Raw genomic sequence first — 55420 nt, forward strand, 5'->3', positions numbered from 1 at the left:
CAAGATTTCTTTTAAATCAAAAAAACCGTGTCTCACTCAGCCGAAATGATTCCAAACCGACCTGGCCCGAACCATAGCGTGCGGCCCTGCTCTTTCTGTCTGAGAGGTAAGAACGCATGACCGAGGCGCCCGAGAGGCGTACCAGAGCAGGGCACGGCGACGACTCGATTTACTGGGACAAGTCCAAGAACCGGTACGTCGGTGCGGTATCGCTCGGCTACACCCCCGCCGGCAAACGGAATCGCGCGAAGGTGTCGGGTAAGACAAAGGCCGAGGTTCGTCAGAAGCTGCGCGAGTTGAGGAAGGAGCTGGCAGCCGGGGCCAAGGCCCCCGCCAACTACAGCGTTGCCCAAGCCGTCAGCGACTGGCTGGCCCAAGGACTCAAGGGCAGGGAAGTGACGAGCATCGACACGTACACGAGCCTGGCGGAGAACCACATCATCCCGCATCTGGGCAAGGCCAAGCTGCGTGAGCTCGAAGCGGACGATTTAGATGAGTGGTTGGAGAGCGAGGCCGAGGTTCTCGCGACCCAGTCCCTGAAGATGGTCCACTCAATCCTTCGGCGGTCGATCAGCCACGCCCAGAGGAGAGGCAGGGCCGTCCGAAACGTGGCAGAGCTGATCGAGGTGCCGGACGGGCGGGCCGGTCGCCCAAGTAAGTCGCTCTCTCTGGGGCAGGGAGAGGCCGTTCTTCGTGCCAAGGAGGGCAGTTGGATCCATGCCTATGTCGTTCTGTCGCTCCTCGTAGGCGTCCGTCCGGAGGAAGCACGGCCCCTGACTTGGGCGCACGTTCACCTGGCAGGCTCCGCGAAGATCAAGCCTCACGTGGACGTGTGGCGCTCTGTTCGCCGGCACGGCGACACGAAGACCCGGAAGAGTCGGCGGTCGCTGGCCATGCCCCGGCAAGCTGCTCTCGTCATGAGGGCGCACAAGCGCCGCGAGCAGGCTGAATGCTTGCAGACCGGGAACGAGTGGACTGACGAGAGACTCGTCTTCCCGACCGAGACAGGTGAGCTCCGCAGCGCTTTGAACGTGCGCCGGAACTTCAGGGCGCTCCTCAAGGAAGCAGGTTTCGAGAATCCGAAGGAGTGGACCCCGCGCGAGTTGCGGACAAGCTTCGTGTCCCTGCTGTCGGACCATGGAATCCCGATTGAGGTCATCGCACGTCTTGTAGGACACAACGGCAGTGGAACGACCGAGAGGGTCTATCGCAAGCAACTGCGCCCTGTGATCTCCGAGGGCGCGGAAGCGATGGACGACATCTTCGGCGACGATGGCGATGCGGTCGATGGAGAGACCCCGGCGGCGGGCTGATTCACACGCCGTGGCTCCCCGTTTGGCTCCCCAAGCCGTGAAGTGCCCCCATGGCCCATCCTCTGAGCTGCAAGAAGGCTCTTTTGGGAGGTCAGGGGGCTCTTACGGTGCCGTTAAGACAGGGCTAACGGACCACTGAGGAAAGAGGGAGGTCGGTGGCGGCGGTCAACGCGTGGGCCGCGGTTCTCAGATCGCTCTCCCACCCCGGGAGCTCGTCGGGGGCGGTCCATTCGCTGTAGGCCGCCGCGACGGAGAGGAACCGTGTCTCCTCCTCGGTGCGGGCCGCGACCGTCATCGACAAGCGGTCGGCCACGTCCTCGGCACTGAGCTCGCCGTGCGCGAGACCGAACGCGAGGCTCACGAGGAGGCATCGGCCCGCTGTCTCCTCGTCGGGAAGCGGTATGCCGAGTTCGTGCAGGGCTCGGACGTACAGTTCACGGATCTCGGCCTCGTCGCTCCGGCGCGGCAGGCCGGCCAGTTCGCGCAGGGCAGGGGAGTCACGCCCGTCGACGAGCGCATGGGCGGCGAGCATCGGGAGCTCCTCGGTGGGGAGTGCCTCCGCCACGTACTGCCAAGCGCTGTGCCGCAGCCGGTCCATGCGCCCATCGTGCGGGCGACGAGGCGTCCTGGCCAGCGGATTGATGTGGTGGCCTCGGCCTGGTGAGTCCCAGTGACCCATGTCCACCGCCCTGCGCTCTTCGAACGGGAGGTCGAAATGGTGGTCCACGTGGCTTTCGTCGCCTGTGAGGTCTACTACGCGACACAGTCCAGCATCGGCACCGACGTTCTCCTCGAACCCGAGGGGCGACTGCGGAGCTACCGGGAATTCTGCGACCTTCTCGCGGAGCCGGACCGCAGGGTGTGGGCCGACCCCCTGTTCCTCGACGACAGCCTCGCGGGCGGGCGTCACTGCGGACGCGCTGGGATGCCGAGCTCTAGGGACGCGTCCCTCAGCCGTCCGGCCACCAGGTGCGGGCTATGTCCTTGCGCACCTCGGGGCGGGCCGTGGGGCGGTCGTCGGATTCCTCGCGGATGCGGCGGCCGGTGTCGGTCCTCTTCAGGGGCTTGTGCACGGTGACGCGGCGCATGGCTGCCTCCTTCGGTGTCCACCGGGCTCCGTGATGTCACGGGGTAGACCCTTTCCGGGAGAGTTCCTCATCGGTGCGGGTCTGTCTGTGGTCGCAGTCACGAATCGACTGTCAGTGGTGGGTGTCACTCTGGGGACCATGACGAACGAGAGTGATCGCACGAGCGCGGTGGGTGTCGACTGGGACGCCGAGGCCGTCGCCTTCGACGACGAGCCGGACCACGGACTGCGCGACCCCGAGGTGCGTGCCGCCTGGGCGGCCAGGCTGGAGGAATGGCTGCCGACGCGCCCCGCCGACGTCCTCGACCTCGGCTGCGGCACCGGCAGCCTCTCGCTCCTCGCTGCCGAACGTGGACACCGGGTCACCGGAGTCGACCTGTCCCCGGCCATGGTGGAACGGGCCCGCGCCAAGCTCGCCGGCCGTGACGCGGCGTTCCTCGTCGGCGACGCGGCGGCACCCCCGGTGGGGGAGCAGCGCTACGACGTAGTCCTGGTACGGCACGTGCTGTGGACGCTGCCCGACCCCGCCCGCGTCCTGCGCCACTGGCGGGGACTGCTGCGGCCGGGAGGGCGGCTCGTGCTGGTCGAGGGCGTGTGGGGGACGGTCAGCCCGGTCGGCATACCCGCCGACCGGCTCGTCGCCCTCCTGGAGCCGCTCGGCGTCCACGCGCGCGTGGAGCGGCTGTCCGGCGACGCGCGGCTGTGGGGCAAGGACGTGGCGGACGAGCGGTACGCGGTGCTGGTGACGACGGGGTGAGACCCTCCCTGAGCGGCAAGAACGGCTCAGCGCGAGCCGCTCAGGGCAGCAGGGCCCCGAAACCGTCCTCCCGGGCCAGGGCCTCCAACTCGTCGAGGGCGGCCAGCGCGGCGGCCGCGGCCCGGGGGTCCCGCTCCGCCAGCCCGCTCTCGGCGAACTCGTCCTCGTCCAGGCGCCGTACGTCCGTGCCGTCGGCGGAGCGCCACAGGTCCAGGTCCAGGTCCTCGACGACGAGCTCCGCACCGGAGAGTGTGGCCGGGCGGGTGATGTCGCAGTACCAGCCCTTGAGGACCCCGTCGGCCGCGCGCACCTCCTTCACGGAGTACCAGCGGTCCCGCCAGTAGTGCTCCGTGAACACGTCACCGGGCTCGAAGCGTACGAAGCCGAAGTCGCGGACGCCCGGGCCCGCCCACGGCGCCCGCACCGAGACCCGCACGCCGTCGTCGCCGAGCAGCTGCGCCGCGTAACGGATCTTCGTACGGCCGCCCTTGACCAGGACGACCTCCACGGGAGCCGCCCGCTCAGCCGAGTTCGCGGACATACCGCACCTCCGTCGCGCACAGGTCGTAACCGAACCACTTGTTGATCGCGAGCATCGGCCCGTTGCCGCTGTCGTTGCCCGTGAACCCTTCCGTGTACCCGGCCGCGCGGGCCCGGTGCAGGGAATCGTTCTTGGCGAGCTTGGCCAGGCCGCGGCCGCGGAAGGCGCGGGCGGTGCCCGTCATCACGGTGCCGTAGCGGGTGCCGCCGTCCGTGCGGGCCACGCTGAAGGCGGCGGGACGACCCTCGACCACCGCGACCGACGTCAGGTCGTGACTGGTCAGCGGATGGTTCCAGCCCTCGTCGAGCCAGGCCTGATAGTCCGTGAACTCGTAGCTGATGTCGCTCGGTTCGTCGAGCATCGCCTCCGCGTCCAGCTCGAACAGGGGGTGCGGATCGTCCGCGAAGTCGGCGCCCGTCCGCAGCTCGACACCCGGCGGGAGCTCCGCGCGCGGGGGCAGGGCGCCGTGCGCGAGGTCCAGGCGGAGGAAGTGCGCGGAGCGGCTCGCGCGGTAGCCGCGGCGCTCGGCGAAGGCGCGGTTGCCGGGCTCGTCCAGGACCCACGCGAACAGCTTCGTCGCCCCGTGCGCGGCCAGATGCTCCTCGGCTACGCGCACCAGCAGGGCGCCGGCGCCGCGGCCCGTCCGCTCCGGCGTCGTGTACACGTTCAGGTAGCCCTGGCCGGGCCGCGGACTGTCGTGGGCGATGCCGACCTGGGCGGTGGCGATGATCTCGCCGTCCTCCTCGGCCACGAGGGGACGGAAGTGGGCGTCGGGATGGGCGTGGGCGAGGTCGTAGGCGACCGAGTCGGCGGTCATCAGGAAGTAGGGGAGTGCGAGCTGCCGGACCCGGGCGAAGCCCTCGGCGTCGGCTCGGTGACCTTGACGCAGGTCGCGCACGGTGACTGTCATGGGGTCGCACGGTATGCGGGACCCGTGCAGTGCTGCCTCCCATTTTCCGGCGGGTACGGGAGAATCGGGCCGTGACCTTGAAGATCCACATCGACGAGAGCGCGCCGCCGTACGAGCAGGTGCGGGCGCAGATTTCCGAGCAGGCGCGGGCCGGAGTGCTGCCGGTGGGGTACCGTCTGCCGACCGTGCGGGGGCTCGCCGAGTCGCTGGGGCTGGCCGTCAACACGGTGGCCAAGGCGTACCGGGCGCTGGAGACGGACGGGGTGATCGAGACGCGGGGGCGCAATGGAACGTTCGTGGCCGCTGCCGGCTCGGCCGCGGAGCGGGAGGCGGCGGCGGCCGCGCAGGCCTACGCGGAGCGGGTGCGGCGGCTGGGGTTGGACGAGGGTGCGGCGCTGGCCGCCGTGCGGGATGCCCTGCGGGCGGCCTACGGGGAGGGGTGAGCCGCGGCGGATCTTCGGTGCCGGTGCGACAGTTCGCTCGGAGTGCGGGTGACCGTCAGTCCCGCTCGGGTCGCCGCCCTCCCGAACACCACCGCGTCCTCCACCGCCGCCCCGCCGGGGTCGTTGTTGAAGTAGGTGTGGACGTCGTGGTCGTCGGACCAGGTCGTCGCGATGCGGTCGACCCAGGTCTCCAGGGACCGGTGGCCGTAGCGCGGCCACGGCCGGGCGCGGCCCTCGTGGAAGCGGACGTAGCCCCAGTCGGTGGTGCGCCACAGCGGTGTCACCGGGCGGGCCTGCACATCGGCCCAGCACAGGGCGGCGCCGCGGGATTCGAGGATCGTGCGCACCTCGGCCGTCCACCACGAGTCGTGGCGGGGTTCGACCGCGATCCGGGTCCCGGGCGGGAAGCAGGCCAGGCAGGCGTCCAGCAGGTCCGGCGCGACCCGCAGCGTCGGCGGCAGCTGGAGCAGCACCGGTCCGAGCCGGTCGCCCAGGCCCGCCGCGTGGGTCATCAGGCGGTCGACCGGTTCCTCCGGGTCCTTCAGCCGCTTGATGTGCGTGAGGTAGCGGCTCGCCTTCACCGCCACCACGAAGCCGGCCGGCACCCGCTCCCGCCACGCCTCGAAATTCTCCCGCGTCGGCAGCCGGTAGAACGCGTTGTTGAGCTCCACCGTGGCGAAGTGCGCCGCGTACTCCTCCAGCCACAGCCGCACGGGTACGTCGGCGGGGTACAGGACGTCCCGCCAGTCCTTGTACTGCCACCCCGACGTACCGATGTACAGGGTCATACGTCCATCAAAGCACCGGCGGGCCGCACGGGCCCGCCGCGGCCGCGCTACAGGTACAGACCCGCGTCCGCCCCGTCCCGCGCCCCCGGTACCGAGGTCGGTGACGTGCCCCGGCGCAGCGCGTACAGCTCCGCCAGCGTGGCCCCGTCGCGGCCGACGCCCTCCTCGGTGCCGAGCCAGGTCACCGACTCCTTGCGGGTCAGCGGGCCCACCTCGATCCGGGCCAGGCAGCGGCCGGGGCGGACCACGGCGGGGTGCAGACGCTCCAGGTCCTCGTTGGTCGTGACGCCGACCAGGACGTTGCGGCCCTGGCCCAGCAGGCCGTCGGTCAGGTTCAGCAGCCGCGACAGCGCCTGGCCCGCCGTGTGCTTGGCCTCGCCGCGGATCAGTTCGTCGCAGTCCTCCAGCAGGAGCAGCCGCCAGCGGCCCTTGCCCGCCCCGTCGTCCTCGCCGATCGCGATGTCCATCAGATAGCCGACGTCGGAGAACAGCCGCTCGGGGTCCAGGACGCAGTCCACCTGGCACCAGTCACGCCAGGAGCGGGCGAGCGTGCGCAGGGCGGAGGTCTTGCCGGTGCCGGGCGGGCCGTGCAGCAGGAGCAGCCGGCCCGCGATGTCCTCCGGGGTCGTCTTCATCAGGCGGTCCATCGCGCCCGCGACCGGGGCCGTGTAGTTGGGCCGGACCTCGTCCCAGGTGCCCGCGGAGATCTGCCGGGTCGTACGGTGCGGGCCCCGCCGGGGGGACACGTACCAAAAGCCCATCGTCACGTTCTCCGGCTGGGGTTCGGGCTCGTCGGCCGCGCCGTCCGTGGCCTGTTCGAGGACCTTCTTCGCCAGTTCGGCGGTGGTCGCCGTCACCGTGACGTCCGCGCCCCGGTTCCAGCGGGAGACCAGCAGCGTCCAGCCGTCGCCCTCGGCGAGGGTCGCGCTGCGGTCGTCGTCGCGGGCCACGCGCAGCACGCGGGCGCCCTGCGGCAGCAGCGTCGCGCCGGAGCGCACCCGGTCGATGTTGGCCGCGTGCGAGTACGGTTGCTCGCCCGTCGCGAAGCGGCCGAGGAACAGCGCGTCGACGACGTCGGACGGCGAGTCGGAGTCGTCGACGTTGAGCCGGATCGGCAGAGCGTCGTGTGGGTTCGCAGACATGCGGCCATGATCCGGCACCGACGGGCTCGGCGCACTGCATTTCCGCCGCTTGTCCCGGGTGTTCCCAACCCCTCCCCCCACCGCGAAATTCGCCCTTACTGTTGTCCTTGATGGGACGTCATGGGTGGAATTCGGGAGCGGGGCGGTCGCGGCTCATCGCCCTTCTCGGCGTGAGCATGGCCGCTCTGGCCCTGGTGGTGACCCTGATCAACACGCTTCCCGGGAGCGGCGCGAGCACCGCCGGCACCTCCCGCGACGGCGACAAGGTGCACGGCACGCCGGCCACCCCACCCGGGACGACACGGCCGTACGTGGGCTGGGGATTCACCCACACCCAGTACAGCGCCGACGAGGGCGGCGCGGCCGCCACCGAGCGTGTCGAGCAACTCCTGGCGAAGAACGGCGGGCTGCCGCAGAACCAGCACATCATGGGCTGGGGCGCCGACAACCCCGAGCCGGTCGAGGGGCGCTACGACTTCGGCGCGATGGACCGCCGCATCGACTTCATGCGCAGGTCGGGCGCCACCCCGGTGATCACGCTGTGCTGTTCCCCGGACTGGATGAAGGGCGGCAAGGCCGGCGTCGACCACACCGACTGGAGCCAGGCCGCCCTGGAGACCGCCCCGACGCCCGACCACTACCAGGACTTCGCGAACCTCGCCGCGACCGTCGCCAAGCGCTATCCGGACGTCCGCCACTTCATCGTCTGGAACGAGTTCAAGGGGTTCTGGAACGACGCCAGGGGCCGCTGGGACTATGAGGGCTACACCACGATGTACAACCTCGTGTACAAGGCGCTGAAGAAGGTGAACAAGGACATCATGGTCGGCGGGCCGTACCTGGTCATGGACAGCGTCGACCCGCGGCAGAAGGAGGACGCGTCGACGACCCTCAAAGGCGCCTGGGGCGCCATGGACCAGCGGGTCCTCGACGCCTTCGACTACTGGAACGCGCACCGGGCGGGCGCCGACTTCGTGGTCGTCGACGGCTCCAGCTACACCAACGACGACGACATGCTGCCCGACGAGTTCGCGGCCACCGACAAGCTCACCGCCGTCGGCGAGTGGGTACGGCGGCGGACGCATGACCTGCCCCTGTGGTGGGCCGAGTACTACGTTGAGCCCGCCGAGCCGGGCGACGGCAACGACGATCGCAAGGGCTGGTCCGAGACCCACCGGCTCGCCGTCCAGGCCACCGGGATGATCGCCATGGTCAGGGGCGGCGCCGACTCCGGCTTCTACTGGAACCCGGAGGAGGAGAAGGGCACCGCCTGCGCCGGCTGCCTGTGGACGCCGACCGACAGCGGCGCCGGCGGCCGGGAACTGCCCATGTACGACCTGGTCGCACGGTTCGGCCGGGCCTTCCCGCCGGGCACGCGGTGCAGAGCCGTGTCCGTCGCCGAGGACGACGTGCCCAACGTCCGCGTCCTCGCCACCGACAGGACGGTCCTGGTGGTCAACGTCCTCGACCGGCCGATCAGCGCGCGGGTCGACGGCAAGCGGTTCGACATGCGGGCGTACGAGGTGAGGTGGCTCACCAGGTGAGCCACCTCGCCCCTGCGTGCCGGAGCCCTCACTTCATCGTCAGGAACCGCTGCACCAGCGAGGCGAACACCACCGCCAGCAGGGGCAGCGAGAACCAGAAACTGCTCTGCAGCCGCCGCAGCTGACGCACGCTCGGCCGGGTCGCGACCCGGACCACCTCGCGGGCGGTGAGCAGCAGGATCAGCGCGACGGCCGCCAGCGCGCCGACCACCGACCAGGGCGTCCACGTCACCCGCGGCCCGATCGGACCGGGATCCGGCTTCGGCACCTCGCCCGCCGGCCGCTTGCGCAGGGCGTACATGGTCACGTCGTCGTTGACCAGGACCTTCCGCAGCTCCTGCCGGTCGTCCAGGTTCCGCACGAGCCGGGCCGGCCAGGTCGCCGAGTAGCCCACGTCCATCTGCAGATACGTGACCTGACTCTTGTTGATCATCAGATACGAGTTCGGACCCGCGTCCTTGAGCGCCTTGACCAGGCCGGACACCAGCACCGGGTCGGTCGGCGCCAGAGTCGGCACATAGGTGACCCGCTCCATGTCCCGCGCGCCCCACGGCATCGCCGGGGTGACGTTGCTGATCGTGTCGTTGCTCAGCCACAGCAGCCGTACCGTCGGCTTGTCGTGGGCGTAGACGTAGTCCATGGCGGTGACCTCGCCGGGCCGGATCCGCTCGAACGGCTCGTTGCCCCAGCGGGCCACCAGGAAGCCGCCCATGAGCAGCAGACCCGCCAGCAGCGCGGCCAGCGGTGCCAGGCTCACCCGGTCCTTCTCGCGCTCCTTCGCGGTGACGCCGGTGCGCGGGAAGAGGGCGAGGCCCGCCAGCAGTGCCGCGCCGGGCAGGGCGAACATGAAGACGCGCAGCGCCATCTCGCCGCCGTACGACTGCATGCCGAAGCCCAGGAACGGGACGAAGGTGAGCACCAGCAGCGACCGCTCGCGGTACCTGTGGTCGCGCCGCCGCCACCAGCCCCAGCAGGCGAAGGTCATCATGCCGCCGGCCAGCAGCACCCGGGTGTACAGGACCAGCTTGTGGGTCGAACTGCCGCCCCGGATCCGGCCGGAGACGGAGGTGGACACATTGCTGCCGACGCCGCCGACCCCGCCGAAGAGGTCGTCGAAGTGCCCGGACCAGTACGGCTCGGCCATGAACCCGAGCCACACCGCGGCCACCACCCCGAACAGGATCGGCAGTCCGCGCAGCTCCGACTTGCCGATCAGCACCAGTGCCGCGAGCACGCCCAGCATCACGAACGGGGTGAGCTGGTGCGCCGGCACGCTCGCGGCGTACAGGCCGATCAACACCGCCAGCAGGACGGCCCGTTGGCGCCGGTCGGTCGGCTCGACCTCCGCCTCGCCCGGCCGGAACCTCGTCCAGATCACGTGCGGGGCGCGGAACCACACGAGGAGGATCGCCACGAAGGCCAGGTACAGCAGATAGGTGAAGCCCTGCGGGGAGAAGTAGTCCTGGCCGACCCAGCCGCAGAGCGCGAAGATCCAGATGCCGGTCCACCGGGCCCGCCAGCTCGCCCGCATCGAGCGCACGAGCAGGAACAGCGGCGGCAGATAGGCGAGTTGAATGGCCAGCGGCCACCAGCGGATGATCTCGGTGAAGTCCGTGACCCCGCAGGTCCGGGCGACGAAGGCGGCCGCCGCGAAGAAGCCGGGCCAGCTCCAGCGCGCGTCCAGGTCCGGTACGGCGGACCCGGTGCGGTCGATGTAGTCGATGAAGCCCAGGTGCTGCCAGGCCGTCGCGAACCGCGGCTCCGTCTCGACGACGGCGGGCAGGGCGTGCAACGACACCACGGTCGCCAGGAGCGTGACCAGCAGCAGCGTCCGGTGTTCGCGGCGCAGCCAGAGCAGCGCGGCGAACACCGCGATGAGCAGTGCCGCCCCGACCAGCGTCGGCAGCGGCAGGACCGAGATCAGGCCCAGCCCGCCCATCCGGTCCAGGTCGGACTCGCCGAGCCGCAGGGCCGGCACCCAGTAGAGCAGGAGCGCGGCGATCAGCAGACAGCCGAGGACGACGCCCGCCCGGGTGGGGAGCAGACGCTCCCGCAGGGACCGCGATGGCGGCTCGGGCACGGCCTCCTCGTCCGGTACGACCGCCTCGCCCGAGGGCTCCTCGGCGTAGTCGTCCGACGCCTCCGGGACGTCGGCCGACCGGTCGAGGGTGAAGGGGGACTCGAACGGCGCGTCCACCTCCGCCGCCCGCGGCGGCGAGGCCTTCGCGGGTCCCGGCGACGCCTGCGGGCCCGGCTGCCTCGCCCGGTCCCGGCCGGGGGCCGGCACGGGCGTGCCCGTGGGCGGGGTGCCCGGACCGGGACGCACGTCGGGACGGCGCTCGACGTGGTCGAAGTCGACGTGGATGCCCAGCGCGAGGGTGTCGCTGTCCAGCGCCCACGCCGGGCCCCGGCGGCGCGGCCGGTCGGCGACGGGAGCCTCGCCCGCCCCCAGGTCGGCGAGGTCCCCGTCCGGCGCCGCCGTCTCCGGCACGACGGGCGGCGCGGTCCGGACCGTCCTCCACAGCCGGGGCGCCGCGATCGCCACGATCACCGCCAGGCTGGAGATCTCGGCGACGCCCGCGCCGGTCAGGCCCATGCGCGGGAGCAGCAGCAGCGTCAGGCCGAGCACCAGCACGCACAGCAGGCCCTGCAGCCAGGCGAGTCCGGCGGTGCGGCTCTGGGCGCGCAGCACGGCGAAGTACGTCTCCATCACCACCCGCAGCAGCGCGCCGACCGCGAACCAGCGCAGCAGCGGCGTCGCCGCGTCCGCGTAACCCGTGCCGAACACGCCGAGGATCCACGGCGCCCCCGCGAACAGCAGCCCGCAGATCGGCAGCATGATGCGGGCCATCCGGCGCAGCGCGGCACGGGTGTTGGCGGCCAGCCGCGCCGGGTCGTGCGAGCCCTCGACGGTCAGGGACGCGCCCATGTTGATGGCGAGCAGGTTGACCGTGCCGCCGATCGTGGTGGTGATGTAGAAGTACGCGTTGTCCTCGGAGCTGACCTGCGCGGCGATGATGACCGGGACGAGGTAGACCACGGCGAGCGAGAACAGCGAGCCGGTGTAGTCCCCGGCGAGGAACCTGCCGATCTCCTTCAGCGTGGGCGGCTCGGCGCGGTCCTCGGTCGCCTTCACGTGCCGGGGCACCAGACGGCGGAACACCAGCCAGCCGAGGGGCAGCACGGAGGTGCCGATCGCCGCGACCCAGGACACGAAGACACCGGTCGTGGGGATCGCCACGGCGAAGGCGACCAGCAGGCCCAGTTTGACGGCGGAGAACACGGTGTTGCCCACGGGCACCCAGGGCGCGCTGCGCAGCCCGGTCAGCACGCCGTCCTGGAGGGTGAGCAGGTTCCAGGCGACGACGGCCATGACGAACCCGAGGCCGTTGAGCGGGCCGTGCAGGAAGCGGTACGAGGGCCCCCACGCGTCCAGCGTCATCAGGAAGACGCCCGCGCCCAGCGCCACGATCAGCGAACTGCCCGCGTACGTACGGAAGATGAGCCGCCCGGTGCTGCGCCCGCCCACCGGGATGAAGCGGGCCAGGGCGCCGGTCAGGGTCACCGCGGTCAGCCCCGCCAGGAGCTTCATCGCGGCGATCGCGGCGGAACCCTGGCCGACCGCGGACTCGGAGTAGTAGCGGGCGGCGGCCAGCCAGAAGCCGAGCCCGAGGACGGCGGAGATGCCGGTGTTCAGCATCAGCGCGTAGGCGTTCCGAAAGAGCTGGTTGCCGCCGGGCGACCGGCCCCGTCCGGGCAGGCGCAGTCGGCGCCCCGACTGCTCGGGCGCCCGCGCCTCGGGTGCTGCGGCCTCGGTCGTGGTCGTCGTGTCAGACACGGGAACGGATGGCCTTCCGGCGGACCTGGCGTGCTCTGCGGAGGACGGCGTACCCCTTGGTGAGGGCACGGTCCCGGGCGAAGACACGGGCGATCGAACGGCCTTCGAGCAGCTGCTCGAACTCCTCGATGCCCGTGCCGCGGCGCACGGTGACGCGCTGCAGGGCGTACGGCCCCTGCCGGCGCCGGGCGAGGCCGTTGCCGACGGCGAGCGCCTGGGCGAACCCGGCCTCCCGCACCGCCTGGCGCACCCGGCGGCTGGAGTAGCCGTACGGGTACGCGAACGAGGCCGGTGCGGTGCCCAGTTCGTCGGCGACGATCTCCTTGCAGCGGATCAGCTCGGACCGCAGCGTCGCGTCGTCGAGCTGGTCGAGCTGCGGATGGGTGTGGCTGTGGCCGCCGATCTCGACCCCGCGGCCCGCGAGTTCGCGGACCTGCGGCCAGTCGAGCATGGTGTCCAGGCCGCCCCCGGTGTCGTACGCCCCCTTGATCCAGCCCGTCGAGACGAACAGTGTGGCCGTGAAGCCGTGCCGGGCGAGCACCGGCAGGGCGTGCCGGTGCACGCCCTCGTAGCCGTCGTCGAAGGTGATCAGCACCGGCCGTTCGGGCAGCGGGCCGCCCGAGCGCCAACGCGCCGCGAGTTCGGCGGTGTCGACAGGGGTGAAGCCCAGGTCCCCGATCATCGCCATGTGCTCGGCGAACGCCTCCGGTGTCACGGACAGGGCGCGGGTGGCGTCGTTCGGCGCGGTCGCGACCGAGTGGTACATGAGGATCGGCACGCGGGTGTCACTCATCCCGTCCCCTCTCGATCTCCGCCACCGAGAACGTCGCGCCGCCCCGGCGGGCCCGGACGCTCCCGACCAGGTACCCGCCCGCGGCGGTGAGCACCCCCGCGACGATGGCCCCGGCCCGTCCCGCACCGCCCGGCCGGGCCAGCAGCGCGTCCCGCAGGCCACGAGCGACCCCGGCGGGCAGCACCCGCGTGGCGTACCGGCGTTCGGACTCCAGCCCCTTGTCCGCGCCCACACTGCGCGCCACCAGGGCCTTCGAGAGGCCCTCGGCGTAGGCGCGGGTGCGGAAGTACCCGAAGTGCTCGCGCGCCTCGGGCACCCGGTGGTGGATGACCGCGCGGTCGTCGATCAGCAGCACGGCGTCCGGCCGGGCGCGGGTGAGCCGGATGCACAGCTCCGTCTCCTCGCAGCCCAGCGGGCGTTTGTCGCCGTCGCGGCCGATGCCGGTCGCGAAGCCGCCCGCCAGATCGAACGCCGTTCGGTGGAAAGAAGCGTTTCCGCCCAGGACGTTGCGCACCCGCACCCGGCCGGGCGGCAGCCCCTTGTAGGTGCAGCCGACCACCCAGTCGAACTCCTCGGGAAACCAGTCCGGCCGGCGGCCCGACGCCCAGATCGGCGTCGTCCGGCCGCCGACGGCCATCACGCGCGGGTCCGCGTACCCCTCGGCGAAGCGGCGCAGCCAGTCCCTCTCGGCCACGGCGTCGTCGTCGAGGAAGGCGATCACCTCGCCGCGCGAGGCCGCGATGCCGGTGTTGCGGCCGGCGGACAGGCCACGGGGACCGGCGTTGGCGAGCACCCGTACGGCGCCCGGCCGGCCTGCCTCCCCGTCCTCCCCGTTCGCCCCGTTCTCCTCGATCCCCCCGTGCTTCTCGTACTCCTTGTACTCCTTGGCCAGCCGGTTCAGGAGCGCCGGGTTGTGGTCGACGACCAGCAGTGTCTCCAGCGCCGGCCGCGACTGCGCGCGCACCGAGGAGACCGCCGCGAGGATGTCCTCCCAGCGGTCCTCGGTGTACACGCAGATCACGACGGAGATGTCGGGATCTCTCAAGACGCCTCTTTCCGGCCCGCGTTCGGCATCGGCGAGCGGTGCGCCCGACGGCGCAGCGCCCGCCGGTTGGAGCGCTCCTTGAGGATCACCTTTAGCACCCGCAAGCCGTCCCGGACGGCCCGCAGATTGCTCGTGCCGTGGATGCGGAGATACTCGTGGCTGGGTATCTCCTGCACCTTCAGCCCGGCTTTGACCACCCGGATGTTCATCAGGGTCTCGACCTCGAAGCCGGTGCAGTCGAGTTCGATCCTGTCGAGGCAGTGCCGCCAGAACGCGTTGTATCCGTAGCAGAGATCGGTGTAGCGGGCGCCGAACTTGCGGTTGACGATCGTGCACAGCGCCCAGTTGCCGAGCTTGCGGATGAAGGTCATGTCGTCCGTGCCGCCGCCGTTGGCGAAGCGGGAGCCCTTGGCGAAGTCCGCGCCCGAGACCAGGGCCGAGACGTACGAGACGATCTCGTTGCCGTCGGCCGAGCCGTCCGCGTCGACCATCACGATGATGTCGCCGGAGCACTCCTCGAACCCGCTGATCAGAGCGTCGCCCTTGCCCTTGCCGCGCTGTTCGACGACCTTGACCTTCGGCCACAGCTCCCGGGCCACTTCGACGGTGTCGTCGGTGGAATTGCCGTCCACCAGAACGACCTCGTGTATCCAGTCCGGAAGCGTCTTGAAGACGTACGGGAGATTCTCCGCCTCGTTCATGGCGGGAATCACCACGCTCACCGGCGGCGCGATGGCCAGGTGAGAGGAGATCGGCACGTACTGGGCCGCCATTAACGGATCTTGGCCCGAACTCGGCGGGCGCAGAACGGAACTCATGAGTCTTGTCCCTCTCGTCCGGTGGACCGCCCGCCCCTGGGCGGCCCGGCTATGTGTCCGGTTCGAAAGGGGGGTTCTCACGTGCGGCACGGTGCATGGATCTCCGTGCACGCGGGTGAGCTGGCAAAGCTGGCCGGCCTGCCGAAAAACGGCAGTCGGTCGCGCGGCACGACTCGATGACACCTGCGCTCACCGAGCACGGCACCCCCCTACCGCGCCCCGCGCCGGACCGTCGCGGTCCCTGAGCCCTCCCCTGGAGCCGCGTAGTGACGGACCGATGCGGGTGAGATGTACGACGGTATTGACGATTGAACCTGTATGGCAAGACCTGGAACGAGGCCTCACGTTTTTGTTGGTATGGCCGTTACAGAACTTTGTCGGACGATGTCCCGCTACTCGAACGGATTTTTCCGATCCGCCGCAGAATGCGCGGACGCACCAGCGCCGGCAGCAGAAACAGCAGGCTGAGCGCGGTCACGGCGACGACTCCGCCGCGCACGGACCATCGGTGCACGGCCAGCATGCTCTGTGCCACCAGCATGGTCAGCACCACGGATCCGACCACGCCGGCCAGCACCCGGCCGAACGGATCCAGCCCCCGCAGAGCCACGGCGATGGCCGAAGCCGGCGCCGCGAACAGGAAGAACAGCGTGAACGGCGCGCGCAGCGGCGACCCGGAACCGGTGAGCGCGAGCAGCGCGCCGACTCCAGCGATGGCCGTCGCGGCTCCCGCGAGCAGCGGCGACAGGTCCCTCCCCGGACCCGTCCGCGCCCGCTCGGCGTCGTCCGTCGAAGCTGACGTGATCCTTTTGGTCTGCATGGGCGACTTTGCCCCCCGAAGCGCCGGATGCCGGACTTCAATGTCGCGCAGTCGAACACTGGCCGTCAAGGTATGGAAGCGCCGCGTACGGTCCCGTACTGACGTTCTGTCAATAGATGTGTCATGAGCATGCAGTCAATGAGTCATGAACGGCCGTGATCGGTCTCGTTGAGTCCTCAAAAGTCTTGGCATGAACACTTCCCGTCAACACGCGTAGTTGCTACGACAGTTGTGGCAGAGATCCTGCTAAAGGGAGGTTCCATGAGACGTTTCCGATTTACGGCATACGTTACCTCGCTCCTCCTCGCCACCGGCTTCGCCCTCACCGGGGCGGCCGTGGCGCAGGCGTCCCCCCAACTGGCCGCGACCGGCGGCTACGTGGCCCTCGGCGACTCCTACTCCTCCGGGGTCGGATCGGGCAGCTACCTCAGCTCCAGCGGCAGCTGCGACCGCAGTACCAAGGCGTACCCGTACCTGTGGAACGCCGCCCACGCTCCCTCGTCGTTCGCCTTCAACGCCTGCTCGGGCGCCCGGACCGACGACGTGCTCGCCAATCAGCTCGGCTCGCTCAGCTCCTCGACGTCCCTCGTCTCGATCACCATCGGCGGCAACGACGCCGGCTTCGCCGACGTCATGACGACCTGTGTGCTCAACTCCGACAGCACCTGCCTGTCCCGGATCAACACGGCGAGGGCCTACGTCGACTCGACGCTCCCCGGCAAGCTCGACAACGTCTACAACGCGATCAGCGCCAGGGCCCCGTCCGCCCACGTGGTCGTGCTCGGCTACCCCCGCTTCTACAAGCTGGGCACGTCGTGCATCGGCCTCTCCGAGACCAAGCGCTCCGCCATCAACAACGCGGCCGACTACCTGGACGCCGCGATCGCCAAGCGCGCCGCCGACCACGGCTTCGCCTTCGGCGACATCCGCTCCACCTTCACCGGCCACGAGATCTGCTCCAGCAGCTCCTGGCTGCACAGCCTCGAATGGTTCGACATCGGCGAGTCGTACCACCCGACCGCCGCCGGCCAGTCGGGCGGCTATCTGCCCGTACTGACCAGCGCGGCCTAGGCCGAAGGCGAGGGGGAGGCCCCGCCCGTCGGGGTCTCCGTCGTTGCGCAGGTCACCGAGAACGGCACCGAGTTCGACGTCGTGTGCACCGGGCCGCGCACCTCCACGCTGATCGCGTTCTCGATCGTCCCGCCCGCGGAGTACGTCGTCACGATCACCTTGTCCTGCTGCGTCTTGTCGCCGTCCGCCGGGAACGACAGCGTCTTCCACCCGGCATCGGACACCGAGCCGTCCTTGACCACCCACCGGTACTCCACCCGCGCGGGCAGCCGCCCCACCGTGAACGTCGCCGTGAAGGCGGGCGCCTGGGCGGTCGGCGGCGGACAGTCCCCGGAGTAGTCCGTGTTCTCGCCGGTCAGCGTGACGTGCACGGACTGGGCCGGCGTACTGCTGGGCGGAGTGCTGCTCGGAGTGGGCGGCGGGGCACCGGTGTTCGAGTCGGTGGTGCGGGACGGGGCGGGGGAACTCAGGCTGCTGCCCGACTTGCTGTCGGTCGTCCCGCCGCCCGCGTTGTTCCCGTCGTGCCCGTTGCCGTGGTTGAGCAGCGCGTACGTCAGACCGGCCAGCGCCAGCGCGAGCGCGACGAGACCGGCGACCAGCACCACGGCGGCACGGCGACCGCGTTCCGGCGGGTCGGCCGAGGTCGTCGCGGTCGGGCCCGGCCGGGTCGGAACCGGCATCGGCGGGGTGGGGGACTGCCGTTGCGGCGGCGCCATGACCGTCGGGGCCGTCGGGGCGTACGACGCCACGGGCGCCGTGTCCGCGCGCGGGGCGCCGCCCGCCGCGATGAGCCGCAGGTCCCGCTCCGCCTGATCGGCCGGCAGCCGCTCGGCGGGGTCCTTGCGCAGCAGGCCCTGGATGACGGTGGCCAGCGGACCGGCCCGGCGCGGCGCCGGCAGCTCCTCGTCGACGACGGCCCGCAGCGTGCTGAGCGGGGTGTCCTGACGGAACGGGGAGTTGCCCTCGACGGCCGCGTACAGCAGCACACCGAGCGACCACAGATCGGACTCCGGGCCAGGGGTGCGCCCCAGGGCCCGCTCGGGCGCGAGGAATTCGGGCGAGCCGATCACCTCGCCGGTCATGGTCAGTGCGGAGCTGCCCTCGACCATCGCGATCCCGAAGTCGGTCAGCACCACCCGGCCGTCGTTCGCCAGCAGCACGTTGGCCGGCTTCACGTCCCGGTGCAGGACCCCGGCGGCGTGCGCGGCGCGCAGCGCGGCCAGCACCTCGGCGCCGATGGACGCGGCACCCTGCGGGGACAGCGGCCCCTGCGCCTCCAACTGGTCGGCCAGGGACAGGCCGCGGACCAGCTCCATGACGATCCAGGGTCTGCCGTCCTGCGCCGCCACGTCGTACACCGTCACCACGTTGCGGTGGGCGACCCGGGCCGCGGCCCACGCCTCGCGCTCCAGGCGGGCGTACATCCGCTCGACCTCCGGGCCGGACAGCCCGGCAGGCGCCCGCACCTCCTTGACCGCGACCTCGCGGTGCAGCACCTCGTCGCGGGCCCGCCACACGGTCCCCATGCCACCCTCGCCGAGCGCGGACAGGAGTCGGTAGCGACCCGCGATCACACGTTCACTGCCCGGTTCTTCGGACACGGGCGCCCCCCACGGCATCTCGCGTGATATCTCCACAAAAGTAGCTCAGCCGAGTGCGGATGCCGCCCCCTTCAGTACCAATCCGACCCCCAGGGCGACGACGACGAACGCCGATGCCAGGGGGACGGTCCTGCGGATCAGGGCGGCCATCGGGTGCACCGTCCAGCGGGGGCGACGGTCCATCACCCGATTGATTCCCGTACCCAGCCTGACGACGGCGAACCCGGCCGCGGTGAGCGTCAGGGCGAGCCCGACCCCGTACGCGACGACGAGCAGCAGCCCGAACCACGCCTGGCCGAGCGCCGCCGCGCCGACGAGCACCACCACGGCGGAGGGGCTGGGCACGAGCCCGCCCGCGAAGCCGAGCAGGATCGTGCCGCGCAGGGTGGGGGCGGTGGCGTGGGTGTGGGTGAAGCCGCCGTGGGTGTGCTCCACGGCGTGGGGGTGGTCGTGGTGGTGAGCGTGCTCATGGTCGTGGTCGTGACCGTGTTCATGGTCGTGGTCATGCCCGTGCTCGTGCCCGTGATGATGGTGGTGCTCGTGGTCGTCGTGGTCGTGGGTGTGGCCCGCGTGGGCCGCTTCGGCGTGGGCGCCCGCCAGGGCCAACTGACGCTCGGGCGCTTCCTCGTGGGCGTGGGCGTGGACGTCGTCGGCCAGGGCGTGTTCGTGGGTGTGCGCGTGCGCGCGGCCGCGCCAGGCCCGGCGTACGAGATTGGCGCCCGCCACCATCACCAGGACACCGCTCGCGATGCCCAGCCACGCGATCACCGAGGGCGTCGCGGCCGAGCCGGCGGTGACCAGCAGGCCCAGGGCGACGACGCCCAGGGTGTGGGTCACCGTGACCGAAGCGGCCAGCGGGAGCACGTCCTTCATCCGGGCCCGGCCGCCACGGGCCGCCGCCGTCGCGGCCATCAGGGTCTTGCCGTGGCCCGGGGCGAGGGCGTGCATGGCGCCGAGGCCCACCGCGATGAGCAGGGCGAGGGCGGCGAAGCCGACGGTCAGGTCGTGGCGGGCGACGAGGTTGTCGAGGGCGCGGGTCCAGCGGTCGGCGCCCCGGGGCAGTACGGCGGCGCCGGGAGCCGCCCGGTGTTCCTCGGCGAGGGCCGGACCGCCGGGCCGGGCGCGCAGCGACGCGTCGACTGTGTCCGCCGGTGAGGAGAGCAACTCCTTCGGGTAACTGGTGAGTTCGTGGGTGACGGAGGTCTTCGGCACGTCCGTGGCGCTGAGCGTCATCCGGTCGCCGCGCGCGGTGATCTCCCGCCAGCCGGGCCCGGTGGACGTGCCCGCGCTGTGGAAGCCGAGGGCGATCGTGCCGTTCTTGGGGAGTTCGGCGGTGAGCCGGCACTCCACCCTGAGGGTGTCGAGTCCGGCCTGGCCGGGGCGCGGCAGCGCGTGGCTCGCGCGGACGGACAGGGTGCTCCTACGGCCGTCGACGGTGAGCCTGCTGCCCTCGGCGGCCGTGGCGCACCGCTGCCGGGCCCACTCGGTCATGCCCAGCCGCTTGATGTCCGGCTTGGCCTGGGTGGCCGGGATCTCGGCGAGGTCCTCGACGTGGTCGACGCGCAGCTGTCCCGGGGCGGCGACGAGACCGTCGTAGCGGTTGACGGTGAAGTTGCCGAGGGGGTGCGCGCTCGCGCTGGCGGCAGGGACGAGGGCGAGCGCGCAGGCGGCCGTGAGGACGGCCGCGGCGGCGGCGAGCGGTCGGCGCAGCGTCACTTGGCCGCCTCCGGGTTCTTCAGCTCGGCGCGGGCCCTGCTCGCGCCCAGGGGGGAGAAGCCGGGGTTCAGCTTCAGCGCCGCCGTGAGAGAGGCGCGGCCGTCCTTCTCGTGGCCCGTGGCGAGCTCGATCGTGCCGCGGTGGTAGAGGAAGGAGGCGTTGCGGTAGCCGGTCGCCGTGGCCCGGCGGGCGTAGGGGAGGGCCTCCTGGTCGTGGCCGTTGACGTGCAGGGCCCAGGCGAGCGCGTCCGCGGTGTGCACGGTGTGGCGGCGGGCCCATTCGGCACGCGCGGCACGCAGGGCCTCGGCCTTGTCGCCGTGGTCGGCGGCGGCGAGCGCGGTGTCCAGGTCGGCGTTGACGCCGTTGGCGCGGGCCAGGGCGATCCAGGCGTCGACCAGGGCGTACTGGTCACGGGCCTTCGTCCGGTCGCCGTCGGCGCCCCGGGCCTCGTACAGCTCGCCGAGTTCGACGAGCGGCCCGGGCAGGGGGAAGCGCGAGACGACGAGTTCCATGCCCTTGACGGCGGCGGCCCGGTCCCCGCTCGCCGCCTGGGCGCGGGCGCGGCCCTCCAGGGCGGGCAGGTAGTTCTCGTCGGCGGCGAGCGCACGGCCGTAGTACCGCAGCGCGGTCCTGTAGTCGCCCTGGTTCCAGGCGAGTTGGCCGAGCTGGGCGGACACGTACGCCACGTCGCCCCGGGAGGTGGCCGTGGCCAGGGCCTGTTCGAGGACCCGCCGCGCGGCGCCGACCTCGCCCCGCAGCTCGTGCACGTAGGCGTACCGCGTGAACACCGGCACCCCGGGCTTGCGCGCGTCCGCGGTGTCGGCGGCCTTCCCCGCCTCCTCGTACCGGCCGAGTTCGACCAGGGCGTCGATCCGGGAGCACAGGGCGCGTTCGCTGTAGGGGTTCTGCTTCAGGGCCTTGTCCGCGTAGGTGAGGGCGTCCTTGAAGTCGTGCCGGGCGGCGGCGAGGGCGGCACGGCCGGCCAGCGCCTGGTCGTTGTCCGGGGACAGCTCCAGGGCCCGCTTCAGCGCCTTGTCAGCCTGCGGATACCGGGACGGGTCGCCCTTGGTGCGAGCCTGCTCGACGTACGCGAGTCCGAGGGTGGCCCAGCTGCCGAAGTCCCTGGGCTGGGAGCGGAGATGGGCCTGCAGGGAGGTGATGCCGGCGTCGAGGTCCCCGCTGCCCAGCAGACCGGGGGACACGGCGCTGGAGGAGGCCGCCACCGGCTGGGGCGCCCCGTCGCGCGCGGCCGACACGGCGATGGCGCCGCCGGTCATGGCGACGGCCAACAGGGCGGCGCATCCGACGAGCTGGGCCCCGCGCCAGCGCCGCCCGGCAGCCGCGACCCGCCGCACGGCGGCGACCCGCTCATCACCTTCGGCGCCCTCGCCCACGGCGCCCTCGCCCACGGCGCTCTCGATCTCGGTCTCGGCCTCGGCGGCCGAAGATGTCGTCCCGGGTTCCGGCAGGTCACCCTCGTCTGTGCCCACCGGCTGCCCGGCGGGCTCGTTGTCGTTCGTGCGCGGGGACATGCCCTCTCCTAGGTCGCCTGGTCGCTGCGGGAAAGTCGTGGAGCGGCGCGGCCCGCGCCGTGGGGGATGGAGTACGCGGGCCGCGCCGGTCTGAGGGGATCCGTACCGGTGGGGATCAGTACGGGCTGGTACCGACCGGTACCAGTTCGTGGGGACTAGTACGGGCGCTGCATCCGCCGGCGCCACCACGCGAGGCCGGTGCCGATCAGCAGGATCCCGGCCGCGCCCGAGGCCGCCGAGCCGGCGATCAGGACCGTGTTGTCGGTGCCGCCGGACGAACCCGCCGGCTGCAGCGCGTCACCGAGCTGGCTGCGGACGTCCGCGCCACTGGTCGTGCCCTTGGCGAGGGCGCCGCGCGAACCGGACGTCGGCTGGGCCACGTACGGGAAGTACTTCTCGAACTTCTTGTCGTTCTTGTCGACCGCGTCGCCCAGGTCGTTCTTGGAACCGACCAGTTCGCCCTCGACCACCTGGAGGGAGGCGTCGATGACGTCGTCCGTCAGCCGGCGCCCGTTCGGGAAGCCCGCGTTGTCGCCGTCGAGGACACCCAGTCGCTTCGGGTGCATGGCCGGCTTGATCGAGGTGTTCAGGCGCAGCTCCTCCGACGGACGCACGTTCGGCGGCTGGTTGAGTCCCTTGACGCCCTTCAGGAAGACGTCCACCAGGTCGTTGCGCGGCTCGGCCGGGGCCTTGATCTTGTAGATGCCCTCGATGAGCTTCGGCAGCTCGGGGTTGGTGACGTTCTTCAGGAACTGCGCGTCGTCCCAGGGCGCGGACGCGTTGAACTTGTCCTTGTCCTTCTGCGGGTTGACGACCTCGTTGACCAGCGGGTTGCCCAGGCGCGAGACCTGAGAGTAGTAACCCTGGGCGTTCTTGCGCTCGGTGGTCGACCAGATGCCGACGATCGGCTGGTGGGAGGACTCGCGGATCAGGTCGTTCGGCACCTGCAGCGCGATGGAGTTGACGTTGTAGCCCTTGAGCGTGTCCCGGCCGACCTCGGTGAGGTTGCCGCCGTACAGCAGGTCGAAGACGCGCAGGTCCAGGAAGAACGGGTCGTCGGCCTGGCCGGCGAAGGTCTGCGCGCCGCCCGCCGTCTTGTAGATGGCCTGCGAGCGCAGCTTGCCGTAGTCCGGCATCGACGCCTTGCCGACGTTCGACGGGGCCACCGGAACGTCGTCCGCGAGCTTGGTCTTCGACACCACGTGTTGGTTCTTCAGCCTGACGAGGTCGATGTCGTACGTCTGCGTGATGTTGAGGTCCGGGTCGTCCAGGCTGGTGACCGGGCCCGTGTTGTAGAGGAAGGTGTTCTTGTTCTTGGTGTGCGTCTTGAAGGTGTAGCGGAACAGCAGCTCGCCCTGCGCGTCACCGTTGTTGTCGATGTGGATGTCGTACTGGGCGTCGTCCGCGAAGGTGTAGAAGTTCGGACCGCCGGCCGGCTCCTCGAAGGGGATCCAGTTCGCCACGATCGTCGTCGTGTCGGGCTTGTCCGGGCTGACGAACGCGTACACGTCCGTGTTGTCGTACTGCGGGGTGCCCGAGATGAGCGGGGCCTCCCGGTGGGAGGAGGCGGAGGCCGCCCCCGGTTCCAGCGTGGCGACGCCGGCGGCTGCGAGCCCTCCGGCGGCCAGCGCACCACAGATGAGCGTGACGAGGCCCTTGCGACCCGCGCCGCTCCTGGAGATGTGAGGTGTCATGCCGTCCGTCCTCCGTGCCAACTTGCCTGACGGACGGGTATACGGAGCGAAGCACCCGATCGGATTGGTCGGACGGAAAAAATCTTTTGGACTTCTGCGACCCGCGTTTTCGGGCCGCCGATCCGTAACCCCATCCGGAGGTGCGTTCGTTGCGAATGTCTGGTGTGACGGGACGGGGCCCTTGCGGCCGAAGAGAGGGGGACAGGGTGGAGGCGGACGAGCTGCTGGTGCTGGTCGCCGGCGGTGACCAGAAAGCCTTTGAGCAGCTGTACGGGCTGGTGTCCGGGCCGGTGTTCGGGCTCGTGCGGCGCGTGGTGCGCGACCCCGCCCAGTCCGAGGAGGTCGCCCAGGAGGTGCTGCTCGAACTGTGGCGCTCCGCCGCCCGGTTCGACCCCGGCCGGGGCAGCGCCCTCTCCTGGGTCCTCACCCTCGCCCACCGCCGCGCCGTCGACCGGGTGCGCAGCGCCCGCGCGGCCGGCGAACGCGAACAACGCGAGGCCCAGCGCACCCACCACCCCGCCTTCGACCAGGTCTCCGAAGAGGTCGAGGCCGGCCTCGAACGCGAGTGGGTGCGGCGCTGCCTGGACCGGCTCACCGCCCTTCAACGACAATCCGTGACACTCGCCTACTACGACGGCTATACATACCGTGAGGTGGCCGAGCGGCTCTCCCTGCCGCTGGGCACGGTCAAGACCCGTATGCGCGACGGACTCACCCAGCTGCGCAAGTGCCTGGGAGGTGTCGCATGAGCGTCCTCGACAAGCTGTTCCACCGCGAGGATCTGCACTCGCTCGCCGCCCCCTACGCGCTGGACGCCCTCGACCCCGGCGAGCGGCGCCGCTTCGAGAAGCACCTCGCGGACTGCGACCGCTGCGCCGCCGAGGTGCGCGCCCTGTCCGAGGACGCGGTGCGCCTCGCCTGGTCCACGGCCGCTCCGGCACCGGCCGCGCTGCGCGGCCGGGTGCTGACCGCCGTACGCACGATTCCGCAGGAACCCGCCCCCGCCGCCGAGCACGCCCCCCAACTGCCGCCGCACGTCTGGGGCACGCAGCCGCCGCCCGCACGCGCCCGAACGCCCCGCCCGCGCCCCCTGTTCGCCCCGTTCGCCACGGCCACCGCGGCGGCCGCCCTCGTCGTCGCCGGGCTGTTCGCGGTCCAGGCCGGACAGACTCGGGACCAGCTCGACGCCGAGCGGGACCGGGCACGTGAGATCGCCCACGTTCTGACGGCTTCCGACGCCCGTGCGAGCAGCGGAAAGGACGCGCAGGGCCGCAGTATCGGAGTGATCGCTTCCGCCTCCGAGGGGCGGGCCGTCGTCACGCTCAGCGGATACGAGACGCCGCCCGGCGGACGGGTGCGCCAGCTCTGGCTCATGCGCCCCCATGCGCAACCGCGCTCCCTCGGTCTCTTCGCGGGTGACACACCCTTGGTGGCGAAAGGTCTCAGCAGGTCAGCGACGTCACTCGCTGTAACCGTGGAACCTGACGGAGGGTCACCACAGCCCACCACGCAGCCTGTTGTCCAACTCGCCCTGAAATCAGTTGGATTCGGAGAGTAATCGTCAACCCCTTTACAGGGAAGGTGAATCCTGTGGGCGTGATACCCGCATGCCCGGTTGGAGCGATAGGGTTACCCTGCCCGGGCCGGGTGGACTCGTACGGGTGGGGAGTGACATGGAGCAGATAACAGTGCGCAGCAGGGCGAGGGTCCCTGCGATCACTTGCGGGAGCAGCGCGACCAGTTCGCGCCTCGACCGCCATCTTTCGGTGCTGGCGGGTCCCGCCGTGCCGCAGCAGAAGGTGGCCGAGGCGACGTCGCTGATGCTTGAGCTGACCGCGCGTGACACCGCGCACACGCGCAGCGACCGGGGTGCGCGGGTCCGCCGTGTCTCCCTCTTCGCGCCGCTGCGCCGCCTGCGCCGCTCGCTGTTCGGCGGCAACAAGCACTGAGGGCCCGCGCTCAGGCCGCCACACCGTCCCGGCGCAACGCTGCGATCTCCTCGTCCGTCATCCCCACGGCACGCAGCAGCGCACCGGTGTGCTGTCCGAGCGCGGGTACGTCCCCCATCCGCGCCTCGTCCCCGCCCGGCAGCGTGATGGGCGGCAGCAGCGCCTTCAGCGGTCCGACCGGCGATCCCACCTCCCGCCACCGCTCCCGTGCCGCCAGCTGCGGATGCTCCGCCAGTTCGTGCAGGTCCCGCAGCCGCGCACAGGCGATGCCCGCGTCCTCCAGCCGCGCCAGCGCCTCGTCGGTGTCCAGCGCGCCCAGCGCCCGCCCGACCAACTCGTCGGTGCGTTCCCGGTGGGCGACGCGCGCCGCGTTCGTCGCGTACGCCGGGTCCGTGCCCAACTCGGGCCGCCCGACGACCCGCTCGGCCAGCCGCCGCCACTCCCGGTCGTTCTGCACCGACAGCAGCACCCGCCCGCCGTCCGCCGTCGGATAGGCGTCGTAGGGCGCGATGACGGCGTGCGCCAGGCCGGTGCGCGCCGGGGGAGTTCCGCCGTGCATCGCATGGTGCAGGGGGTGCCCCAGCCACTCGGCGAGGGCCTCCAGCATCGACACCTCGACGGGCCCGCCGCGCCCGGTGGTGGCCCGGCGCAGCAGGGCCGCGAGCACCCCCGAGAAGGCGTACATGGCCGCCGCGATGTCGGCCGCCGGGATCCCTGCCTTGACCGGCTGCTCCGGCGTCCCGGTCACCGACACCAGGCCCGCCTCGCACTGCACGAGCATGTCGTAGGCCCGCTTGTGCGCGTACGGCCCCGACGCCCCGTACCCCGAGATGTCCACGGCGACCAGCCGCGGGTGCGCGGCGCACAGCGTGGCCGCGTCGAGCCCCAGCCGGGCGGCGGCTCCCTGGGCGAGGTTCTGCACGAACACGTCCGCGTCCGCCACCAGCCGCCGTACGACGTCGAGTCCGCGCGGGTCCTTCAGATTCAGGGCGATGGACTCCTTGCCGCGGTTGCACCACACGAAGTGGGAGGCGAGGCCGCGGGCCGCGGTGTCGTAGCCGCGCGCGAAGTCGCCGCCGTCGATCCGCTCGACCTTGATGACCCGGGCGCCCAGGTCGGCGAGCTGCCGGGTCGCGAAGGGCGCGGCCACGGCCTGTTCGACGGCGACGACGGTGATGCCCTCCAGGGGCAGGGGGAGCTGGTCCATGGACCGGATCATGTCCCGTGGGCGGCGGCTTTGTCAGCAGCCGCTCATCGCTCGCCCCGTGCGTAGCGGCGCACCGCCAGCGGCAGGAACACCGCGATCAGCACGGCGCACCAGGCGAGCGACCCGGCGATCGGGTGGGCCACCGGCCAGGCGGCGCCCTTGGGGGCGGGCGCGTTGCCGAAGAGGTCCCGCAGGGCCGTGGTGACCGCGCTGATCGGGTTCCACTCCGCGAGCGTGCGCAGCCAGCCGGGCAGGTTGTCGGTGGGGATGTACGCGTTCGACAGCAGCGGCAGCATGAAGGTCGCGCTGCCCAGCTGACCGGCGGCCTCCTCGCTGCGGGTCAGCAGGCCCAGGAAGATGCCGGCGCAGGTGCACGCGAACCGGAACAGCAGGAGCAGCGCGAGCGCGTCCACGGCGTCGGGGACCGAGCCCTCGATCCGCCAGCCCACCGCGAGCCCGACCAGCAGGAACGGCACCGTGCCCGCGGCCGTGACGACGAGATCGGCCACCGCCTGGCCCAGGGGCACGGCGGCCCGGCTCATCGGCAGCGTGCGGAACCGGTCGGTCACGCCCCGGTGGGTGTCCTGGGCCGCCTGGAACATGCCGGTCATGATCCCGCCTGCGGCGGTCGCCACCAGCAGCCCCGGGACCAGGAGGGAGCGGTACTCCCGGCCGGGCATCGCGAGCGCGCTGCCGAAGACGTACCCGAAGAACAGCAGCATGGTGACCGGCATGGTCTGGGTGAGGACCACGAGCCCGGGATTGTTCCGCAGCCGTCGCAGCTGGCGGCCCAGCATCGCGGTGCCGTCGTACGCCCACGCGCTCATGCCACCAGCTCCTTGCCCTCGGCCAACTGCCCGGTGAGCCGCAGGCAGACGTCGTCGAGCGTCGGCTGCCGGAGGCTCGCGTCGAGCAACGGCACGTCCCGCGCGTCGAGTTCACGCACCAGGCGGGGGAGGGTGAGCGTCGGGTCGGTGGTGACGACGCCGACGGCGCCTCGGTCGTGGTCGAACGCGGGCTCGCCGCCGGTCAGCCGGTCGAGCACCGCGGCCGCCCGCACCAGCGCGTCCGGCTCGGCGACGACGACCTCCGCGTACCTTCCGACGAGCGCCTTGAGGTGGGCGGGCGAGCCGGTGTGCGCGACCCGGCCCCGGTCCATCAGGGCGATGTCGTCGGCGAGTCGGTCGGCCTCCTCCAGGTACTGGGTGGTCAGCAGCACGGTCGTGCCGTCCGCCTTCAGCTCGCGCACGGCGTCCCACATCCGGTTGCGGCTGGCCGGGTCGAGACCGGTGGTCGGCTCGTCGAGGAACAGCACCTCGGGCCGGCGGACGAGGCTGGCCGCGAGGTCCAGCCGGCGGCGCATCCCGCCCGAGTACGTGGACGCCGTCCGGTCGGCGGCCTCGGTCAGCCCGAAGCGCTCCAGCAGTTCGGCGGCCCGCTCGGCCGGACCGCGCACCCGGTGCAGCCGGGCGAACAGCCGCAGGTTCTCCCGCCCGGTCAGGTCCCCGTCGACCGAGGCGTACTGCCCCGTGACACCGATCCGGCGCCGTACGGCAGCCGCCTCCCGCACCAGGTCGTGCCCCGCGATCCGGGCCGAGCCGCCGTCGGGCCGCAGCAGGGTCGTCAACAGCCGTACGGCCGTGGTCTTCCCGGCCCCGTTCGGCCCGAGCAGCCCGCAGACCGAGCCCCGCGCCACGGCCAGATCCAGGCCGCGCAGGGCATGCACAGCGCCGTAGCGCTTCTCCAGACCTTCACTAAGTACAGCGTACGTAGTAGCCATGGGTCGACCATAGCGCACTACGTACGCTGTACGTAACTAGCATGGTGGTCGAGGTGATGATCGATGGCAGTCCGAGGGGCCGAACCCGAGGTCATCTGGGCGCGCCCCGAGCGCACGGGACGTGGGCCGAAGCCGGCGTACACCCGCGACGACATCGCGGCGGCCGCCGTGCGGATCGCCGATGCCCGGGGTCTGGACGCGGTGTCGATGCGGCACGTGGCGGCCGAGCTGGGCTGCGGCACGATGTCGCTGTACAACTACGTCCCCCGCAAGGAGGACCTGTACGAGCTGATGGTGGACGCGATCAGCGGCGAGCACGAGCTGTGGGAGCCGAGCGGGGACTGGCGGGCCGACATGCTCCGGGTGGCGCACCAGACCCGCGCCCTCATGCGGCGGCACCCCTGGATGCCCCGTCTGATGTCCCCCGTCTACGGCTTCAGCCCCAACGCCCTGCGCTACATCGAGCACTGCCTGGCCTGCCTGGAACCCCTCGGGGTCTCCTACGGCACCCGGATGGAGCTCGTCGCGATGGTCAACGGCGTGGTGACCACGTACGTCCGCAACGAACTGGAGACCGCGGAACGCACCCGCTCCCTGCCCTGGTCGGAGGAGCAGGAGAACGCGGCCCGCATCTCCTATCTGGGCGGTCGCATCGCCACGGGCGACTACCCCCACCTGGCCGCGGCCTTCGCGGAGGACCCGGGACCGATCGACCTGGAGGCGGTGTTCCAACGGGCCCTGGACCGCCTGCTCGACGCCTTCGACCCGGACCGAGCCGCCCGGTGAACGCGCCGCGCGCCGACCGGCAGCTCGCCCAGATCGCCGAGGTGCTGAGCATGGCGCGGGCCGCCGGGATCGACGTGTGGCTGCGCGGGGGCTGGGCGATGGACTTCTTCCTCGGCGAGGTCACGCGCGACCACGGGGACATCGACTGGTTCGCCTGGGCGCGGGGCGCGGCCGCGCCGGCCGAAGGATTGCGGGGGCTCGGATACCGGCCGGTCCCCGGGCCTCCCGCGGATCTGCAGCTCGACTTCGCCAAGGACGGCCTGGACAGCGGCTTCACGCTGCTGGACACGGACAGCGACAGGGACGGGGGCGGGCACGGCCGGGTGGTGGTCGCCGGCGGGCCCTGGGCGGGGACGCCGTGGCCGGACGGCATGCTCGACGCCGAACCGGGCCGCATCGGGGACCTGGTGGCCCCGATCGTCGCCCCCGTGGTCCAGACCGAGATCAAGTGCATGATGCCGGTCTGGGACCCCGCCCGGCCCCGGTGCACGAAGGACGCGGAGGACATCGCGCGGTTGGAGGCGGCGCTGCGGGCCGCCGACTAGATCAGCGCGAACTGCCCTTCCGGGCCCTCCTCGTGGTGGTCGAGGACCGAGGCGGGGCGGCGGGCCGGGGCCGGGACCGGGAGGACGCCTGCCTCGTGGAGCTCGGCCGTGGTGATCGGCGCCGCGGTCTTCAACTCTGTCTGCTGGGGGCGCAGTTCCGCCAGCAGGGCCAGGACGGTGATGAGCTCCAGCAGTTCCGACGTCCACGGCTGGGGCCAGGTGGCCGGGCGGATCGCGTCCAGCGTGCCGGGGGCCGGGGCCGTCGTGCGGGTGATGAACCACTGCTCCAGGACCCGGACCCCGGCGGACTCGAAGTCCCAGGCCTCCGGCGGCACGGGGGAGATGCGGCCCTCGTCGAGGTGGAGGGTCTCCTCGTCGCGGTCGTAGTGGAGGGCGAGCGGACGGGCGGGCAGCGGGGCGCGGACGTAGGGGCGGCGGCCGCCGGGGAGCTTGGGGCGTTCCCCGTCGCGACGCATCAGCCACAGGAGTCGGTGGCCCAACGTGACGCCCGCCGACCAGACTTCGGCGTCCCCGGTGAGCGGGACCGTGAGGCCGGGACGCACGGCCGCCATGATCCAGGCGAGGAGGTCCAGGGGCGTGGGCGCCAGACCCAGTCGGGCGCCCAGGTGCTCCAACAGGCCCGGCGCGATGTTGGGTTCGCGGCCACCGGGGCGTCGGTGGAGTGGGCGTATGCGGCCGGCGCGGAGGATGGGCAACTGCGAGGTGGCCAGGAGCGGCGGGCCCGGGACGTCGGCGGGCAGCTCCACCGTGAACACCTGGTGTTCGTCCGCCACCCGCCACAACTCCGGCCGTGCCGTGTCGATCAGCCGGTGGTCGGGGATCAGCCACTGCTCGTCGAAGGGCGCCGCCAGCACGCGGACCGGTTCCGGGCACGGGCCCGAGGCGCGCACCAGCTTCTCCGTACCGCTGGACTGCCCCGGCAGCTGTCCCACCGCGGAGTGCAGCGTGCGCGAGCGGGTCGGCTCGAACAGGGCCTCCCGGTCCGGGCCGTCGGCCTTCAGCAGGGCGTCCCAGCGGGCCTTCAGACAGGCCGCGTCGGGCGCCGTCGGCCAGGCGCGACCCGGCCGCAGGGGTGCGACGGACCACGGCATGAGGTCCGCCAGCGGCGGAGCGTCGTCGTCGAGCGTCACGCTGGGCATCTTGACGTGCTTCTTGGCCCAAAGTCCAGGGATTCCGGTCTGGGCCGTGCGACCCTTCCGGGGGCTTCCTGCTTCACCGCGCTGTGCGGGCACGTGTGCCCGTCTTACCGGCACTCCACAGGCGTTTGGCGTCTCCACCCGTCCGGCGGCGACGATCCGGCGTCCTTCGAAGAGGACATTGCGGGCTGCGTTGTGGGGGCCGTCCCGGAATCCGCAGGCCGAGCAGACCTGGGAGGACGGGAAGGCCCGGTGCGCCTTGGCGAAGGTGCGGCCGTGCTTGACCGCCTTGTACTCCAGCATGCCGACGAACGCGGACCATCCCGCGTCATGGACGGACTTGGCGAGCCGGGTGCGCCCGAGGCCGGACACCGCGAGGTCTTCCACGTACACCGCTTGGTTGTCGCGAATGATCTGCGTGGATGCCTTGTGGTGCCAGTCCCGGCGCCGGTCGGCCAGCTTGGCGTGCCGGCGTGCGACCTTGAGGCGGGCTCTGGCCCGGTTCTTCGATCCCTTGGCCTTGCGGCACAGTTCCCGCTGCAGGCGCTTGAGTTTCTTCTCGGCCCGGCGCAGGGAGCGGGGGCTGTCGATCTTGCTGCCGTCGGACAGGACGGCGAAGGCGGACAGGCCGAGGTCGAGACCGGTGTCGGTCTCCAGTCCGGGCAGGATGTCCGGCTCGGTGTCCACGACGAAGCTGAGGAAGTACCGGCCGCAGCTGTCTTTGGCGGAAGCCGGCGCGACCACTTGACCTTGAGGTTGCCGACTTTTGCCACGTACACCGTGCCGTCGCCCTTCAGGGCGAAGGCGTTGGTGTGGAGGCGGATCGACTGCCGGGTGGCTTTCTTCGACTGTAGGCGGTGTCCAGGTCCCGCAGGGACTGTTGCAGGACGACCGCCGACACGTCGGCGCTGCGTGTGCATTTGGTCTTCGTGACGTAGTACGGCGAGGGGTGTTCAGCGACGAGATGCCACAAGGGCCTCTCCGCTCGCCGGATACGGCAGGAGTTCACCGGCCGGATCGACCACGTCATCATGCACATGCGGTAAGGCCTCGCGGGGACAGCGGAGTCAGGTGGCGTCCAGGGTCACCGTGAAGGAGAAGCGGTCGCCCCGGTACTGGATGACCGCCACGTCCAGCACGCGCCCGTCGGGGTCGTACGTCACGCCCGTGTAGTGCAGGATCGGGCTGAGCAGCGGGACCTGGAGCAGCCGCGCGGTCTCCGGATCGGCCAGCCGGGCCTCGACGGTGTCCGTGATGCGGCTGATGTCCGCGCCGACGACGTCCCGCAGCACCTTGGTCATCGGCCAGCGGATCAGGTCGTCCGGGTCGACGCGGGCGGCCAGTTCGGGGCGGATGTGGTTGCGGGCGTGGTTGGTCGGCTCACCGGTCTTCTCGTCGCCGCGCAGCCGGTGGTACGCGGCCACCTCGTCGAGATCCGGGAAGTACTCGGCGAGTTCGGCCGGCACGGGAGCCTTGCCGTGGTCCAGCAGCTCGGTCGTCATGCCGGACTGCTGGGCCACGATCGCGTCCACCGAGCCGAGCAGGCGCACCGGGGCGCCCCGCCGGACCCCCGGCTCGATGAACGTGCCGCGCCGCCGGTGGCGGCTGATCAGCCCCTCGTCCTCCAGCTCCTTCAGCGCCTGCCGCATGGTCAGCACGCTCACCCCGTAGTGCTCCGCGAGTTGCTCCTCGGTGGGCAGGCGCAACGGGTCCTGGGGCGAGCGGCCGAGTATCGAGGCGCGCAGCGACTGCGACACCTGATACCAGAGCGGCAGCTTGCGGTTCAGGACGATCGAATCCGGGGCGAAGGAGGTCACCAGGCTATCCGTACCTGTCGAACATCGGTCGGCGCAACGGAGGCGTCATCACGTCACCTCGTGCGGAAGTGGCGTTCCAGGCCCTGCCACACGTCGTCGTAGCGCCGCTGGAGGTGTTCCGCCCCCGCCGCGTGCGGGGTGAGGGTCACCGGCCAGCGGGTCTCGAACATGAAGGCGAGGCCGTCGTCGATCTTCTGCGGCCGCAGCTCGGCCGCGCTCGCCCGGTCGAAGGTCTCCCGGTCCGGGCCGTGCGCCGACATCATGTTGTGCAGCGAGCCGCCGCCCGGCACGAAGCCCTCCGCCTTCGCGTCGTACGCGCCCTCGATCAGACCCATGTACTCGCTCATCACGTTCCGGTGGAAGTACGGCGGCCGGAAGGTGTCTTCGCCCACGAGCCAGCGCGGCGCGAAGACCACGAAGTCGACGCCGGCCAGGCCCGGGGTGTCCGAGGGCGAGGTCAGGACGGTGAAGATGGAGGGGTCCGGGTGGTCGTACGAGATGGTGCCGATCACATTGAAACGGCGCAGATCGTAGACGTAGGGCACATGGTTGCCGTGCCAGGCGACCACATCGAGCGGGGAGTGGTCGTAGGCGGCCGTCCAGAGGTTGCCGCAGAACTTGTTCACCACCTCCACCGGGCCCGCGGTGTCGTCGTCCTCGTACGCGGCGACCGGCGCCTTGAAGTCCCGCGCGTTGGCGAGTCCGTTGGCGCCGATGGGCCCGAGGTCGGGGAGCTGGAACGGCGCCCCGTAGTTCTCGCACACATAACCGCGCGCCGACTCATCCAGCAGCTCCACACGGAAGCGGACCCCACGCGGAATCAGCGCCACCTGTGCGGGTTCCACATGGAGCCGGCCGAACTCGGTGTGCAGCAGCAGCCCGCCGCGCTCCGGCACGATCAGCAGCTCTCCGTCGGCGTCGGAGAAGACCCGCTCCATCGAGGCGTTGGCGTGGTACAGGTGCACGGCCATGCCGGCGCGCTGGGTCGCGTCGCCGTTGCCGCCCAGGGTCCACAGGCCCGCCAGGAAGTCCGTGCCCGCCGCCGGGTCGGGCAGCGGGTTCCAGCGCAGCCGGTTGGGGTCGGGCACCGTCTCGGCGAACGGGGCGGTGCGGAGGTCGCCGTTGTCGGTGCGGGTGAAGCCGGGGTGCGCGGCCGACGGGCGGATGCGGTACAGCCAGGAGCGGCGGTTGTGCGCCCGCGGCTCGGTGAAGGCCGACCCGCTCAGCTGCTCCGCGTACAGGCCGAGCGGCGCGCGCTGCGGCGAGTTGCGCCCCTCCGGCAGGGCGCCCGGCACCGCCTCCGAGGCGTGCTCGTTGCCGAACCCGGAGAGGTAGGCCAGTGCCTCGGCGGTCTTCCGCGCGTCCCCGCTCATGATCGCTCCCTTGCGAACCCGATTCCTATGTAACACCGTAGGATTGCGTTTTCGCGGGCGCAAGAGGTACTCGGATCTCCGTCCTGAGAAGGGTCGGAACCAGACTTCAGGGGGATTCGGCCGTCGGAACCGGTGTTCTACGCTCCCCGGCATGTCGTGGACGCGTGGACTTCGCGCCGCCCTCGCGGTCTGCGTCCTGCTCCTGGCCGGAACGGCGGGGTGCGGAACGGGGGAGGCGCACGAGCCGAAGGACGAGGTGTCGGCCTCACTGGTGGGCAAACTCCTCGACGACACGGACGGCGAGGGGCGGCACTACCGTGAGATCGGCAAGAACCGGGCACCCGACGTCGGCGTCGAGGTGGTGCCCGACGCCGGCGGCAGCTGGGACGTGCACCTGACCGTCCGCAACTTCCGCTTCTCCCCGGCCGGCACGAAGACACGGCCGGTGGCCGGCCGCGGCCTCGCCTACCTCTTCGTGGACGGCGGCCAGGTCACCCGGCTGCGCACCCCGCGCTACCGCCTCGCCGCCCGCCTCGTGCCGCACGGCACCCACCACGTCACGGCCCGGCTGTACGCCGACGACGGCACGGTGTGGGCCGTGCACGGCAAGCCGGTGGAGAGCACGGCCGACATCACGGCGTCCGGGACGGAGACCGCGCCCACGCTCCCGCCCTCTCCGGGCGGGAGCGACGTGACGCGGGCCACCGTCCCGGACGGGACCCCCGGGCGATGAGTGCAACGGGCACCCGTCTCCGTACTCTGGGGCGAGGTTCACCGGACCCCGGCGGAAAGGCATCATGAAGCCCGTGCCCCACGCGACATCGCTGCGCCGTGCGCCCGTCCAGCGGCGCAGTGCCGAACGGCTCACCCGGATCCTCGACGCCTGTGCCGAACTCCTCGACGAGGTCGGCTACGACGACCTGAGCACCCGGGCCGTCGCCGTGCGCGCCGGCGTGCCCATCGGCTCGGTCTACCGCTTCTTCGGCAACAAGCGGCAGATGGCCGACGCGCTCGCCCAGCGCAACCTGGAGCGGTACTCCGAGCGCGTCACCCAGCGCCTGAAGGAGGCGCGGCGCGGCGACTGGCGGGCGGCCATGGACGCCGTGCTCGACGAGTACCTGGCGATGAAGCGCACCGCGCCCGGCTTCTCCCTCGTCGACTTCGGCAACCAGATCCCGGTCGGCGCCCGGCACGCCGAGCCCAACCACCGCGTCGCCTACCGCCTCACCGAACTGCTCTCCGGCTACCTGGGCCGCACCCCCGACGACGACCTGCGGCGCACCTTCCTGATCGCCGTGGAGACCGCCGACACCCTGGTCCACCTGGCCTTCCGGGTGGATCCGGAGGGCGACGGGGCGGTCATCGAGGAGACCCGGCAACTGCTGCGGGCCTATCTCGCCCGGGTGCTCGACTGACGCTCCGCCCGCGCGCGGATTTCCGACGGGACCCTGGACACCCCTCCCCTCCATGCATACCGGTCGGTATGCTCCCCCTAGTCCTGCGCCACCGCAGCCGCCCCCGGGAGGACCCGTGCCCCGCACCGCCCTGCGTATCTGCCCCCTGTGCGAGGCCACCTGCGGGCTGACCCTCACCGTCGAGGGAACCCGCGTCACCGGAGCCCGCGGAGATCGCGACGACGTGTTCAGCAAGGGGTTCATCTGCCCCAAGGGCGCCTCCTTCGGCGCCGTCGACGGCGACCCCGACCGGCTGCGCGCCCCGCTCGTCCGCAAGGACGGCGAACTGCGCGAGGCCACCTGGGAGGAGGCCTTCGACGCGGTGGCGGCGGGCCTCGGGCCGGTCGTCGAGCGGTACGGCCCCGACGCCGTGGGTGTCGTCCTCGGCAACCCCAACGTGCACACCATGGCCGGCGCCCTCTACCCGACGGTGCTGCTCGGTGCCCTGCGCACCCGCAGCCTGTTCACCGCCTCCACGGTCGACCAGATGCCCAAACACGTCTCCAGCGGACTGCTCTTCGGGGATGCCAACGCCATCCCGGTCCCCGACCTGGACCACACCGACCACCTCCTCCTGATCGGTGCCAACCCCCTGGAGTCCAACGGGAGTCTGTGCACCGCACCCGACTTCCCCGGCAAGCTCAAGGCGCTCCGGGCCCGCGGCGGCACCCTCACCGTCATCGACCCGCGCCGCACCCGTACCGCGAAGCTCGCCGACCGGCACATCGCGATCCGCCCCGGCACCGACGCGTTGCTGCTCGCGGCGATGGCGCACGTGCTCTTCGAGGAGAAACTCACCGAACTCGGCGAACTGGCCCCGCACGTCCAGGGGCTCGACGAACTCCGGGACGCGATGGAGGACTTCACCCCCGAGGCCGTGGCACAGGCCTGCGACGTCGACGCGGACACGATCCGCGTCCTCGCCCGCGAACTCGCCGCCGCCCCGACCGCCGCCGTCTACGCCCGCATCGGCAGCTGCACCGTCCCGCACGGTACCCTCGCCAGCTGGCTGGTGGACGTCCTCAACATCCTCACCGGCAACCTCGACCGGCCCGGCGGCGCCCTCTTCCCGCAGGCCGCCACCGACAGGACGCCCCGCCCCGCCGGACCCGGCCACGGCTTCCAGCTCGGGCGCTGGCACTCCCGGGTGCGCCGGCACCCCGAGGCGAAGGGCGAGTTGCCGCTCTCCGCGCTCGCCGAGGAGATCGACACCCCGACCGCGGAGGGCGAGCCGGTCCGCGCCCTCATCGCGGTCGCCGCCAACCCCGTGCTCTCCGCGCCCGACGGAGCCCGGCTCGACAAGGCACTCGACTCCCTCGACTTCATGGTCAGCGTCGACCCGTACCTGAACGAGACCTCGCGCCACGCCCATGTCGTGCTGCCCCCGCCGCCGCCCTCCCAGAGCCCGCACCACGACTTCGCCTTCAACACCCTCGCCGTGCGCAACCAGGTCCGCTACACCCGCCCCGCCGTCCCCCTGGAGCCCGGCCGGATGGCCGAGTCCGAGATCCTGGCCCGGCTGATCCTCTCCGCGAGCGGCATGCACGGGGCCGACCCGTCCGCCGTCGACGCGATGGTGATCGACCAGACCCTCGGCAAGGCGGTCCGCGAGGAGCACTCGCCGGTGCACGGCCGGGACCCGAAGGAGCTGGCCGCCGAGCTCACCGGCGAGACCGGCCCCGAGCGGCGGCTCGACATGATGTTGCGCCTCGGCCCCTACGGCGACGGCTTCGGCGTACGACCCGAAGGCCTCACCCTTCAGCGACTCCTCGACCACCCGCACGGCATCGACCTCGGCCCGCTGCGCCCCCGTCTGCCGCAGCCGCTGAAGACCCGGAGCGGAAAGGTCGAGCTGCTGGCGCAGCCGATCGCGGACGACCTGCCCCGACTGCGGGCGGCGCTGGCCGAGCGCCCCGACGGGCTCGTCCTCGTCGGCCGGCGCCATCTGCGCTCCAACAACAGCTGGATGCACAACGTGCCCGCCCTCACCGGCGGCACCAACCGCTGCACCCTGCACATCCACCCCGAGGACGCGGAACGCCTCGGAGTGAGCGACGGGGCTCAGGTGCGTGTGAAGGGGGCCGGCGGAGAGGTGGTCGCCCCCGCCGAGGTCACCGACGGCGTCCGGCCCGGCGTGGTGAGCCTCCCGCACGGCTGGGGCCACGACCGGCCCGGCACCCGGCTGCGCCACGCGGCCCTGGAGCCCGGCGTCAACGTCAACCAGCTCCTCGACGGCAGCCTGCTCGACCCGCTGTCGGGCAACGCGGTCCTCAACGGCGTGACCGTCGACGTCGCCGCGCTCACCGCAACGCGGTGAGACGGCCGCTGCGCGCCCCTGCTGCCGACCCGCGTGGTCCTCATAGCCGATGGCTGCGCGCTCGGCGGCCTCGCCGACTCCCGCCGGGCGACGGCCTTCGTGCGGCGCCGGCTGACGGACCACGGGTCGCGCTGCGGTCGCCCGCGAAGTCGGCCGGCGGGTGCGACGCGGCCGGAGCCGGGGCGGCGCGACGGTCAGGGGTCCCGGTGAGCCGGAGGAGCCGCAACTGAGCGCTTCCCCGCGGGTGTTCCGCTCCGCTCCCGTGCCGAGCGGGACAAGGGGACCCGGCTCCGCCCCGCGCACCGGGGACCGGCCTCGCCCCGAATCCCCGCGTCCGTTACCCAGTCGACCTGTGACCGCCAGGACATTTCGGCACGCGTCTTCCCCCGGCCGCACACATTCCGTTAACTTCCGTGACTCACGGGCCCCGTACGACCGCACGAGGCCTTCGACCACGGAGCACCGGCACCAGCGCTCTGGAACAGCCCCCGGGGGCCAGCAGCCATGACACGCGCCATCTCCCTGCACGACGTGAGCAAGTCCTACGCGCGAGGCGTCCGCGTGGTGGACCGGCTGTCGCTGGACGTCGCCCCGGGGGAGTTCCTCGTACTGCTCGGCCCGTCCGGCTGCGGCAAGTCCACCGTGCTGCGCATGATCGCCGGGCTGGAGGAGATCGACGAGGGGGAACTGCTCCTCGACGGCGAGTACGCCAACGACCTGGCCCCGTCCGGCCGGGACATGGCGATGGTCTTCCAGAACTTCGCCCTCTACCCGAGCATGACCAGCCGCGACAACATCGGCTTCCCGCTGCGCATCGAGAGCCCCGGGGAGGACCCGGGCCCCCGGGTGGACGCGACCGCCCGCATGCTGGGCATCGAGGACCTCCTCGACCGCTATCCCAGCCAGCTCTCCGGCGGCGAGCGCCAGCGCGTCGCCATGGGCCGGGCCATCGCCCGCCACCCCTCGGCCTTCCTCATGGACGAGCCGCTGTCCAACCTCGACGCCAAGCTCCGCAACCGGCTCCGGGCCGAGATGTCCCGGCTCACCCGGGAACTGGGCGTCACCACGGTGTACGTCACGCACGACCAGGCCGAGGCCATGTCGCTCGGCGACCGGGTCGCCGTCCTGCGCGGCGGAGTGCTGCAGCAGGTCGGCACCCCGCGCTCGGTGTACGCGCTGCCCCGCAACGTCTTCGTCGCCGCCTTCATCGGCACCCCCCGCATCAACCTGTTGCAGGGCCTGGTCCGTGCCCCGCTGGACGGAGCGATGACCATCGGCCTCGGCAGGCAGGCGCTGCGCCTGCCCGAACCGCTCAGCGCGGACCACCGGTTGCTGCGCGTGCAGCAGGGCCGGGAGGTGATCGTCGGGCTGCGTTCGGAGGCGGTCCGTATCGCCAAGCCCGCCGCGGCGCGGCCGGGTGAGGTGCCGATCAGCGGACTGGTGGAGCACATGGAGTTCCAGGGTCACGAGGTGCTCGTGCACTTCAACACCGGCTCCCGGCCCGCCGTCGTACCCGAACTGGAGGCCCCCCGCCCGTCCCCGCGCCGCCCGCGCCGCCGTGCCCGCGAGGGGTTCTCCGTGCTGGGGCGGCTGCGGGAGCGGGCCGGGGCCCTGCGTGCCGGGCCGGTGGTGGTCCTGGAGAACCCGGCCGACGCCGATCCCGAACCCGCGCCGCCGGAGGGCCGGATGCCCGGCGACCTGGTCGTGCGCACCACCCCCGACATCCGGCTGCGGCACGGCATGCAGGTCCCCCTCCTCGTGGACATCGCCCACCTGTTCGTCTTCGACCAGCACGGCGAACGCATCTGCCCGTCCCCGGCGCGGCTGCCCGACCTGGACGAGTGAGCCCACTACGGATGAGGCATGCACAAGCGCCTCACCCGTACCTACCTCACCGCGGCCGGCCTCCTGCTGGCCGCCGCCCCGACCGCCTACGCCACGCTCGCCGACGCGGCCCCCTCGCCGCCGCTGCGCGGAAAGCCGTACGTGGAGACCCGGCTCTTCTTCGGCACCGCGCGCCCGGACGGCGGACCGGCCGTGACCGACGCGCAGTTCATGGACTTCGTCGACCAGCGGGTCACCCCCGGCTTCCCCGACGGCCTCACCGTGCAGAGCGGGCGCGGGCAGTGGCGGGACGCGCACGGCACGATCGAGCGGGAGCCGTCGTACGAGCTGATCCTGCTGTACCCGGTGGCGGGGGCACAGACGAGCGACCGGCGGATCGAGGAGATCCGTCTGGCCTACGAGAAGGCTTTCGGCCAGGAGTCCGTGGGCAGGGTGGACGAACGGGCGCAAGTGGACTTCTGATGTCCTGGAGCGTCCGGTGACGCCTGGCGCGGGAAAACTAACGCCGCTAGTTTGTGTGTCGGACCACGCAGCCCCGCCCGGAGGAAGCAGCATGAAGCCACACGACGGCCTGTACATCGACGGCGCCTGGCGCCCCGCGGCGGGGCAGGACCTGATCGAGGTCGTGAACCCGGCCGACGAACAGGTCATCGGCCACGTCCCGGCCGGCACCGCCCTGGACGTCGACAGCGCCGTACGGGCCGCCCGTGCCGCGCTCCCGGCCTGGGCGGCGACACCGCCCGCCGAGCGGTCCGCCCGGCTGATCGCCCTGCGGGACGTCCTCGTGGCCCGCAGGGAGGAGATCGCCGAGACGGTCACCGCGGAGCTCGGCGCACCGCTCGCGTTCTCGCAGGCGGTCCACGCGGGCGTGCCGATCGCGGTGGCCGGCTCGTACGCCGAACTCGCCGCGACCCACAGCTTCGAGGAGCGGGTCGGCAACTCGACCGTGCACCACGAACCGGTCGGCGTGGTCGGCGCGATCACCCCCTGGAACTACCCCCTCCACCAGATCGTCGCCAAGGTCGCCCCGGCGCTGGCCGCGGGCTGCACGATCGTCCTGAAGCCCGCCGAGAACACCCCGCTCACCGCCCAGCTCTTCGCCGAGGCCGTGCACGAGGCGGGCCTGCCGGCCGGGGTGTTCAACCTGGTCACCGGCCTCGGGCAGGTCGCCGGCCAGGCCCTCGCCGAGCACCCGGACGTCGACCTCGTCTCCTTCACCGGCTCCACCGCCGTCGGCCGGCACATCGGAGCGGTCGCGGGCGGGGCGGTCAAGCGGGTGGCCCTCGAACTCGGCGGCAAGTCCGCCAACGTCATCCTGCCCAGCGCCGACCTCGCCAAGGCCGTGGGCGTCGGCGTCGCCAACGTGATGTCCAACTCCGGCCAGACGTGCAGCGCATGGACGCGCATGCTGGTGCACACCTCCCAGTACGACGAGGCGGTGGAGCTGGCCGCGGCCGCCGCCGCCAAGTACGGCGACCGCATCGGGCCGGTGGTCAGTGCCCGGCAGCTGGACCGGGTGCGCGGCTACATCGAGCGGGGCGTCGCCGAGGGCGCGCGCCTGGTCGCGGGCGGCGCGCAGCCCCCGCGCGAGAAGGGCTACTTCGTGAGCCCCACCGTCTTCGCGGACGTGACGCCGCAGATGACGATCGCGCAGGAGGAGATCTTCGGCCCGGTCCTCACCGTCCTGAGGTACGAGGACGAGGAGGACGCCCTGCGCATCGCCAACGGCACGGTCTACGGCCTGGCCGGCGCCGTCTGGGCGGGCGACGAGGCGGAGGCGGTGGCCTTCGCCCGCCGTATGGACACCGGGCAGGTCGACATCAACGGCGGCCGCTTCAACCCCCTCGCCCCGTTCGGCGGTTACAAGCAGTCCGGGGTGGGCCGCGAACTCGGCGCGCACGGGCTCGCCGAATACCTCCAGACCAAGTCCCTCCAGTTCTAAGGAAGTTTTCCCTCATGGCCGTACGTGCCGCCGTTCTGCCCGCCGTCGGCGCTCCCCTGGAGGTCACCGCGATCGACCTGCCGGACCCGGGCCCCGGCCAGGTCCGGGTGCGGCTCGCCGCCGCCGGCGTCTGCCACTCCGACCTGTCCCTGTCCGACGGCACCATGCGGGTGCCGGTCCCGGCGGTCCTCGGCCACGAGGGCGCGGGGACGGTCGTCGCCGTCGGCGAGGGGGTCGCCCATGTGCGTCCCGGCGACGGCGTCGTCCTCAACTGGGCCCCGTCCTGCGGGACCTGCCACGCCTGCGCCCTCGGCGAGGTCTGGCTGTGCGCCAACGCGCTCACCGGGGCCGCCGACGTGTACGCCCGCACCGTGGACGGCACCGACCTCCACCCCGGCCTGAACGTCGCCGCGTTCGCCGAGGAGACGGTGGTCGCCGCGTCCTGCGTCCTGCCCCTGCCCGAGGGCGTGCCGCTGGTGGACGCGGCCCTGCTCGGCTGTGCCGTCCTCACCGGCTACGGTGCCGTGCACCACGCGGCGCGGGTCCAATCCGGGGAGACCGTCGCGGTGTTCGGCGTGGGCGGGGTCGGCCTCGCCACGCTCCAGGCGGCCCGGATCGCCGACGCGGCACGGATCGTCGCCGTCGACGTGTCCCCGCAGAAGGAGGAACTCGCGCGCGGCGCGGGTGCCACCGACTTCCTCCTCGCCTCCGAGAACACCCCCCGCGAGATCCGTGCCCTCACCGGCAAGCAGGGCGTCGACGTCTCCGTGGAGTGCGTGGGCCGCGCGGTCAGCATCCGGGCCGCCTGGGACTCCACGCGCCGGGGCGGCCGGACGACCGTCGTCGGCATCGGGGGCAAGGACCAGCAGGTCACCTTCAACGCCCTGGAGCTCTTCCACTGGGGACGGACCCTGTCCGGCTGCGTGTACGGCAACTGCGACCCGGCCCGTGACCTCCCGGTGCTCGCCGAGCACGTCCGGGCGGGCCGCCTGGACCTGAGCGCGCTGGTGACCGAACGGATCGCCCTGGAGGGGATCCCGGCCGCCTTCGAGAACATGCTCGCCGGCAAGGGCGGCCGGGCGCTGGTGGTGTTCTAGAAGTCCGTCGCCGGTACCCGCTCGGCCCCGGCGCGCTGCTCGGCGACAGGCTGCGCGGCCGGGGCCGGAGTCGTGCCACGTGGGCGGGAGCGTGAGACGGCCACGCCCGCGAGGCACAGCACGCCGCCGGCGAGCGTCAGCAGCCCCGGGACCTCGCCGAGGAAGAGCCAGGACATCAGGACGACCAGCGCGGGCACGGCGTAGGTCGTCGCGCCCATCCGGCTCGCCGTCGTCCGGGCCAGCGCGTAGGCCCAGGTGGTGAAGGCCAGCGCGGTCGGGAAGACGCCCAGGTAGACCATGTTGAGCGTGGCCGGGAGCGGGGCGTCGGCCGCGTCGTGGACCAACTGCCCGGCGAAGGGCAGACAGACGACCGCGCCGACCAGGCACCCGAAGGTCGTCACCTGCAGCGGGCTCGCCGAACCCAGCGCCGGCTTCTGCGCGACCACCCCGCCGGCGTACGTCACCGCGGCCAGCAGACACAGCAGCACGCCGAGCACCGAGGAACCGCCGCCCTCCGACATCGACAACCCCACGGTCACGGCACCCGCGAAGGACACCGCCAGGCCCGCGAGCAGCCTCGGCGGCAGCGGGTCCCCGAGCAGCCGGGCGCCGAGCAGCGCGATGAGCACGGGCCCGACGTTGACCACCATGGCGGCCGTGCCGGCGTCCACCTGCTGTTCGCCCCAGTTCAGGACCACCATGTAGGTGCCGAACCACAGCAGCCCGGATATCGCGATGCCGGGCCACGCCGACCGCGGCGGCAGGCCCTCCCGCCGTACGAGACAGAGCACCCCCAGCGCCAGGGAGCCGGCCAGCAGCCGGCCGAGTGCCAGAGCGCCGGGCGCGTAGTCGGCGCCCGCGCTGCGGACCGAGACGAAGGCGGAGGCCCACAGCAGCACGCTGACCGTGGCGGCGCCGGCGGCCAGGCGGGACGGGGAGACGTTCATCATGCTTCCCGAGGCTAGGAGGGGAGCGGGGTCGCCGCTCGCGGATTTCGGACGCGACGCTGCGGGGCGGACACCGCCGCTCAGCGCAGCGCCCCCGCCGGGATGCCCAGCAGGTCGGACAGGGCGTGCTCGCCCTCGGGCGTCACCTTCACGGCCCGTGCGGAGCCGATGCGTACGCACCATCCGGCGTCCAGGGTGTGGTGGCACAGGGCCGCGCCCGCCACACCGGCCAGATGGGGCCGCCGCTCGGTCCAGTCGAGGCAGGCGCGGGCCAGGGGGCGACGGGTCGCGCGGTCGAGGACGATGCCGACGGAGCCGAACCAGCCGACCCCGGCGTCCGTGAGCGCGAACCCGGTGTCCTGCCGGAGCAGCCCGCGCGCCGTCAGCGCGTCCGTGAGCGCGATGCCCAGCCGCCCGGCGAGGTGGTCGTAGCAGGTGCGGCCGCGGGCCATCGCGGAACCGGCGCTCGACTCCCGCAGCGTGCGCGGCGGCCGGGCGGTGCCGGGGCCGGCCTGGGCCGCGAGGTCCTCCACCAGCTGTGCGACACGCGCGTCGGCCAGCCGGACGTACCGGTGGCGGCCCTGGCGCTCCTCGGTCAGCAGGCCGCCCGCGACCAGCTTGCCCAGGTGCTCGCTCAGCGTGGACGGCGCGACCCCCGCGTGCCGGGCCAGCTCACCGGCGGTCCAGGCCCGCCCGTCGAGCAGCGCGAGCAGACACGCGGCCCGCGTCTCGTCGGCGATCAGAGCCGCGAGGGCGGCGAGCCCGGGTGCCTGGGCGTCCTTGGCGGTCATGCACCCCAGAATGCGGTACGGACACTACGGCGGGCGCCGAAGGATCGTTACGCGCTCTCGCCGACCTGCGCGTACTGCTGCGCCAGCCCGTCCAGCAGGGCCGTCAGCCCCGTCTCGAAGGCCCGCTCGTCGATCTTCTCCTGCTGTTCGGCGAGGAGGTGCGCCTGCCCGAGGTGAGGGTAGTCGGCGGGGTCGTAGGCGCTCGCGTCGTCCACGAAGCCCCCGGCGAAGGAGCCGAGCGCGGAGCCCATGATGAAGTACCGCATCAGCGCGCCGATGGAGGTGGCCTGCGCGGGCGGCCAGCCGGCGCCGACCATCGCGCCGTACACGGCGTCGGCCAGCCGCAGTCCGGCGGGGCGGCGGCCGGGCCCGCGGGCGAGGACCGGGACGATGTTCGGGTGGTCGCGCAGGGCGGCTCGGTAGGAGACGGCCCAGTCGTGCAGGGCGGTCCGCCAGTCCCGGCCGTTGTCGAACATCGACAGGTCGACCTGGCCGCTCACCGAGTCCGCGACCGCCTCCAGGATCTCGTCCTTGGTGCGGAAGTGGTTGTAGAGCGAGGGCCCGCTCACGCCCAGTTCGGCGGCGAGCCGACGGGTGGAGACGGCCGCCAGGCCCTCCGCGTCCACGAGTTCGCGTGCCGTCTCGACGATCCGGTCGGTGTTCAGGAGGGGCTTGCGCGGTCGGGCCATGGCGCACATAGTAGGGCTGCGGCTAGAAACTAGCAGTGCTAATTTAAATGTGCGGCTTTCAAGATCTGCCGTGTTTCCGTCATCTGTGGGGTGATCTCGTCGTGAACCTGGAGCTCAGCGAGGAGCAGACCGCCGTCCGGCAGCTCGCCCGGGACTTCGTGGAGCGGGAGGTCGCTCCGTACGCGGTCGCCTGGGACCGGGCCGAGGAGGTCGACCGGGGCATCGTGAAGAAGCTCGGCGCGCTCGGCTTCCTGGGCCTGACCGTCGACGAGGAGTACGGCGGCTCGGGTGGCGACCACCTGGCGTACTGCCTGGTCACGGAGGAGCTGGGCCGGGGCGACTCCTCGGTCCGGGGGATCGTGTCCGTCTCCCTCGGCCTCGTCGCGAAGTCCGTCGCGGCCTGGGGGAGCGAGGAGCAAAAGCGCCGCTGGCTGCCCGGCCTCACGTCCGGCGAGTACGTCGGCTGCTTCGGCCTGACCGAACCGGGCACCGGGTCCGACGCGGGCAACCTCGCCACCCGGGCCGTGCGCGACGGCGACGAGTACGTCATCAACGGCACCAAGATGTTCATCACGAACGGCACCTGGGCCGACGTCGTGCTGCTCTTCGCCCGCTCCACGGACGCCCCCGGCCACAAGGGCGTCTCCGCCTTCCTCGTGCCCACCGACACCCCGGGCCTGACCCGCAACGCCGTCCACGGCAAGCTCGGCCTGCGCGGCCAGGCCACCGCCGAGCTGGTCCTTCAGGACGTGCGGGTGCCGGCCTCGGCGATGCTGGGCGAGGAGGGCAAGGGCTTCTCCGTCGCCATGTCCGCGCTCGCCAAGGGGCGCATGTCGGTCGCCGCGGGCTGCGTGGGGATAGCCCAGGCGGCGCTGGACGCGGCGGTCCGGTACGCCGGGGAGCGCGAACAGTTCGGCAGGTCCATCGCCCACCACCAGCTGGTGCAGGAGCTCCTCAGTGACATCGCGGTCGACGTGGACGCGGCCCGGCTGCTGACCTGGCGGGTCGCCGACCTGGTCGACCGCGGCCTGCCCTTCGCCACCGAGTCCTCCAAGGCCAAGCTCTTCGCCTCCGAGGCCGCCGTTCGGGCCGCCAACAACGCCCTCCAGGTCTTCGGCGGCTACGGCTACATCGACGAGTACCCGGCGGGCAAGCTCCTGCGCGACGCCCGCGTGATGACCCTCTACGAGGGCACCAGCCAGATCCAGAAACTGCTCATCGGGCGGGCGCTGACGGGGGTTTCGGCGTTCTGAGTACGTTTCTGAGTATCCCGGCGGATGTGGTGACCGCCACATCCGCGGACCGTGGTGTCCATGAGTGAGACACCGGTCAAGCAGCAGAGCACGGCCGCCTTCTACGGCCAGGCGGTCGCCTCCTTCGCCATCGCGATGGCGGCCACGTCCATCGGCATCTACCGGCTGGACACCGACGCCTGGGTCCGGGCCTTCCTGGCCGTCGCGGTCCTGTACCTCGTCACCTCGGCCTTCACTCTGGCCAAGGTGATCAGGGACCGGCAGGAGGCCGGGCAGATCGTGAGCCGGGTCGACCAGGCGCGGCTGGAGAAGCTCCTGGCCGAACACGATCCCTTCGAGAAGATCTGAGCAGGCACTCTAAGCGGCCGCTCAGCTTCGGCGGTATGGTGTAGCTCCTGTCACCGAGAGGGGCGAGAAAGCGATGAGTACGGCGGAGGAGACGACCGGCGGCGAGGTCGAGCCGTGGGAAGAGGTCACCCCTGAGGCGGCCCGGCGCCTGCTGGTCGCGGCCGTGGAGGCCTTCGCCGAGCGCGGCTACCACGCGACGACGACCCGCGACATCGCGGGTCGCGCGGGCATGAGCCCGGCCGCGCTCTACATCCATTACAAGACCAAGGAAGAGCTGCTCCACCGGATCAGCCGGATCGGTCACGACAGGGCCCTGGACATCCTGCGGACGGCCGCGCGCCGCGAGGGCAGCGCCCCGGAGCGGCTCGCGGACGCCGTCAGCTCCTTCGTCCGCTGGCACGCCGGGCGGCGCACCACCGCCCGTGTCGTGCAGTACGAGCTGGACGCGCTCGGGCCTGACGCCCGGGCCGAGATCCTCGATCTGCGCCGCCAGGTCGACGGTGAGGTGCGCGGGATCATCCAGGAGGGCGTCGAGTCCGGCGAGTTCGACGTCCTGGACGTGCACGGCACCACCCTCGCCGTGCTGTCCCTGTGCATCGACGTGGCCCGCTGGTTCAACGTGGACGGCCCCCGGACGCCCGAGGAGGTCGGCGCGCTCTACGCCGACCTCGTGCTGCGGATGGTCGGCGCGAAGTAGGCGCCGGCCCGCCGGGCGGTGCGGCTCAGAAGTAGTAGCGGGCCACCGACTCCGCGACGCAGACCGGCTTGTCGCCGCCCTCGCGCTCCACGGTGAACGCCACGCTCAGCTGGACGCCGCCGGTGACGTCCTCGACGCCGGTGATCGTCGCCGTGGCGCGCAGCCGGGAGCCGACCGGCACGGGAGCGGGGAAACGGACCTTGTTCGTCCCGTAGTTGACGCCCATCCGCACGCCCTGGACCGAGATCAGCTGCGGGCCGAAGAGGGGGAGCAACGACAGGGTGAGGTAGCCGTGCGCGATGGTCGTCTTGAACGGGCCCAGGGCGGCCTTCTCCGGATCGACGTGGATCCACTGGTGGTCGCCGGTGGCGTCCGCGAAGAGGTCGATCCGCTTCTGATCGATCTCCACCCAGTCGGTGTGCCCCAGCTGCTCGCCGACGGCCGCCCTCAGCTCGTCGGGGGAGGTGAAGATCCTCGGTTCTGCCATGTTCCCGGCCTCTCGCGTCGCTTGCCTCGGTCGCATGTCTAAGCAACTGCTTAGCATGGTCGGGAGCGGGGCCGATGTCAACGGACCGCGACGGGGGCGATGGGTAGGCTCTGAGAGGTGCCCCAGATTCCCGAGAAGATCCACGAGCTGACCGTCGGCCAGTTGTCCGCGCGCAGCGGCGCCGCCGTCTCCGCCCTGCGCTTCTACGAGTCCAAGGGCCTCATCCACAGCCGCCGCACCACCGGCAACCAGCGCCGCTACAGCCGCGACACCCTGCGCCGCGTCGCCTTCGTACGGGCCGCCCAGCGCGTCGGCATCCCGCTGGCCACGATCCGCGAGGCCCTCGCCGAGCTCCCCGAGGAGCGCACCCCGACCCGCGAGGACTGGGCCCGCCTGTCCAAGGCCTGGCGCGCCGAACTCGACGAGCGCATCCAGCAGTTGCACCGCCTGCGCGACCACCTCACCGACTGCATCGGCTGCGGCTGCCTCTCCCTCGACAGCTGCGTCCTGTCCAACCCGGACGACGCGGTGGGGGAACGGGGGCCTGGGTCGCGGCTGCTGGTGGAAGACCGGAGCAGTCGCCCGGCGCCCACACCGGCACCGGGCGACTGCTGCCCCGCTCACTCGTACTCGGTCCCGCCCTTGCGGGTCAGGTAGGCCGGGCCGACCGCCTTCGCGATGGCCCGCCCTCCGGTCACCTGGCTGTACCGCTCGACGGCCGGGCGTATCACCACGCCCTCCCGGATGTGCAACTCCCGCCCGGACACCGTCTCCCGGCCGCCGGCGAACTCCAGCACCCGCTCGATGTCGTACGGCCCCTCGAAGAGCCGCGGCACCAACGGCAGCTCCCCGTCCAGCAGCGCCGCGGCGTCCAGCCAGCGCACGGACCCGTCGATCTCGGCGGACACGTCGAACACCGCGAACCCGAGCGTGTCGCGCCGGCCGTCGGCCCCGTACGTCAGGTCCTGGACCCCCGCGCCGTACACCTCGCCGAAGATGCCGACCCGCCGGGCCCCGAGCCGCTCGGCGAGCCGCGCCGCCGCCTCGGCGACGCCGTGGCCGTGCACCGCCCGCCAGTACAGGTTCCGCGGATCCTCCCTCAGGGCCAGGGACTTGGCGCCGAAGCCCTTCGAGGTGACGTACACCCGGTCCTCGTCGGCGAGATACGTCAGCAGGCACGCGGAGCCGTGCAGCTTCTCGGTCAGGACCACGGGCTCGCCCGGGGTGAAGACGTCCGGGTAGCGCTGGATGTTCTCGATGTCGACCCAGGGCAGCAGTTCGGGCGCCGACTCGACCTCACCGCTCATGGTCGGCGGGATCGGCGGCACCCACTTGGTGATGCCGAGCCGCTCCGCGAAGTCCGTGCCGTCGGCCGCGGCGCGGGCCAGGTCGACGTCCGCGAGCGCCTCGGGCCGGCAGACGATGCCCTGCGACAGCTCCCCGCGCAGCCGCACCGCCTTGACCCGGTCGGACGCGCTGCCCGCCAGCCGTCCGGTCAGCCCCAGCTCCTCGATCAGCTCCGCCGGAAGCACGGACTGCTCGGGGATGTAGACGGCGGCCTCGCCGGTGCGGTACGCGCCCTTGGCGACGACGGCGCGGTACAGCCCCACTTGGGCCAGTTCGAGCGCGTCGGCGTTCGGATGTTCGTGGACGGTCAGCACTTCGGCGGTGACGCGCAGCGTCGACATCGGGGACTCCCAGGACGTGGTCGTTCAGGCGTGTTGCATCGCCTCCCACTGTCCGGACGGGAAACGGCTGGAGCGAGCGGATTATCCGTTGCTAGAGTCCCGCCCTTGGGCCGCCGACCCGTACTGGAGCAGCCCCTCCGTCACCAACTGGGCGTTCGAGGCGGCCGGTCCGCCGTCCGGCAGCAGCAGGGTGTCCTCCAGCCCGATGCGGGTCGCCAGCCCCAGCCGTCCGGCCAGCCGCAGGACGGGCCAGGCACCGCCCTCCTCGCCGTGCAGCAGCACCGGGCGGCCGTGGGCGGGACCGAGGTCCGCCAGCAGCCGGCGCGCCGACTGCGGTGCGGTGTCCGGGTCCGGGTCGGTCACCTCCGCGAGCACGCGCAGCACCTTCGGGCCCAGCGGCGAGGCGGTGAACCGGGCCGCCGCGTCCGTACCGGACCAGATGCCCGCCTCCACCCGCACACCGAGGGCGATCAGCCGCGCGGCGAGCTCCTCCGCACCCTCCTCGTGCCAGTTGACCGAGGCGTGGTCGGGCAGTGGCGCGCGCCAGCCCCGCACCCTCCCCCACGCTCGAACACGCTCGCGCGGGGGCACCCCCATCAGACGGGCCGCCGGATCCGGCTCGGCCCAGGCGCCCGTGGTCACTCCCACCGGCACCGCGACCCGGGCCCGTATCGCCTCGACGGTCGCCGCCACCACGCGCGGGGAGAGACTGTCCTGTCCGCACGGCGTCCTGGGATGTACGTGAATGTCCGTGGCCCCGGCCGTCACGGCCAGCGCCGCCGCCTCGGCCAACGCCTCCGGGGACAGGGGCACACTCGCGCCGTCGGCGCCCCCGCGACGTCCGTTGAGACACACCTGCACCATGCTCCGATGGTGACAGCCGCCACCGATGCGGGTCCACAGCCGCCGCTGCGCGGACAACGCTCCGCAGCCGAACGGGAGGGGGTGCGGCATCCCCGGCGCACCCCCGGAATACCTCAGGCCGACACGAGCAGCCTGCCGCGCCTGGCGTAGGCCAGCGCCTCGGGTGTGAGCACGGGGCGGGGCACCAGAATCCCGCAGTCCGCGCAGACCGGACCCGTCGAGGGTTCGTGGTCCAGGTCGTACTTCCAGACGAGCCGCTCCCCGTGGCACACCGGGCAGGTCGAACCCGGTTCGCGCTCCAGGGCGGCGATCAGCCGTCGCAGCACCTCGGCCAGGGGCTCGTCGGGGTGGACACGTGGATCGTCGCACCAGGCGACGCCGAAGCCGCCCCAGGTCAGCCGGTGCCAGTCGTCCACGCTGCCCGGACGGCGCAGCCCGTCGTGCTTCTCCTTCTTGCGACGCTCGGCGAACTCGGCCTCGTAGGCCAGCCAGACCGCCCGCGCCTCCTCCAGCTCGTCCAGCGCGGCCACGAGCCGCGCCGGATCGGGGGAGCGGTCCTCGGGTCCGAACCCGCCCCGGGCGCACAGGTGGTCCCAGGTCGCCCTGTGTCCGTAAGGCGCGAACCGCTCAAGGCACTTACGCAGCGAGTAGCGCCGCAGCGCCAGGTCGCACCGCGGATCTCGTACCTGTCTCGCCAAACTCCGGAAACCGGCCATGGCCCTGCACCTCCGTCACACCTGCACCTGTACTTCGGTCACTTCGGCGTCGTCGTGCCCACTTCGCGCGACGTTGCCGTATAGACGTGTCGACACCCGATCCGGCTCCATTCGATTTCCGATGCCGTCCATAAGACCTCCCGGGTTGACCGCCGAGCGGCAACGGCCCGGGCGACTCCAAAAAGTGACGCATGTTCATCTTCAATCTCGGGGATACCGGCGGTAACGTCCCGCCAACCCCCGTTCCTCAGGAGCTGCCATGGCACGGCGCACCCCACGAAATGCGTTGTTCACCAGACTGAGAACTCCCCGCGGGCTCACCGGGTTCCTGAAAACGGCATCCGTATGCGTCCTGGTCGCGGGCCTGCTGTCCCCGCTCACCCAGGCGACCGCCACCGCGGCGACCGCCTCCAACGACTATTGCGGCGGCCAGTGTTCGGACATCCTGCCGCCCGGCGAGAACGGCAACGCCACCCTCGCCCAGATCCTCCTGAACCAGGTGTTCGGCACCCAGCCCGACCACGCGGAGGACCAGCTCGGCCCGTACGCCAACCTGGCCTCGGGCTACTCCGGGCTGACCGACGCGAAGATGAACACCTTCTTCAACGACGCCTCGTTCGGGGTCGCCTCCGACCAGGTCGCCTCCACCGAGAAGCCGGCCGGCCGCGGCGACGTGACGATCGTCCGCGACAAGAAGACCGGTGTGCCGCACATCACCGGCACCACCCGGTACGGCACCGAGTTCGGCGCCGGGTACGCGGCGGCCGAGGACCGGCTGTGGCTGATGGACGTCTTCCGCCACGTGGGCCGCGGCGGGCTGACCTCCTTCGCGGGCGGCGCGCCCAGCAACCAGGGCCTGGAGCAGGAGTTCTACCGCAACGCCCCCTACACCGAGGCCGACCTCCAGGCGCAGATCGACAACGCCGTCGCGAACAACGGCGCCCGCGGCCAGCGGGCCCTCGCCGACGCAGTCGCCTACCTCGCCGGCATCAACGCCTACATCGACGCCTCCGACAGCGGCCGCTACTTCCCCGGCGAGTACGTCCTGACCGGCCACAAGGACGCGATCACCAACGCCGGCACCATCGAGCACTTCAAGATCACCGACCTGGTGGCGCTGGGCTCGGTCATCGGCTCGCTCTTCGGCTCCGGCGGCGGCGGTGAGGTCAACAACGCGCTCTCCCTGATCGCCGCCCAGTCCAAGTACGGCGTCCAGGAGGGCACCAAGGTCTGGGAGTCCTTCCGCGAGCGCAACGACGCCGAGGCCGTCCTCACCGTCCACAACGGCGAGAGCTTCCCGTACGCCATCAGGCCGGACAGCCCCCAGGGCGAGGCGATGCCCGACGCCGGTTCGGTGACCCAGGAGCCGCTGGTCTACGACCGCACCGGCAGCGCGGCCACGGCCACGGCGACCGGCGCCTCCGCCACGGCGGCCAGGGCGACGCTCGGTTCCGCCAAGCGCGGCATGTCCAACGCCCTGGTGGTGAGCGGCAAGTACACCGCGAGCGGCCATCCGGTCGCCGTCTTCGGCCCGCAGACCGGCTACTTCGCCCCGCAGCTGCTGATGCTCCAGGAGATCCAGGGCCCCGGCATCAGCGCCCGAGGCGCCTCCTTCGCCGGCCTGAGCATGTACGTCGAACTCGGCCGCGGCCAGGACTACTCCTGGAGCGCGACGACCTCCGGCCAGGACATCATCGACACCTACGCGGTCGAACTGTGCCAGGACGACTACCACTACCTGTACCACGGCACCTGCACGGCCATGGACAAGGTCGAGCAGAAGAACGCCTGGAAGCCGACCACGGCCGACGGCACCCCGGCCGGCTCGTACACGATGCGGGTCTGGCGCACCAAGTACGGACCCGTCGAGTACCGCGCGACCGTCGGCGGCAAGAAGGTGGCCTACACCACCCTGCGCTCCTCGTACCTGCACGAGGCCGACTCGATCATCGGCTTCCAGATGCTGAACGACCCCGACTACGTCAAGGGTCCGAAGGACTTCCAGAGCGCGGCGCAGCACATCAACTACACCTTCAACTGGTTCTACGCCGACTCCCAGCACACCGCCTACTACAACAGCGGTGACAACCCGGTGCGGGCGAGCGGTGTGGACGCCGAGTTCCCGGTATGGGGGCAGCCCGCGTACGAGTGGAAGAACTGGAACCCGGCCACGAACACGGCCGACTACACCCCGGCCTCCGCCCACCCCAACTCCCTGGACCAGGACTACTACGTCTCCTGGAACAACAAGCAGGCCAAGGACTACACGACCGCGTCCTGGGGCGACGGGTCGGTGCACCGCGGCAACCTGTTGGAGGACCGGGTGAAGAAACTGGTCGCGGCCGGCGGGGTGACCCGGTCGGCGCTGGCGAAGGCCATGGCCGACGCGGCCGTTGCCGACCTGCGGGCCGAGGACGTGCTGCCGAAGCTGCTCAAGGTCGTCAACAGCTCGCCGGTGACCGACTCCACGGCCGCCGCGGCGGTGAGCAAGCTGCAGGCCTGGGTGACGGCGGGCGCCAAGCGCACGGAGACCTCGGCCGGTTCGAAGACCTACGCCGACGCGGACGCGATCCGGATCCTGGACGCGTGGTGGCCGCTGCTGGTGAAGGCCGAGTTCGAGCCCGGTCTGGGCAGCGACCTGTACGGCGCGTTCGGCAACAACCTGCCGATCGACGAGGCCCCGTCGGCCGGTCACGGCCCGACCGGCTCGCACGCCGGCAGCTCCTTCCAGTACGGCTGGTGGAGCTATGTCGACAAGGACATCCGGGCGGTGCTCGGTGAGTCCGTGCAGGGCGGGCTCGCGCAGAAGTACTGCGGCGCGGGGAGCGTGAGCTCCTGCCGGGACATCCTGATCGGCACGCTCAAGACGGCGGCAGGCCTGACCGCCGCCCAGGTCTACCCTGGCGACGACCAGTGCTCGGCGGGTGACCAGTGGTGCGCCGACTCGATCGTCCAGCGCACCCTGGGCGGCATCAAGCACGGCAGGATCAGCTGGCAGAACCGGCCGACGTTCCAGCAGGTCGTGGAGTACACGTCGCACCGGTGACCCGAACCTGGCGGCGGGTCATGCGATGCGCCCCGCCGCCAGGACCAGCTGGGCCAGTTGGGCGTGCACGATGTCGCTGTGCGCGCCCGCCGGCGGCCCGCCGCGGTTGACCACCGCCGCCGCGTCGACGTTGACGCAGCCCGACCGGGGCAGCGGACCGCGCAGCGCCTCGGCGAGGTCCATCGAGGCCGTCCCCGCGACCGCCTGGACGCCGTCGTGCCCCATCGCACCCCACTTGGTGCCCAGCGCCCGCCCGAGGTCGAAGCCCGCGAAGGACCGGTCGCCGCCGGCCGGCCCCAAGTCCGTGAACGAGCGGTCGTCGTCCGCCATCCGCGAGGCCAGCGGATACATGGTGCTGAGCGCCTGGTCGTGGCGCGAGTAGCAGCACACCAGCGGGCCGTCGACCCGGTTGTGCTGGCCCTCCAGGGCCCCGCACACGTGCAGGTCGTGCGGCAGTCGGGCCGCGAACGCGTAGTGGGAGAAGGCACCTTGGAGCAGGGTCACGGACTTCACCGTGCGCACGCCCTCCGGCAGTCCGCGCAGCGCGAAGGACACCAGCCGGCCGCCGAAGCTGTGCCCGACCAGATGCACCCGGACGTCCGGCGCCGCACCGGCCAACTGCCCGACGACCCGCCCCAGTCCGCGCTCCCCGACGGTCCCGGCGCGCCGCTTCATCGCGTAGTACGTAGCCTGCCGCAGCAGCTCGCGCGCGCCGTTCCAGGGGTTGGGCAGCGCGAACCCGGCCACCGCCACCGTCGGATCCGGCTCCGGCGTCCCGGCCTCGCCGTCGGCGGACCCGAGACTCGCCAGGGCCTGCGCGAACTCCTCGCACAGCGCCACCGTGTCCCCGGTGAACAGCATGGGCTCACTCTGCGGCACACCCTCCGCCAGCGTGTCCGCCGCGAACAGCGGCTGCGGCCCGCCCGGCACCACCTCGACCAGCAGCCGCACCAGCCGCCCGAACTCCTCCAGTTCGGCCTCCTCGCGCGGCTGCTGGTCCAGCATCCGGGCGATCTGGTCGACCACGGTCGCGCGCCCGGGGAAGGTCTCCAGGAGCGCGTGCCGGGTGTCCTTGTCCAGGGCGTGCGGCGGCCCGGTCTCGGCCGCCACGGCCACCGCGGACTTCGGGAAATCCGGGATCGGCTCGTCCGAGAACCGCATCGAGGGCCACA

The 55420-nt window shown here is 71.9% G+C and carries 51 protein-coding genes and 1 pseudogene (1 of these 52 running past the window's edge); 22 read left to right on the forward strand and 30 right to left on the reverse strand.

The window, feature by feature from the left end:
* Positions 1–116 precede the first annotated feature (116 nt).
* Complete coding sequence (locus tag ACWGKT_RS18940) at positions 117–1313, forward strand: site-specific integrase (protein WP_453274557.1); 1197 nt, start codon at positions 117–119, stop codon at positions 1311–1313.
* A gap of 124 nt (positions 1314–1437) precedes the next feature.
* On the opposite strand, the gene ACWGKT_RS18945 is transcribed toward ACWGKT_RS18940, so the two are convergent.
* Complete coding sequence (locus ACWGKT_RS18945) at positions 1438–1911, reverse strand: hypothetical protein (protein WP_453274558.1); 474 nt, start codon at positions 1909–1911, stop codon at positions 1438–1440.
* 352 nt (positions 1912–2263) lie between these two features.
* A complete protein-coding gene (locus ACWGKT_RS18950; protein ID WP_356153884.1) occupies positions 2264–2401 on the reverse strand; it encodes a hypothetical protein in 138 nt (45 codons plus the stop codon).
* 138 nt (positions 2402–2539) lie between these two features.
* On the opposite strand from ACWGKT_RS18950, the gene ACWGKT_RS18955 reads away from it, so the two are divergent.
* Positions 2540–3157: a class I SAM-dependent methyltransferase gene (locus ACWGKT_RS18955; protein WP_356152167.1), complete on the forward strand. Its 618-nt coding sequence runs from the start codon at positions 2540–2542 to the stop codon at positions 3155–3157.
* A 40-nt stretch (positions 3158–3197) separates the two neighbouring features.
* On the opposite strand, the gene ACWGKT_RS18960 is transcribed toward ACWGKT_RS18955, so the two are convergent.
* Together ACWGKT_RS18960 and ACWGKT_RS18965 are read right to left on the reverse strand one after the other, a co-directional pair.
* The gene (locus tag ACWGKT_RS18960) at positions 3198–3698 is read right to left on the reverse strand and encodes a DUF402 domain-containing protein (RefSeq protein ID WP_453274559.1); all 501 of its coding nucleotides are present in this window, start codon (positions 3696–3698) and stop codon (positions 3198–3200) included.
* The gene (locus ACWGKT_RS18965) at positions 3679–4608 is read right to left on the reverse strand and encodes a GNAT family N-acetyltransferase (RefSeq protein WP_453274560.1); all 930 of its coding nucleotides are present in this window, start codon (positions 4606–4608) and stop codon (positions 3679–3681) included. The genes ACWGKT_RS18960 and ACWGKT_RS18965 overlap by 20 nt, the downstream gene beginning before the upstream one ends.
* Positions 4609–4679: 71 nt before the next feature.
* On the opposite strand from ACWGKT_RS18965, the gene ACWGKT_RS18970 reads away from it, so the two are divergent.
* Positions 4680–5051, forward strand: coding sequence for a GntR family transcriptional regulator (locus tag ACWGKT_RS18970; protein ID WP_356152173.1), 372 nt, complete (start codon positions 4680–4682; stop codon positions 5049–5051).
* Here ACWGKT_RS18970 and ACWGKT_RS18975 read toward each other — a convergent pair.
* Both ACWGKT_RS18975 and ACWGKT_RS18980 read right to left on the reverse strand, forming a co-directional pair.
* The gene (locus tag ACWGKT_RS18975) at positions 5036–5839 is read right to left on the reverse strand and encodes a DUF72 domain-containing protein (protein ID WP_356152175.1); all 804 of its coding nucleotides are present in this window, start codon (positions 5837–5839) and stop codon (positions 5036–5038) included. The genes ACWGKT_RS18970 and ACWGKT_RS18975 overlap by 16 nt on opposite strands.
* Before the next feature lie 47 nt (positions 5840–5886).
* Positions 5887–6981 carry a DUF5925 domain-containing protein gene (locus ACWGKT_RS18980; RefSeq protein WP_453274561.1) on the reverse strand — a complete coding sequence of 365 codons (1095 nt, stop codon included), beginning with the start codon at positions 6979–6981 and terminating at the stop codon, positions 5887–5889.
* Between the two features lie 110 nt (positions 6982–7091).
* Between ACWGKT_RS18980 and ACWGKT_RS18985 the strand changes: the two genes are divergently transcribed.
* Complete coding sequence (locus ACWGKT_RS18985) at positions 7092–8525, forward strand: GH39 family glycosyl hydrolase (RefSeq protein ID WP_453274562.1); 1434 nt, start codon at positions 7092–7094, stop codon at positions 8523–8525.
* Between the two features lie 28 nt (positions 8526–8553).
* On the opposite strand, the gene ACWGKT_RS18990 is transcribed toward ACWGKT_RS18985, so the two are convergent.
* From ACWGKT_RS18990 to ACWGKT_RS19010, 5 genes are all read right to left on the reverse strand, one after another.
* Positions 8554–12363 carry a lipopolysaccharide biosynthesis protein gene (locus ACWGKT_RS18990; protein WP_453274563.1) on the reverse strand — a complete coding sequence of 1270 codons (3810 nt, stop codon included), beginning with the start codon at positions 12361–12363 and terminating at the stop codon, positions 8554–8556.
* Positions 12356–13156, reverse strand: coding sequence for a polysaccharide deacetylase family protein (locus tag ACWGKT_RS18995; RefSeq protein WP_453274564.1), 801 nt, complete (start codon positions 13154–13156; stop codon positions 12356–12358). Before ACWGKT_RS18995 ends, ACWGKT_RS18990 begins: the two co-directional genes overlap by 8 nt.
* A complete protein-coding gene (locus ACWGKT_RS19000; protein WP_453274565.1) occupies positions 13149–14201 on the reverse strand; it encodes a glycosyltransferase family 2 protein in 1053 nt (350 codons plus the stop codon). Before ACWGKT_RS19000 ends, ACWGKT_RS18995 begins: the two co-directional genes overlap by 8 nt.
* Positions 14198–15019 (reverse strand): glycosyltransferase family 2 protein, encoded by an 822-nt coding sequence (locus ACWGKT_RS19005; RefSeq protein ID WP_453274566.1) that lies wholly within the window; start codon positions 15017–15019, stop codon positions 14198–14200. Before ACWGKT_RS19005 ends, ACWGKT_RS19000 begins: the two co-directional genes overlap by 4 nt.
* A 364-nt stretch (positions 15020–15383) precedes the next feature.
* Entirely contained in the window at positions 15384–15908 is a 525-nt protein-coding gene (locus ACWGKT_RS19010) for a hypothetical protein (RefSeq protein ID WP_356152188.1), read from the reverse strand.
* A gap of 192 nt (positions 15909–16100) precedes the next feature.
* Here ACWGKT_RS19010 and ACWGKT_RS19015 point away from each other — a divergent pair, with 192 nt between their 5' ends.
* Positions 16101–16910, forward strand: coding sequence for an SGNH/GDSL hydrolase family protein (locus ACWGKT_RS19015; RefSeq protein ID WP_453274567.1), 810 nt, complete (start codon positions 16101–16103; stop codon positions 16908–16910).
* On the opposite strand, the gene ACWGKT_RS19020 is transcribed toward ACWGKT_RS19015, so the two are convergent.
* From ACWGKT_RS19020 to ACWGKT_RS19035, 4 genes are all read right to left on the reverse strand, one after another.
* Entirely contained in the window at positions 16907–18511 is a 1605-nt protein-coding gene (locus tag ACWGKT_RS19020; protein WP_453274568.1) for a protein kinase domain-containing protein, read from the reverse strand. The two genes, ACWGKT_RS19015 and ACWGKT_RS19020, sit on opposite strands and share 4 nt — an antisense overlap.
* 45 nt (positions 18512–18556) lie before the next feature.
* On the reverse strand, positions 18557–20227 hold the full coding sequence (locus tag ACWGKT_RS19025) for an urease accessory protein UreH domain-containing protein (RefSeq protein WP_453274569.1): 1671 nt from the start codon (positions 20225–20227) through the stop codon (positions 18557–18559).
* A complete protein-coding gene (locus ACWGKT_RS19030; RefSeq protein WP_453274570.1) occupies positions 20224–21759 on the reverse strand; it encodes a tetratricopeptide repeat protein in 1536 nt (511 codons plus the stop codon). The genes ACWGKT_RS19025 and ACWGKT_RS19030 overlap by 4 nt, the downstream gene beginning before the upstream one ends.
* Before the next feature lie 155 nt (positions 21760–21914).
* Entirely contained in the window at positions 21915–23453 is a 1539-nt protein-coding gene (locus tag ACWGKT_RS19035) for a DUF4331 domain-containing protein (protein WP_453274571.1), read from the reverse strand.
* A gap of 206 nt (positions 23454–23659) precedes the next feature.
* On the opposite strand from ACWGKT_RS19035, the gene ACWGKT_RS19040 reads away from it, so the two are divergent.
* The 3 genes from ACWGKT_RS19040 (at position 23660) to ACWGKT_RS19050 (ending at position 25402) form a co-directional block, all read left to right on the forward strand.
* A complete protein-coding gene (locus ACWGKT_RS19040) occupies positions 23660–24202 on the forward strand; it encodes a sigma-70 family RNA polymerase sigma factor (protein ID WP_356152199.1) in 543 nt (180 codons plus the stop codon).
* Positions 24199–25011 (forward strand): anti-sigma factor, encoded by an 813-nt coding sequence (locus ACWGKT_RS19045; RefSeq protein ID WP_453274572.1) that lies wholly within the window; start codon positions 24199–24201, stop codon positions 25009–25011. Before ACWGKT_RS19040 ends, ACWGKT_RS19045 begins: the two co-directional genes overlap by 4 nt.
* A 115-nt stretch (positions 25012–25126) precedes the next feature.
* Positions 25127–25402: a hypothetical protein gene (locus ACWGKT_RS19050; RefSeq protein WP_235452954.1), complete on the forward strand. Its 276-nt coding sequence runs from the start codon at positions 25127–25129 to the stop codon at positions 25400–25402.
* A gap of 10 nt (positions 25403–25412) precedes the next feature.
* On the opposite strand, the gene ACWGKT_RS19055 is transcribed toward ACWGKT_RS19050, so the two are convergent.
* Genes ACWGKT_RS19055 through ACWGKT_RS19065 form a run of 3 tightly spaced genes read right to left on the reverse strand, consistent with a single transcriptional unit; the run spans position 25413 to position 28389 of the window.
* Positions 25413–26609, reverse strand: a complete 1197-nt coding sequence (locus ACWGKT_RS19055) for a CaiB/BaiF CoA transferase family protein (RefSeq protein WP_453274573.1) — start codon at positions 26607–26609, stop codon at positions 25413–25415.
* A gap of 44 nt (positions 26610–26653) precedes the next feature.
* Positions 26654–27436 carry an ABC transporter permease gene (locus ACWGKT_RS19060; protein ID WP_453274574.1) on the reverse strand — a complete coding sequence of 261 codons (783 nt, stop codon included), beginning with the start codon at positions 27434–27436 and terminating at the stop codon, positions 26654–26656.
* The gene (locus ACWGKT_RS19065) at positions 27433–28389 is read right to left on the reverse strand and encodes an ATP-binding cassette domain-containing protein (protein WP_453274575.1); all 957 of its coding nucleotides are present in this window, start codon (positions 28387–28389) and stop codon (positions 27433–27435) included. Before ACWGKT_RS19065 ends, ACWGKT_RS19060 begins: the two co-directional genes overlap by 4 nt.
* Positions 28390–28452: 63 nt before the next feature.
* On the opposite strand from ACWGKT_RS19065, the gene ACWGKT_RS19070 reads away from it, so the two are divergent.
* Entirely contained in the window at positions 28453–29175 is a 723-nt protein-coding gene (locus ACWGKT_RS19070; protein ID WP_356152209.1) for a TetR/AcrR family transcriptional regulator, read from the forward strand.
* The gene (locus tag ACWGKT_RS19075; protein WP_453274576.1) at positions 29172–29720 is read left to right on the forward strand and encodes a nucleotidyltransferase domain-containing protein; all 549 of its coding nucleotides are present in this window, start codon (positions 29172–29174) and stop codon (positions 29718–29720) included. The genes ACWGKT_RS19070 and ACWGKT_RS19075 overlap by 4 nt, the downstream gene beginning before the upstream one ends.
* On the opposite strand, the gene ACWGKT_RS19080 is transcribed toward ACWGKT_RS19075, so the two are convergent.
* The 4 genes and pseudogenes from ACWGKT_RS19080 to hmgA all read right to left on the reverse strand — a co-directional run bounded on the left by ACWGKT_RS19080 (position 29717) and on the right by hmgA (position 34067).
* Positions 29717–30880, reverse strand: a complete 1164-nt coding sequence (locus tag ACWGKT_RS19080; RefSeq protein ID WP_453274615.1) for a type ISP restriction/modification enzyme — start codon at positions 30878–30880, stop codon at positions 29717–29719. The two genes, ACWGKT_RS19075 and ACWGKT_RS19080, sit on opposite strands and share 4 nt — an antisense overlap.
* Before the next feature lie 237 nt (positions 30881–31117).
* Positions 31118–31621: pseudogene (locus tag ACWGKT_RS19085) on the reverse strand (RNA-guided endonuclease InsQ/TnpB family protein); the annotation flags it as partial.
* A 323-nt stretch (positions 31622–31944) separates the two neighbouring features.
* On the reverse strand, positions 31945–32694 hold the full coding sequence (locus ACWGKT_RS19090) for a GntR family transcriptional regulator (RefSeq protein WP_453274577.1): 750 nt from the start codon (positions 32692–32694) through the stop codon (positions 31945–31947).
* A 53-nt stretch (positions 32695–32747) separates the two neighbouring features.
* Positions 32748–34067, reverse strand: coding sequence for a homogentisate 1,2-dioxygenase (hmgA, locus tag ACWGKT_RS19095; protein ID WP_453274578.1), 1320 nt, complete (start codon positions 34065–34067; stop codon positions 32748–32750).
* A 151-nt stretch (positions 34068–34218) separates the two neighbouring features.
* Here hmgA and ACWGKT_RS19100 point away from each other — a divergent pair, with 151 nt between their 5' ends.
* The 7 genes from ACWGKT_RS19100 to ACWGKT_RS19130 all read left to right on the forward strand — a co-directional run bounded on the left by ACWGKT_RS19100 (position 34219) and on the right by ACWGKT_RS19130 (position 42722).
* Complete coding sequence (locus ACWGKT_RS19100; protein ID WP_453274579.1) at positions 34219–34800, forward strand: hypothetical protein; 582 nt, start codon at positions 34219–34221, stop codon at positions 34798–34800.
* A gap of 64 nt (positions 34801–34864) precedes the next feature.
* A complete protein-coding gene (locus tag ACWGKT_RS19105; protein WP_453274580.1) occupies positions 34865–35482 on the forward strand; it encodes a TetR family transcriptional regulator in 618 nt (205 codons plus the stop codon).
* Positions 35483–35597: 115 nt separating this feature from the next.
* Positions 35598–37838 (forward strand): molybdopterin oxidoreductase family protein, encoded by a 2241-nt coding sequence (locus ACWGKT_RS19110; protein ID WP_453274581.1) that lies wholly within the window; start codon positions 35598–35600, stop codon positions 37836–37838.
* Between the two features lie 504 nt (positions 37839–38342).
* Positions 38343–39683: an ABC transporter ATP-binding protein gene (locus ACWGKT_RS19115; RefSeq protein WP_356152225.1), complete on the forward strand. Its 1341-nt coding sequence runs from the start codon at positions 38343–38345 to the stop codon at positions 39681–39683.
* An 18-nt stretch (positions 39684–39701) separates the two neighbouring features.
* Entirely contained in the window at positions 39702–40145 is a 444-nt protein-coding gene (locus ACWGKT_RS19120) for a DUF3574 domain-containing protein (RefSeq protein ID WP_235452943.1), read from the forward strand.
* A 91-nt stretch (positions 40146–40236) separates the two neighbouring features.
* Positions 40237–41625: an aldehyde dehydrogenase family protein gene (locus ACWGKT_RS19125; protein WP_453274582.1), complete on the forward strand. Its 1389-nt coding sequence runs from the start codon at positions 40237–40239 to the stop codon at positions 41623–41625.
* Between the two features lie 14 nt (positions 41626–41639).
* The gene (locus ACWGKT_RS19130) at positions 41640–42722 is read left to right on the forward strand and encodes a zinc-binding dehydrogenase (protein WP_453274583.1); all 1083 of its coding nucleotides are present in this window, start codon (positions 41640–41642) and stop codon (positions 42720–42722) included.
* Here the strand turns inward: ACWGKT_RS19130 and ACWGKT_RS19135 are convergent.
* The 3 genes from ACWGKT_RS19135 to ACWGKT_RS19145 all read right to left on the reverse strand — a co-directional run bounded on the left by ACWGKT_RS19135 (position 42719) and on the right by ACWGKT_RS19145 (position 45149).
* Positions 42719–43669, reverse strand: a complete 951-nt coding sequence (locus ACWGKT_RS19135) for a DMT family transporter (protein WP_356152254.1) — start codon at positions 43667–43669, stop codon at positions 42719–42721. The genes ACWGKT_RS19130 and ACWGKT_RS19135 overlap by 4 nt on opposite strands.
* A gap of 80 nt (positions 43670–43749) precedes the next feature.
* The gene (locus tag ACWGKT_RS19140; protein ID WP_453274584.1) at positions 43750–44460 is read right to left on the reverse strand and encodes an ArsR/SmtB family transcription factor; all 711 of its coding nucleotides are present in this window, start codon (positions 44458–44460) and stop codon (positions 43750–43752) included.
* A gap of 47 nt (positions 44461–44507) precedes the next feature.
* Positions 44508–45149: a TetR/AcrR family transcriptional regulator gene (locus ACWGKT_RS19145; protein WP_356152232.1), complete on the reverse strand. Its 642-nt coding sequence runs from the start codon at positions 45147–45149 to the stop codon at positions 44508–44510.
* 101 nt (positions 45150–45250) lie between these two features.
* Between ACWGKT_RS19145 and ACWGKT_RS19150 the strand changes: the two genes are divergently transcribed.
* The 3 genes from ACWGKT_RS19150 (at position 45251) to ACWGKT_RS19160 (ending at position 47447) form a co-directional block, all read left to right on the forward strand.
* Complete coding sequence (locus tag ACWGKT_RS19150) at positions 45251–46402, forward strand: acyl-CoA dehydrogenase family protein (RefSeq protein ID WP_453274585.1); 1152 nt, start codon at positions 45251–45253, stop codon at positions 46400–46402.
* 60 nt (positions 46403–46462) lie between these two features.
* Complete coding sequence (locus ACWGKT_RS19155) at positions 46463–46750, forward strand: YiaA/YiaB family inner membrane protein (RefSeq protein ID WP_356152236.1); 288 nt, start codon at positions 46463–46465, stop codon at positions 46748–46750.
* A gap of 73 nt (positions 46751–46823) precedes the next feature.
* A complete protein-coding gene (locus ACWGKT_RS19160) occupies positions 46824–47447 on the forward strand; it encodes a TetR/AcrR family transcriptional regulator (protein WP_356152238.1) in 624 nt (207 codons plus the stop codon).
* Positions 47448–47472: 25 nt separating this feature from the next.
* On the opposite strand, the gene ACWGKT_RS19165 is transcribed toward ACWGKT_RS19160, so the two are convergent.
* Complete coding sequence (locus tag ACWGKT_RS19165) at positions 47473–47934, reverse strand: MaoC family dehydratase (RefSeq protein ID WP_453274586.1); 462 nt, start codon at positions 47932–47934, stop codon at positions 47473–47475.
* Between the two features lie 117 nt (positions 47935–48051).
* Here ACWGKT_RS19165 and soxR point away from each other — a divergent pair, with 117 nt between their 5' ends.
* Positions 48052–48591: a redox-sensitive transcriptional activator SoxR gene (gene soxR / locus ACWGKT_RS19170; protein WP_356152242.1), complete on the forward strand. Its 540-nt coding sequence runs from the start codon at positions 48052–48054 to the stop codon at positions 48589–48591.
* Here the strand turns inward: soxR and ACWGKT_RS19175 are convergent.
* The 3 genes from ACWGKT_RS19175 to ACWGKT_RS19185 form a co-directional block, all read right to left on the reverse strand.
* The gene (locus ACWGKT_RS19175; RefSeq protein ID WP_356152244.1) at positions 48555–49622 is read right to left on the reverse strand and encodes an RNA ligase (ATP); all 1068 of its coding nucleotides are present in this window, start codon (positions 49620–49622) and stop codon (positions 48555–48557) included. The genes soxR and ACWGKT_RS19175 overlap by 37 nt on opposite strands.
* An 81-nt stretch (positions 49623–49703) precedes the next feature.
* The gene (locus ACWGKT_RS19180; RefSeq protein ID WP_453274587.1) at positions 49704–50486 is read right to left on the reverse strand and encodes a 3-keto-5-aminohexanoate cleavage protein; all 783 of its coding nucleotides are present in this window, start codon (positions 50484–50486) and stop codon (positions 49704–49706) included.
* A gap of 113 nt (positions 50487–50599) precedes the next feature.
* Positions 50600–51202: a hypothetical protein gene (locus ACWGKT_RS19185; protein WP_453274588.1), complete on the reverse strand. Its 603-nt coding sequence runs from the start codon at positions 51200–51202 to the stop codon at positions 50600–50602.
* Between the two features lie 259 nt (positions 51203–51461).
* Here ACWGKT_RS19185 and ACWGKT_RS19190 point away from each other — a divergent pair, with 259 nt between their 5' ends.
* Positions 51462–54248, forward strand: a complete 2787-nt coding sequence (locus tag ACWGKT_RS19190; protein ID WP_453274589.1) for a penicillin acylase family protein — start codon at positions 51462–51464, stop codon at positions 54246–54248.
* 18 nt (positions 54249–54266) lie between these two features.
* Here the strand turns inward: ACWGKT_RS19190 and ACWGKT_RS19195 are convergent, their stop codons facing one another.
* Positions 54267–55420, reverse strand: partial view of a serine-threonine protein kinase gene (locus tag ACWGKT_RS19195; RefSeq protein WP_453274590.1) — the 3' portion only. Its footprint extends 244 nt past the window's final position; 1154 of the gene's 1398 nt are visible here — the last part of the coding sequence; its start codon lies beyond the right edge, outside the window; its stop codon occupies positions 54267–54269.

Source organism: Streptomyces sp. NPDC054794, assembly GCF_053611585.1.

Excerpts from the sequence above, each read along its gene's own strand:
- ACWGKT_RS19100 (WP_453274579.1), top strand. The coding sequence starts at position 34,219 with ATGTCGTGGACGCGTGGACTTCGCGCCGCCCTCGCGGTCTGCGTCCTG.
- ACWGKT_RS18975 (WP_356152175.1), bottom strand. The coding sequence starts at position 5,839 with ATGACCCTGTACATCGGTACGTCGGGGTGGCAGTACAAGGACTGGCGG.
- ACWGKT_RS19045 (WP_453274572.1), top strand. The coding sequence starts at position 24,199 with ATGAGCGTCCTCGACAAGCTGTTCCACCGCGAGGATCTGCACTCGCTC.
- ACWGKT_RS18965 (WP_453274560.1), bottom strand. The coding sequence starts at position 4,608 with ATGACAGTCACCGTGCGCGACCTGCGTCAAGGTCACCGAGCCGACGCC.
- ACWGKT_RS19165 (WP_453274586.1), bottom strand. The coding sequence starts at position 47,934 with ATGGCAGAACCGAGGATCTTCACCTCCCCCGACGAGCTGAGGGCGGCC.
- ACWGKT_RS18955 (WP_356152167.1), top strand. The coding sequence starts at position 2,540 with ATGACGAACGAGAGTGATCGCACGAGCGCGGTGGGTGTCGACTGGGAC.
- ACWGKT_RS18950 (WP_356153884.1), bottom strand. The coding sequence starts at position 2,401 with ATGCGCCGCGTCACCGTGCACAAGCCCCTGAAGAGGACCGACACCGGC.
- hmgA (WP_453274578.1), bottom strand. The coding sequence starts at position 34,067 with ATGAGCGGGGACGCGCGGAAGACCGCCGAGGCACTGGCCTACCTCTCC.
- ACWGKT_RS19015 (WP_453274567.1), top strand. The coding sequence starts at position 16,101 with ATGAGACGTTTCCGATTTACGGCATACGTTACCTCGCTCCTCCTCGCC.
- ACWGKT_RS19140 (WP_453274584.1), bottom strand. The coding sequence starts at position 44,460 with ATGACCGCCAAGGACGCCCAGGCACCCGGGCTCGCCGCCCTCGCGGCT.
- ACWGKT_RS19135 (WP_356152254.1), bottom strand. The coding sequence starts at position 43,669 with ATGAACGTCTCCCCGTCCCGCCTGGCCGCCGGCGCCGCCACGGTCAGC.
- ACWGKT_RS19035 (WP_453274571.1), bottom strand. The coding sequence starts at position 23,453 with ATGACACCTCACATCTCCAGGAGCGGCGCGGGTCGCAAGGGCCTCGTC.
- ACWGKT_RS19050 (WP_235452954.1), top strand. The coding sequence starts at position 25,127 with ATGGAGCAGATAACAGTGCGCAGCAGGGCGAGGGTCCCTGCGATCACT.
- ACWGKT_RS19055 (WP_453274573.1), bottom strand. The coding sequence starts at position 26,609 with ATGGACCAGCTCCCCCTGCCCCTGGAGGGCATCACCGTCGTCGCCGTC.
- ACWGKT_RS19155 (WP_356152236.1), top strand. The coding sequence starts at position 46,463 with ATGAGTGAGACACCGGTCAAGCAGCAGAGCACGGCCGCCTTCTACGGC.
- ACWGKT_RS18995 (WP_453274564.1), bottom strand. The coding sequence starts at position 13,156 with ATGAGTGACACCCGCGTGCCGATCCTCATGTACCACTCGGTCGCGACC.
- ACWGKT_RS18985 (WP_453274562.1), top strand. The coding sequence starts at position 7,092 with ATGGGACGTCATGGGTGGAATTCGGGAGCGGGGCGGTCGCGGCTCATC.
- ACWGKT_RS19180 (WP_453274587.1), bottom strand. The coding sequence starts at position 50,486 with ATGGTGCAGGTGTGTCTCAACGGACGTCGCGGGGGCGCCGACGGCGCG.
- ACWGKT_RS19065 (WP_453274575.1), bottom strand. The coding sequence starts at position 28,389 with ATGGCTACTACGTACGCTGTACTTAGTGAAGGTCTGGAGAAGCGCTAC.
- ACWGKT_RS19190 (WP_453274589.1), top strand. The coding sequence starts at position 51,462 with ATGGCACGGCGCACCCCACGAAATGCGTTGTTCACCAGACTGAGAACT.
- ACWGKT_RS19030 (WP_453274570.1), bottom strand. The coding sequence starts at position 21,759 with ATGTCCCCGCGCACGAACGACAACGAGCCCGCCGGGCAGCCGGTGGGC.
- ACWGKT_RS19060 (WP_453274574.1), bottom strand. The coding sequence starts at position 27,436 with ATGAGCGCGTGGGCGTACGACGGCACCGCGATGCTGGGCCGCCAGCTG.
- ACWGKT_RS19115 (WP_356152225.1), top strand. The coding sequence starts at position 38,343 with ATGACACGCGCCATCTCCCTGCACGACGTGAGCAAGTCCTACGCGCGA.
- ACWGKT_RS19070 (WP_356152209.1), top strand. The coding sequence starts at position 28,453 with ATGGCAGTCCGAGGGGCCGAACCCGAGGTCATCTGGGCGCGCCCCGAG.
- ACWGKT_RS19175 (WP_356152244.1), bottom strand. The coding sequence starts at position 49,622 with ATGTCGACGCTGCGCGTCACCGCCGAAGTGCTGACCGTCCACGAACAT.
- ACWGKT_RS18960 (WP_453274559.1), bottom strand. The coding sequence starts at position 3,698 with ATGTCCGCGAACTCGGCTGAGCGGGCGGCTCCCGTGGAGGTCGTCCTG.
- ACWGKT_RS19185 (WP_453274588.1), bottom strand. The coding sequence starts at position 51,202 with ATGGCCGGTTTCCGGAGTTTGGCGAGACAGGTACGAGATCCGCGGTGC.
- ACWGKT_RS19105 (WP_453274580.1), top strand. The coding sequence starts at position 34,865 with ATGAAGCCCGTGCCCCACGCGACATCGCTGCGCCGTGCGCCCGTCCAG.
- ACWGKT_RS19005 (WP_453274566.1), bottom strand. The coding sequence starts at position 15,019 with ATGAGTTCCGTTCTGCGCCCGCCGAGTTCGGGCCAAGATCCGTTAATG.
- ACWGKT_RS19130 (WP_453274583.1), top strand. The coding sequence starts at position 41,640 with ATGGCCGTACGTGCCGCCGTTCTGCCCGCCGTCGGCGCTCCCCTGGAG.
- ACWGKT_RS19080 (WP_453274615.1), bottom strand. The coding sequence starts at position 30,880 with ATGCCCAGCGTGACGCTCGACGACGACGCTCCGCCGCTGGCGGACCTC.
- ACWGKT_RS18945 (WP_453274558.1), bottom strand. The coding sequence starts at position 1,911 with ATGGACCGGCTGCGGCACAGCGCTTGGCAGTACGTGGCGGAGGCACTC.
- ACWGKT_RS19120 (WP_235452943.1), top strand. The coding sequence starts at position 39,702 with ATGCACAAGCGCCTCACCCGTACCTACCTCACCGCGGCCGGCCTCCTG.
- ACWGKT_RS18980 (WP_453274561.1), bottom strand. The coding sequence starts at position 6,981 with ATGTCTGCGAACCCACACGACGCTCTGCCGATCCGGCTCAACGTCGAC.
- ACWGKT_RS19145 (WP_356152232.1), bottom strand. The coding sequence starts at position 45,149 with ATGGCCCGACCGCGCAAGCCCCTCCTGAACACCGACCGGATCGTCGAG.
- ACWGKT_RS18940 (WP_453274557.1), top strand. The coding sequence starts at position 117 with ATGACCGAGGCGCCCGAGAGGCGTACCAGAGCAGGGCACGGCGACGAC.
- ACWGKT_RS19160 (WP_356152238.1), top strand. The coding sequence starts at position 46,824 with ATGAGTACGGCGGAGGAGACGACCGGCGGCGAGGTCGAGCCGTGGGAA.
- ACWGKT_RS19125 (WP_453274582.1), top strand. The coding sequence starts at position 40,237 with ATGAAGCCACACGACGGCCTGTACATCGACGGCGCCTGGCGCCCCGCG.